This window comes from Desulfovibrio sp. 86, from assembly GCF_902702915.1.
Classification (GTDB): domain Bacteria; phylum Desulfobacterota; class Desulfovibrionia; order Desulfovibrionales; family Desulfovibrionaceae; genus Desulfovibrio.
Window position 1 is genome coordinate 2,115,001 of record NZ_LR738849.1, and the last position, 57,671, is coordinate 2,172,671.

Consider the following 57,671-nt stretch of genomic DNA (forward strand, 5'->3'; position numbering starts at 1 on the left):
GATTAGACCCGAAACCGGGTGATCTATCCATGAGCAGGTTGAAGCAAGGGTAAAGCCTTGTGGAGGACCGAACCATTAACGGCTGAAAACGTTTTGGATGACTTGTGGATAGGGGTGAAAGGCCAATCAAACCCGGTGATAGCTGGTTCTCCCCGAAATATATTGAGGTATAGCCTCATGGATTGTCTACCGGAGGTAAAGCACTGACAGAGCTAGGGGTCCTACCAGATTACCAAACTCTTTCAAACTCAGAATGCCGGTCAGATGTACCATGGGAGTCAGACAGTGGGTGCTAAGGTCCATTGTCGAGAGGGTAAGAGCCCAGATCAACAGCTAAGGTCTCCAAATCTATGCTCAGTGGTTAAGGTGGTGACGTTGTAGAGACACCCAGGACGTTGGCTTAGAAGCAGCCATCGTTTAAAGAAAGCGTAATAGCTCACTGGTCTAATGACGTTGCGCCGAAAATGTAACGGGGCTAAGCATAGTACCGAAGCTTTGAATTCCGCGTATGCGGTCTGGTAGGGGAGCGTTCTTCACGGGCTGAAGGTGTGTTGTAAAGCATGCTGGACTGTGGAGAAGTGATTATGCTGACATGAGTAACGATAAAACGGGTGAAAAACCCGTTCGCCGTAAACCCAAGGTTTCCTGGGTAAAGGTAATCTTCCCAGGGTTAGTCGGTCCCTAAGGCGAGGCTGAAAGGCGTAGTTGATGGGAAACGTGTTAATATTCACGTACTTGTATGTTCGCGCGATGGAGGGACGCAGAAAGGTAGATGGTCCGGGTGTTGGATTACCCGGTGCAAGCAGGTAGGCGTGAGGTGTAGGCAAATCCGCACTTCTTTACGCTGAGACGCGAGTCCGTGACCGTAAGGTCTGAAGCCATTGAGCCTATACTGCCTAGAAAAGCTTCTAAGTATAGAACATGCAAACCGTACCGAAAACCAACTCAGGTGGGTGGGATGAATAATCCAAGGCGCTCGAGAGAACTCTGGCCAAGGAACTCGGCAAAATAACCCCGTACCTTCGGAAGAAGGGGTGCTCCTTCGGGTGAAATTGATTCACTTAATGAGCCTGAGGGAGCCGCAGTGAAATGGTGGTGGCGACTGTTTACTAAAAACATAGGTCTGTGCGAAGTCCTAAAGACGACGTATACGGACTGACGCCTGCCCGGTGCCGGAAGGTTAAAAGGAGAGGTCAGCGCAAGCGAAGCTTTGAATTGAAGCCCCGGTAAACGGCGGCCGTAACTATAACGGTCCTAAGGTAGCGAAATTCCTTGTCGGGTAAGTTCCGACCTGCACGAATGGCGTAACGATCTCCACACTGTCTCGGCCAGAGACTCGGTGAAATTGAAGTCGCGGTGAAAATGCCGTGTACCCGCAGAAAGACGGAAAGACCCTGTGCACCTTTACTATAGCTTGACATTGGGATTTGGAACTGCATGTGTAGGATAGGTGGGAGACTGTGAACCCTGTACGCTAGTATGGGGGGAGTCATTGTTGAAATACCACCCTTGTTTTTTCAGGTCCCTAACCCTCTACCGTTATCCGGTGAGGGAACAGTGTCTGGTGGGTAGTTTGACTGGGGCGGTCGCCTCCTAAAGTGTAACGGAGGCATGCAAAGGTTCCCTCAGGCTGATTGGAAACCAGCCGTCGAGTGCAAACGCATAAGGGAGCTTGACTGCAAGAGAGACATCTCGAGCAGGTACGAAAGTAGGTGTTAGTGATCCGGTGGTCCCGAATGGAAGGGCCATCGCTCATTGGATAAAAGGTACGCCGGGGATAACAGGCTGATCGCATCCAAGAGTTCACATCGACGATGCGGTTTGGCACCTCGATGTCGGCTCATCACATCCTGGGGCTGAAGCAGGTCCCAAGGGTACGGCTGTTCGCCGTTTAAAGTGGTACGCGAGCTGGGTTTAAAACGTCGTGAGACAGTTTGGTCCCTATCTTCTGTGGGCGCTGGAGAATTGAAAGGGCCTGTCCCTAGTACGAGAGGACCGGGATGGACGCACCCCTGGTGGACCTGTTGTCGTGCCAACGGCACAGCAGGGTAGCTATGTGCGGAAGGGATAACCGCTGAAAGCATCTAAGCGGGAAGCCTGCCTTAAGATAAGTTCTCCCTGGAGCAATCCCTGAAGGGCCGAGGTAGACTACCTCGTTGATAGGCTGGAGGTGGAAGCGTCGTGAGATGCGGAGCTGACCAGTACTAATAGCCCGTGCGGCTTGTTTATGAAAAAAACTCCTTCCTTCCCTGTCAATTAAATATTTGACAACTTTGTTGGTAGCCATGGAGGAGAGGGTACACCCAATCCCATTCCGAACTTGGAAGTTAAGCTCTCCATCGCCGATGATACTGCATAACGTCATGTGGGAAAGTAGGCCGCTGCCAACATCTTTTAAAGCTCCCCGCTGCATCTCGCGCGGGGAGCTTTGCTATTTTTTATTTTACGCCGAAGCTTCTGCTTTGCTTTGCTGTCCTTATCCGTAGCGCTGCTGTCTGTTCCTCTAAGCCGCAAGAACGGCTAAGAGGAATGCCCTTTCTGGGCACGTTTCACGCAGCACGGCTCCTTCGTCGCCTACGGCTACGGCAACGTCATGTGGGATCGCTGCTGTCCTCATCCGTAAAGCGCTTACAGCGCTAACGGCTGAGGCAAAGTAGGCCGCTGCCAACATCTTTTAAAAAGCCCTTCGCTGCTACAGCGCGAAGGGCTTTTTGCCGTTCTGTAGCTAGCTTCCTTTCATTTAACGCAGCCTGATTCCTTGCCGTTTCCCATATCCTTCATTTGGGCCGCCTGCGCGGCGGGCGGCAGAGGGGGCCTGTTAGGGGCTGTGTATACTGCCCCCCATTAACAAGGCCGTCCTGTTAAGGTAGTTTTCTTCCAGCCCTGGAGGAAACATGAAACGCCGTATCTGGGACAGTAAAAGCAAAGCTCGCATCGTGCTTGAAGGATTGCAGGGGCGTTCTGTGGCAAGCCTTTGCAGTGAGTATCAAATCACTCAGAGCATGTACTACCGCTGGCGAGATACGTTTTTGGCCAATGCCGCCCAAGCCTTCGAAACCGGCACGACAAACCGCCGGGAAGAGCGCCTCACGGCAGAGAACCAAAAACTTAAGCAGGCCGTTGGCGAGTTGACGCTGGAATTAAAAAAAAACGACTGGTAAGCGACAGGCGGCGAACCGGCCAGACTCAGCTTCAGCGCGATGCCGAGCTCTTGCCGCTGATCGAAGCCCTTAAAATGGAGCATCCTTTTTGGGGCTACCGCCGCGTGTGGGCTACTCTCCGGCATAAAAACGGCATGAACGTCAACGCCAAACGTGTGGAACGCTTGATGCGTCTGCATGGCCTGGGCGTTAGGAGAGCAACCTTGCGAGCAAAGCGAACCCCCGGCGGAAGCAAGCCGCGTCCTGTTCGGCCCTGCCAGTGGTGGGGCATCGATATGACCAAGGTCATGACGGAAGGTGGCTGGGTGTATGTTGTTCTGGTAGTGGACTGGTTTTCCAAAAAGATCGTCGGCCATCATGCTGGCTACCAAAGCCGAAGTCATGAGTGGCTGCAAGCCCTGGAGATGGGCATTCAAGCGCACTTTCCCGAAGGCGTCCGAGAACAGGGCTTGAGCCTGATGAGTGATAACGGCTGCCAACCGACAGGAAAGGCTTTTGTGCGTGAATGCGCGACATTAGGCATCACACAGGCATTCACCAGCTACAACAATCCCAAAGGAAACGCGGATACTGAACGGACAATGCGCACAATTAAGGAAGAACTCTTTTGGTTGCGCGAATGGCGCAGCCTTGAGCACCTGGCCGACGAGCTTTCTGACTGGATAGAACTTTTTAACACCACGTACCTGCACTCGGCGCTTGGCTGGAAGACCCCGCAATGCGTGCATCAGCAGGCTCGTAAAAACCGGAAGGATACTCCCTTAAAGGCTGCTTGATCCATGGGGGGCATTACATGTGCCCCTCCGAGGCCCCCTCTGCACTCCCCCCGGACGACCCCCTGAGGCTTTCCAAAGCGTTACGCCCGCGAGGGCTGCGCGGCTTCCGCTGCGGGAGCTTCCTCGCTGCGCTCGGCGATCTCCCTCCGCGCCGTGCAACGCCAGCGCACGCCTTCGCGTTGAATGGGAGGCCGGGAAGAAGGCGTCTGGTTGATTGTATGGCGTCTCGTTGCTGGTGAAGGGACATTGTGACGAGGGCGTTTGTATGGTCTGTGTTTCGGGGAGCATAAAAACCGGGCCTGTCATTTTAGATGCGGTTTTCGTGCCCTGCGAGCGCAGCGGTTTTACTTTAATTAAGTTTGTGCCGTCTGCGCGGCGGGTAAGCATATCGCTTTCGGCCTCTCACACTGGGCGAAAGCGCACGCTGGCATTGCGCGGCGCGAAGGGAGATCGCCGAGCGAAGCGAGGAAGCTCCCGGAGCAATAGCCGCGCAGCCCTCGTGGAATGACGGAAACGGGAAAGCCCCAGCGGGGTGCTTCGGGGGGGATGCAAGGGGGGCCGAGAAGGGGGCGCAGCCCCATAACCGGCCCCGCCTTGCCGCACGCCGCGCAGGCGGCCAAAAGAACATAAAAAGAAAAGCTCCCATGTCCGCAGGACACAAAAACCGCCTCTCAAAGGACAAGCCCGGTTTCTATGCCTCTTGATCCCCCGCCACGCAGGCGACCCAAATTAAAATAATGAAAAGCCCCCGTACCCGCAGGGTACAAAAGCCTCCTCTCAAAGGCCAAACCCTGTTTTCTTGTCTTGAAAGGCCGACTGCGAAAAATTCCCGCCACCGCGCAGGCGCCCAAAACTATAATAAAGTAAAAGCCCCCGTGTCCGCAGGACACAGAGTATTCCTCTCAACGGACAGGCTTGGTTTTGCTTTCTCCGAAAGGCCTCCTGCGACAGGGGGCAAGGGCAGAATAAAGATCCCACAATGCCTGCATAAATAGGGTGGTATGGGCCTGAAGGATTCTCCATTAAGCAGTTTGATTCTTGGGTGCATTATAAAATGGCTGTTTGGACTCAGTCACGTAATTGAAATAAAAACAGTACGTTGCTGTAATCAAATAGCGATAGTAATCCCAGAGGACGGGGAAAAGAAAGGGCCGCGCGCGGCGGCCCAAGGAGAGGAGATTTATAAAAATTTGAGGTTAAAACGTGTACCGCAGCCCAAGGCTGAATTCATTGGCGTAGGGAGCCATGCCGGCGGAGTTTTTTTCCCCATCAAACGTTTTGTTGATTTCGGTGTAGCCCAATCCTACGAAGCGATACGCCAAGTCAGCAGAAAAATGCTCCGTGAAAGCATAAGAACAGCCCGCACCAACGTTCCAGGCAAAAACCGTGTCGTACTGTGTGAAGCTGCCGCGGTCTTCCTCGTCCGGATCGGATAATTCTGACTTATACTTGCTCTTTATAAATCCCAATCCTGCGCCAGCACCAATGTATGGGGTAAATGCTGTGCTGTTATGAAAATCCCAGTAGGCGTTCAAAAAAAGTGTTTGAACGTTCCATTCACCCTTGGTTGATGCTTTAACATCCTTTCCAAGGAGGTCAATGTTTGCGTCCCAGGTTTTTGTCATGTTGCTTCGGATGGCATATTCGAGTTCTGACCTGACAGGGACTTGATACTGTGGGTAGAAATCATACCCAACAAAGATGCCTCCGCCTACAGTGTTCTGCGAATACTCATTCATGCCCAGCGAGTCAAAATCCCCGCTTTTTGAAAATTTGCCCGTGCTCTGGATGGAGTCAATGAATTTAAGCCCAGCATATGCCCCAGAGGTCTCCGCTGCAGCGGGGGCCGCAAGTGCAACCGCTAGAATGAGGGGTAGAAACACATGCTTGAACATAGGAATCTCCTTCTCTAATGCCGATTACATGAATCCGAGTACGTTTTTACTACGCTCACCACTTTCGTATAGCAATAGTACCCTCAGGCCAGCAGATATTTTTTTTTATTTTAATAATGGCCGGGTTGCCCCTGGCGCACCGTCTATCTATTTTGGCTGGCCTCGGCATCAACGCCGGGAGCGGCGTACCGGCGCCCCGCTGTCACTGGTCATGGCTGCGGACTCTTGACCGGGCTATCCGCGATGGCAACTACCGCGCCATCAGGGCAAACACGCCCCAGCCGAGATATTCGCGGCTATAGGTAACATAACGCAAGGGCTCTGCCGTCAATTCGTCCCGAATTTCTTTGGCAAGGTCATCGTCCGGGTTGGCGTCGAGCCAGCGGCGCATGGTCAGCCACTTGGCCGCCTCGTACCTGTCCCATCCTTCCTGGTCGGCCAGCACCATCTCCACAACGTCGTAGTTGAGATCTTGGAAATGGGCGACAAGTTCGGGGAGCGTGCGAAAGTCGGCGATGGAACTGGCGAGGCATCCTCTGGCGGTTTCTTCCGATGACGGCACCTGCAACCAGTAGGGCTCGCCCACAAGAATGATTCCTCCGGCACAAAGACTCTTTTCGAGAAGCTCAATGGTGCCGTCGAGCCCGCCGCCAATCCAGGTGGCTCCGATACAGGCAGCCACATCCACCTTTACGTCCGCAATATAACCTGCGGCATCGTCGTGAATGAACGCAACCCTGTCGGCAACGCCAAGTTCAGCGGCGCGCTGTTTGGCCTGCTCGGAAAACAGTCGGCTCATGTCAACGCCAATGCCGGTAATTCCGTAATCGCGCGCCCATGTGCACAGCAGTTCGCCAGATCCGCTGCCAAGGTCCAGTATGCGGTTTTGCGCATTGAGGCGTAAGGCCGCACCCAACATGGCGAGCTTTCCCGCTGTGTAGGGGTTATGAATACGGTGGGCGCTTTCAGTAATGGTGAATATGCGTGGGATATCCAATGCAGTGCTTCCTTTCATGACCGTTTTCTGAGTCAGATTTTTTGATATCTGCAATAATTGTTGCGTGGTGCAACGTGAACGAAAAAACGGGCGCCGTGAACATTGCAAGCATCCATAGTTCTGGGCTGTTTATTGATATCGTATGTATTAGTGTAATTGCAATAAAAAATCCCCCTGACTGAGCCAGAGGGATAGTATGTACTTATAATGAAAGCGTCGTCAGTGCGGCAGGCTGGACTCATGCGTCCTGCGCCGCAGGATGAGCATGAAATCAAGCCAAATCATGAGGTGTCGTCCGGTGCGGGCTGGTGTGACAGGCGTGCCAGGCGCTTGGTCTGCCGTGGTCTGCCGTGGTCTGGCATCGCCAGTGGCGCGCGCCAAAAGTCGCTTGCTAAAATTGGGGCGGGCCGTCTTCCAGAGCCTGAGCCAGTTCGCGCAGGGCAGACAGGCTTTCTTCCGCTTCAATGGGAGTCAGGGTGTGCAGGGCAAAACCCGCATGCACGATAACATAGTCCCCGATATTGGGTTCTTCGGGCAAAAGCATGACAGAAGCGTTCAAAAAAGTCTGGCTTTCACCCACACGAACGCGGGCCATACCTTCACCAAAAAGTTCTTCAATACGCGCGGGAATGGCAAGACACATAGTTACCTCTTGTCAGGCAGATAAACACTGTTGCGGTTTCGGCAAGCTCTGAAGCGCCCACAAGCCGCCGCAAGCTGAAGGAAATGCAGCTTACCAGCCCGGACAGGAGTAGGCAAGCAGCCGGGGTGGAAGATCTTTTTGTCAAAATTGTTTTATGTGCCGCAGCGGGTGTGTCAGGCAGCGCAAGGTACTTGCGAATCCTTGACTTTAGGCGTTTCTTTGCCCAAACTACGGTGATTTTTCTCACCGCCAATGACATTTTTTTCTTGCGACATCAGTGCCGGGAGCCCCAATGAGTGATTATAAAAAAACGCTGAATTTGCCCCAAACCGCCTTTCCTATGAAAGCCAATCTGGCCCAGCGCGAGCCGGAAACCCTCAAGAAGTGGGAATCCATTAATGCCTGTGCCGCCATGGTGGAAGCTTCGGGCAGCAAGGGAACCTACATCCTGCATGACGGCCCGCCCTACGCCAACGGGCACATTCATATGGGCACGGCTCTGAACAAGATTCTCAAGGACATTATCGTCAAGTCCCGCAACATGGCGGGCTATACGTCGCGCTACGTGCCCGGCTGGGACTGCCACGGCCTGCCCATCGAACACAAGGTCGAGCAGGAACTCAAGGAAAAGAAAAAGGAACTTCCGGCCCATGTGGTGCGCAAGCTCTGCCGTGAATACGCCTCCAAGTGGATTGACGTGCAGCGCAAGGAATTCAAGCGCCTGGGCGTGCTCGGTAACTGGGAAGATCCCTACATGAGCATGAAGCCCGCCTATGAGGCGGCCACGGCGGACGAACTGGCCAAATTTGTGGCCACCGGCGGCGTGGTGCGCTCCAAGAAGCCCATTTACTGGTGCTGCTCCTGCCATACGGCGCTGGCCGAGGCAGAAGTGGAATACTATGACCACACTTCGCCCTCGGTCTATGTGCGCTTCGCCCTGCCCGACGAGGGCCTCAAAAAGGTCTTTGCCGCCGCCGATCCTTCCCGTGCGTATGTGATCATCTGGACCACGACGCCCTGGACCCTCCCGGACAACATGGGCATCTGCCTGCACCCCGAATTCACCTATGCCCTGGTGGAAGCCGACGGCAGCCAGTATATTCTCGCCGAAGAACTGGTGAAATCCTGCGCCGCCACCTTTGGCTGGAGCGACTACACCATTCTTGACCGTGCGCCCGGCGTGAAATTTGAAGGTCTCAAGGCGCGGCACCCCTTCTATGACAGGGACTCCCTCGTCATTCTGGGCCAGCATGTGACCCTGGACGCGGGCACGGGCTGTGTGCATACCGCGCCCGGTCATGGCCGCGAAGACTATGAAGTGGGCCTCAAGTATGGCCTGGAAGTCTATTCGCCCATGGACGACGCGGGGCGCTTTTTGCCCAGCGTGGAATTTTTCGCTGGCCTGAATGTTTTTGAGGCCAACCCAAAGGTTATTGAAAAGCTTGAAGAAGTTGGCGCATTGCTGCAAAAGGCCAAGATCAAGCACTCCTACCCGCACTGCTGGCGCTGCAAGGAGCCCGTCATTTTCCGTGCGACCACCCAGTGGTTTATCAGCATGGAAAAGAACGACTTGCGCGGCCGCGCCCTCAATGCCATTGACGAGCAGGTGCGCTGGATTCCCGCCTGGGGCCGTGAACGCATCCATAATATGGTGGAGTTCCGCCCCGACTGGTGCATCTCGCGCCAGCGTCAGTGGGGCGTGCCCATCATGGCCCTGCTGTGTGAAGACTGCGGCGAGGCCTGGAATGATCCCGATTGGATGCACGAAATGGCCGCGCGTTTTGCCAGCCACCCCACGGGCTGCGACTACTGGTACGAAGCCGAACTGAAAGACATCGTGCCCCAAGGGCTGGCCTGCCCGCATTGCGGCGGCAGCCACTGGAAGCGCGAAACGGACATCCTGGACGTGTGGTTCGATTCCGGCACAAGCTTTGCCGCTGTGCTGGAAAAACGGCCCGAACTGGGCTTTCCGGCTGACCTGTATATGGAAGGCTCCGACCAGCATCGGGGCTGGTTCCACAGCTCCCTTCTGGTCAGCGAAGGCACGCGCGGCTGCGCGCCCTACCGATCCGTGCTCACCCACGGCTACGTGGTGGACGGCGACGGACGCAAGATGTCCAAATCCATCGGCAACGTCATCGCCCCGCAGGAACTCATTGAAAAGTTCGGGGCCGAAATCGTGCGTCTGTGGGTTTCTTCCGTGGAATACCGCGAAGACATCCGCATTTCGGACGAAATCCTCGGCCGCCTTGTGGACGCCTATCGCCGCATCCGCAATACCTGCCGTTACATACTCGGCAACCTGAACGACATTTCGGCTGACGATCTGTTGCCGCTGGACAAGCTGGAATCTCTTGACCGCTTTGCCCTGGATGTGGCCGGTCGCGTGCACGAACGTGTGCAGCAGGCCTATATGGATTTTGATTTCCACAAGGTTTACCATACCCTGCACAACTATTGCGTCACTGACCTTTCGTCCGTGTATCTGGATATTCTTAAAGATCGCCTCTATGCCTCGGCCCCGGCCAGCCATGAGCGGCGTTCGGCCCAGACGGCGCTGTGGCACATCCTGTGCCTGCTGCTGCGCGACATGGCCCCGGTGCTGTCCTTCACCGCCGAGGAAATCTTTGCCCATCTGCCCGAAAGCCTGCGCGGCCCGGAACTCACGGTATTTGCCCTGCCGCCCCTGGAAGCCGCGCCCTACCTTCTTGACGAAGGCACGCGCGACGACTGGAACGTGCTGCTGGCCGTGCGCGGCGCTGTGACCAGGGCCATTGAGCCCATGCGTCGCGAAGGCATCATCGGGCATTCGTTGGACACGCGCATCACCCTTTTTGTGGCCGACGAACTGCGCCAGCGGCTTGAGGGCCTGCATACCGACCTGCGCGCCGTGTGCATTGTGTCGCAGTTGCATATGGAAGCTCTGGACCGCGCGCCCCAGGCGGCGTATCAGGATGAAGAGGTGGCGGGCCTTGCCATTGGCGTTGAAAAGGCGCGCGGCGCAAAATGCGAGCGCTGCTGGATATACAGCACCGAGCTTGGGACCGATCCCGCACATCCCGCCTTGTGCCCGCGCTGCACGGCGGTTATCAAGGTTATGGAATCCTGAGGATTATGCGCAAACGTTACCGTATTCTCGGGGGCATGGCCCTGCTGGCACTGGCGCTTGATCAATTGAGCAAGTATATTGTCATGCAGACCATCCCGGAACACAGGCCCGTTCCGGTGATCCAGGGCCTGTTTGATCTTGTGAACATACGCAACCGTGGAGCGGCCTTTGGTTTTTTGAACCGCTCCGATATCGAGTGGCAGTTCTGGCTGTTTCTGGTCGCAACGCTCGTGGCCGCATGGGCCATATTCATGCTGGTTCGCAGCTCGCATGATGACCCCTGGCTGTTCGCGGGACTGGGGCTGGTTCTGGGCGGGGCATTGGGCAACCTTGTGGATCGCGTCCGCTTTCGGGCGGTTGTGGACTTTCTGGATGTCTATTGGGGCGACTGGCACTGGCCTGCCTTTAACGTGGCCGATTCGGCCATCTTTGTGGGGGCCGCCCTGGCCTGCCTCGCCATGTGGCGTCAGCCTTCCGGGGCCGGAGACAAAACGGGCCGTAACGCCGGGAAAGCCTCCGGCAAGGGAGGTAATGCCGCATGATGTTTCATTGGTGGCATGTGGTTCTGGTTATGATTCCTATGATCCCCACGCTGTGGAGCCTCATCCACATATGGGGGCATGAGTTTCCCACACCGCAGCAACGGGCGCTGTGGCTCGTGCTGGTGGTTTTTTTACCGGTTATCGGCGGTATCATCTATATTTTCACGGGGCGTAAAAAAGCCCTGGGAAAAGTGCAAATTTGAAAAAGAGGATATTATGCGCACATTCCGTACATTGTGCTTTGTCACGCTGGCTTGCGCTGCTCTGCCGCTGAGCGCCTGCGTATCCGGCGGCAGCTCCAGCGGGGGCAGCCTCAGCCTTGAACAGCAGGTGCAGCAGCACGATGTGCAGCTGCGGCAGATGCAACCCTCGCAGGCTGACGCCTGGAATCAGATCCAGGCTTTGCGGCAGGAACTGAACACCTTGAAAGGGCAGATGGATGACCTTAACAATGCCGGTGGCGCGCGCGCCCTTGTGGATCGCGTGAACCGGCATGACGAGGCCCTGCGCCAGGTCGAGCGCAGCATGGCGCTGAACCTGAACCTTGGCGATGCGCCGTCCGCCACGTCCGCTGCCGCGCCAGTCGCGCCTGTCGCGCCTGTCGCGCCCACGGGCCAGGTCGCGCCTTCCACCCAGACGGCGCTTCAGACTCCCAGCTATGGCCAGCCCACCTATGGTCAGGCCGGTGCTGCCGGTTCCGTGGGCGCCGGTTCCCCAGGGTATGCCGCAGCCGTGCCCGAAGGCGTGCAGCCTTACGGCGGTCAGGCCGCCGCTGCCGCCCAGGCTCCCGCTGCGGCTCCCGCCGGCAGCAACTGGGGCCAGCCTTCGCCGCAGCCGCAGCCGCAGGTGCAGGCTCCCCAAAAGGACATCTCGCTGGCGCTCTACGACGCTGGCGTCAACGCCTATAATGCCCGCAAGTATGACGAGGCCCAGCGCTCCTTTGCGGACTTTCTGAAAAACTACAAAAGCCATAACCTGGCTCCCGAGGCCCAGTTCTACATGGCCGAGTGCTACTTCCAGCGCAATCAGTTTGCGGACGCGGCCCTCGCCTATGACAAGGTCATCAAGGACTATCCCAAGTCCTCCAGTGCGCCCGGCGCTTACCTCAAGCAGGGCATAAGCTTCAGCAAGCTCAATCAGGGCGCGGCCTCCAAGGCCCGTCTGGAAGAACTCATCAAAAAGTATCCCAACTCGCCCGAAGCAGCCCGCGCCAAGACCTTCCTCAAGACCAACAAGTAAGTTCTCTTCATGCCGCCGCGCCGAACCTCGGCGCGGCGGCCTTCTATTGCCTTTCCCCAACAGCGCCCGAGGCGCAAAGGTACACGCATGAGCGACAAAAAGGCCGAACCCGCCGTGTACAGGCAGTTGAGCGCGGACATGCGGCAGGGACTCAAGGATATCTATCAGCAGATTTCCACAGCCTCGCAGAGCAAGCCTCTGACCGATGCCGACACGGATGCGCTTTTTCACGAAGCCACCGCCCAACTGGCCGAAGTGCTCAAAGCCACAGAAAGCGCCACCATGTCAATTATGGAAGTTGTGGAGCGCCATCTTGACTTGCAGGCGCAGAATGCTGAACTCCTGGCGGCAGTGCGCGAGGGCACGGCATCGCAGGGGCAGATTGCGCGCCTTGAAAAAAATAACGCTTTGCTTGGCGACGACCTTACCGGCCTGCTGACGGCCCTGAGCTTTCAGGACATCACGGGGCAGCGCATCAAGCGGGTGGTGACGGCGCTGAACAAGATCGAAAATACCGTGGTGGAGCTGTATATTTCTTCGGGCCTCATCATGGACGGGGCGGAAAAAGACCCGAACAAGGATACGGAATCCCTGCAGACCGAGGCTCGTAAAGCTGTGGAGGATTTTCGCCAGCACCGCAAGAAAGCCGACGGCCTCAAAGGCCCCGACGGCAACGGCGTGTCGCAGAGCGCCATTGACGATATGCTCAGTCAGCTTGGTATGTAACACGCCTGCTACCCGGCATTTTTCAAGGCATCTTGTGCACGCGGGATGCCTTTTGCTTACACGGGCGCGGCACACGCTGCCGTTCACCCAGAGGAGAGAATCATGAACGTATTTACTGTTGATCACGATCTGTGCCGCAAGGACGGCATCTGCGCCATGGTTTGTCCGGTGCATATAATTGACGCCGAGGTGGGCGCATATCCCACCATGGACAAGCACAAGGCCGCCTATTGCATTGGTTGCGGTCAGTGTATGGCCTTTTGCCCCACCCAGGCCTGCGCGGCGCCAGGGCTTGACCGCAAGGACTGTCAGATCCTGCGCCCCGAGCACATGCCCACGGCGGAGCAGGTTGAGGAACTCGCGGTGTCCCGCAGGTCTGTGCGCAATTTTAAAAACAGGAACATTCCCAGGGAGCAGTTTGAACGGCTGCTGGCAGCGGCCCGTTTTGCCCCCACGGCCAAGAATACCCAGAACCTGCGCTGGATTGTGCTTGAATCGCGCGAGCAGGTGGTAAGGCTGGCGGAACTGGTGGTGGACTGGCTGCGCATTTTGCCGCAGGCCGACGCCACTCTGAGCGAAGGCGTACATGCCAGCGGCCTTGTGAGCGCTTGGGACAAGGGGATCGACGTGATTACCCGCACGGCCCCGCATCTGGCGGTAGTGGTCGCTCCCCAGTGGCACTGGGGACGGACGGATTCCGCCATTGCCGCCACCTATCTTGAACTGCTGGCCCATGCTCAGGGCATAGGCTGCTGTTGGGGAGGCTATCTCTGCACGGCCTTTGAGCACCCGGCGGCGCAGCCTGTACGGGACTTCCTCGGCGTCGGGCCGGATGAGATGGCTTATGCCGCGCAGATGATGGGCTATCCCCTTTTCAAGGCCAAGGCGCGCCCCGTGCGTAAACAGCCTGATGTGACATGGAAGTAGACGCCCTGGCCTGATCTGACGCGCCAACGTAATTCAGCCCGGATCACGCTTGCAGCCCCCCGCCTGTGCGGGGGGCTTTTTTTTGGCCCGTACTTTGCAAAGATTCTGGCACGGGCCACCGGGCCCGGGGAAAAGATGGCCGCGCACCCGTTTCAGCGCGCCTGCCAACCAAGGAGGAGCACATGCAAGCTGGCATGTTTAGCGGACTTTTTGCCGCACTCAGCACCGAGCACCGCATGAATTATATCGCCAATAATTTGGCGAATGCCAATACGCGCGGCTACAAACGCGACACCGTGGCGTTCAAGGACACCATGGTCAGCTATGCCTTTGACGAAATCCGCGAGCCGATACTGAACCTCAAGTCAGATCCCCTGTTTCCCGAGCCGCTCAATGCCTCAAGGGTGCGGCTGGCGGTGTCAAAGATAGATTTTGCCCAGGGCTCCATGCAGTATTCGGGCAATCCTCTGGACGTGGCCATAAATGGCGAAAACGCCTTTTTTCGCGTGGCCACGCCAACAGGAGAATTTTTGACGCGCAACGGCGCCTTTGTGCTGTCTGAAGACGGCACCATCATGACGCCGCACGGCTATCCGGTACAGGCTCAGGGCGGCGGCAACATCACTATTCCGCAGGGCACGCGGCATATCCAGATAAGCGGCGACGGCCAGGTCATTGCCGACAATGACGTGATAGGGCAAATCGCTCTGGTCAATGTGGATAATCCGCAGAACCTCGAGAAGATGGGCAATAATCTGTATCGCCCGCGCCAGAATGTGCAGGTGGCGGAAGGCGATGCCTACGCGGGCGGAAACCGCCTGGAACAAGGCTTTACAGAAGCCGCCAACGTCGAGGTGGTGCCCGAGATGGTGAACATGATTGAGGTGCAGCGCCAGTTTGAAGCGTACCAGAAGGTCATGCAGACCTCGGATACGCTGGATCGCGCGGCCACGGATAAAGTGGGCCGCCGACAGGGTTAGGGCATTTTCATTCTGAAAGAGCTCTTACGGCTGCGTGAGCAGACGCTCGCCGTGAAGGCGCAGGCGCGATTCATCCGCGCTGGCAAGCGCCACAACGGGCGTACCGTAGACGTTGAGAATGCGTATTCGCAAAAATAGTCTGCTCCAGGGCTGACAGCGAAGGCTGAAACAAGGAGAGTTTTCCATGATGCGTTCCCTTTGGACTGGAGCCACCGGCATGGTGGCACAGCAACTCAATATTGACGTCATTTCCAACAACCTGGCCAACGTCAACACGACGGGCTTCAAGAAAAGCCGCGCCGAATTTGAAGACCTCATGTACCAGACCATGCGCATGGCCGGGTCCATAACCGAGGGCGACAACCGTCTGCCGGTGGGCATACAGGTGGGCATGGGCACGCGCCCCACGGCCGTGCACAAGTTTTTCACCCAGGGCGACTTTCAGAATACCGGCAACACGCTGGACGTGGCCATTGAAGGCGACGGCTTTTTTCAGGTGGATGTGAACGGCGAGCTCATGTACACCCGCGCCGGTTCCTTCAAGCTCAACCAGGACGGCACTGTGGTGACGGCCAATGGCTACATCCTGCAGCCGGAATTTGCCGTGCCTGCGGAAACCAAGAATATTTCCATCTCTTCGTCCGGGCATATAGCCGCGCTGGACGCCCAGGGACAGGAAATCGCCGGGGCGGAAATTCCGCTGTACACCTTCATCAACCCCGCCGGTCTCGACGCTCGCGGACGTAACCTTTTCACGCCCACGCAGGCTTCGGCCGACGCGGTGGAAGGCGTGCCCGGCACGGCCAATGTCGGCACTCTGGCACAGGGATTTCTGGAAATGTCCAACGTGGAAGTGGTGGACGAAATGGTCAACATGATTGTTGGTCAGCGCGCCTATGAGGTCAACTCCAAGTCCATCCAGACGTCAGACTCCATGCTTGGCATCGCGGTACAGCTCAAGCGCAGTTAGGCGGTAGCAACATCATGAAATTACTGGCGGTACATATATCCACAACGGCAGATACGGTCGGGGCAGGGCGTAACGCGCGGCTCGTCAGGCTGGTCTGGTTTGCCGTGTCCGCTGTCCTGCTGGCGCTGACGCTGGCCTGCCTGTGGCGGGCCGGGCCTGTGCTGGCGGCGGGCGGCGTGCCGCAGGCCGTATGGCAGGATACTGACCGCAATCACCGGCGTTCGCCCGCACAGGTGAAAACCCAGCTACGGCCGCCACAGGTTCGCGCCGGGCAAATGCCCCTGAGCCCCGAAGCCCAGGACGCCAGAGCCGCCAAGACCAGTTCCCAGCTGGCCGCCAATGCTGTGCCCCTGGCCCAGGAAGGGCAGCTGAACATGCTGGGGCAGGGCGACTGGCGGCTCAAGATCGTCTCCGCCGCCGTGACCGGCACCAGCATGGTGCAGCTGGGAGATATAGCCGTGCCCATCGGGCATATGGATCAGGCGCAGTGGGACGCCTTGCGCGCCACCCCCCTGTGGGAAGCGCCGCCGGAAGAAGGCAAGCCGTTGCAAATCAACCGCTCCCGCCTGTCGCAGGCATTACGGCAGGCCCTGGGGCAGGATGTGGCCGGGCGCTGCATTTTGCCCACGTCCCTCGTGATCCAGCGCGGCGGCCTGGTCTTCAGGGAAGACGATTTGCGCAACTATGTCGTCAAAAGCCTGACTCCCCAGTTGGCGGCCATGCCGGGAGAGGCCGAACTCACGGACTTTCGTCTGCCGGAATACATTTTTCTTGCCCACAGCCAGCAGCGCGTACAGCTTGAGCCGGGCAAACTGGCTCCGGGGCGCGTGCCCTTGCGCTTTGCCGTGCAGGAGGCCGACGGTACGGTTCTGCGGCGGGTGGCGGGCACAGCCACGCTGGCCCTGTGGCTTACCGTGCCCACGGCGGCCCAGTCCATGAACAAGGGCGACGCCCTGACAGCCCAAAGCGTCACCTTTATGCGCGTCAACGCAGGGCAGCTGCGCGACCTGCCCTGGGACGGGCACGGCGGCCCCTGGCAGCTGGCCCGCGCCATCAATGCAGGAGACACAATCCTGCAAAGCGATCTGGCCAATCAGCTTATGGTCAAACGCGGGGATGTGGTCACACTCATATTTTCCAGAAATAACCTGCGCATCTCCACGCAAGCGCAGGCCCTGGCCGACGGCGAACCCGGCGCGACCATTCCGCTGCGGAACTTGCAAACCAAAAAACAGGTCTTCGGCATTGTCAAAAACGGCAATACCGTGGAGATACACTAGGCGTTGCAGCCGCACTGGCGGCAAGGCGCGGTTACCAAGGAGAGGAGCAAATGCAGGCACGTCATGTCATACCCGTTCTGGCGCTGGTCTTTGCGCTGTGCGCCGCCTGCGGCGGCGGGCCGCGCAAGCATCCGGCCTTGCAACCGCCTGTTATCGATCCGCAGGAATACAGGCAGGAAACCAACGCGGCAAACAACCCCGGTTCGCTTTTTGCGGCCAGTGAGCAGGATACGCTTTTTTCTGACAGCCGCGCCCGCAGGGTAGGGGATATCGTTGTGGTCAAACTGGTGGAAAACACCAAAGCCCAGAACAAGGCGGAAACCACGTCGAAAAAGAACAGCGGCAACGATTATCAGGTGGGCGCGCTTTTCGGGCAGACTTCGAGTGGCTTCATCCCCTTTCTGGGGGTAGGCCCCAACAGTTCTATTCCGGGCCCGGCCTTGTCTTCAAAGTCTGGCAGCGACCTTTCTGCCACGGGCAAGACCAAGCGCGAAAACTACGTCACCACCTCACTGGCGGCTCGCGTCATCCGGGTGCTGCCGGGCGGCCTGCTGCAGATCGAAGGCGCGCGTGAAATCCGCGTCAACGAGGAAACAGAGTATATGGTAGTGCGCGGCATGGTGCGCACCAAGGACGTGAGCGCGGACAACAGCGTGCTTTCAACCCAGCTCGCCGACGCCAGCATTGAATACTACGGCCGCGGCGTACTGGCCGACAAGCAGAAGCCCGGATGGTTCACGCGCCTTATGGACAACGTCTGGCCCTTCTAGCATGGCGTGGCATTTTGAAGTGCTTTGTGGGGGAGAGACGTGAGCGCAGGGCGCTCCGACAGAAACGCGCCACGGTGGAATGCTTTGTGGGGGAGGTATGTGGTTGGCCCGTCGATGGCGACGTGGAATGCTTTGTGGGGGAGGAGACCCTTTTGCAAAAGGGTCTCCTCCCCCACGCCCCCACCCCCTAAAACCTTTATTGCCGTTAGGGCGTGCTGGCTTTGAATGGGGTGCGCGCTGACGCTGCACGCGGGTGACCGGCGTGGGCTGGCACAAGTGAGGGCTGGCTCGGTTCGCAGGGCAGAGCAAGCCTGCGGCAGAGTTGCCGCCTGCAATGCGTGAGAGATATTCCGGGTCAGGCCGTGTATACTGAGCCGCAACACCATAATTTTTTTGACTGTGGGCAAAAAAAGCTTGCCAAGCACTGCCCGTTCGGGTAAATCAATCTTCGCGCCGAAGTGGTGGAATTGGTAGACACGCTAGGTTCAGGGTCTAGTTCTCGCAAGGGAGTGGGAGTTCGAGTCTCCCCTTCGGCACCATCTTTCAAGAGTCGTTATAAGCAACAGCTTGTAACGACTTATTTTTTTGTCTTGTGGCCAGCATAGGCACCAGACGAAAACCCGCACTTGGGAGTTTATGGGGTCAAAGTGCGGGGTCAAAGACGTGCCAAAATCGGGTGCAAACCTTTTTTGGCAGGTCAGGAGAAAACCCCATGTCACCTATCACTCCCATAGCCCTTGGTCCAAGTTGCGTACCTGCTCTCCGCATTTCCGGGGATGACAAAAAAAGTTCTCCTGCGTATCTTTGTCTCAAACGAAGCATCTATTATTTCCGTTACGCTTTGCCCAAGGAACCCCGACTGCACTGGGGACGAAGTGAGCTGCGCCTCAGCCTGCGGACATCTTATCTGCGGACGGCCCGTTTTCGCGCGCGCATGCTGCTTGCGGAAGTGGAAAAAACTTTTCTTGAGGACACCATGTTGGAGTACAGAGAAATCCGCCGCCGAATGAATATCCTGCTCCAGCGGATGCTGGCGCAGGATCATGCAGATCTTTCTGAAAAAAAAGCTCTCACAATAGGCGATACAACTATTCCTTACGATCAACTGAGGGCTTCACAGGCCGCAATGCTCTTGTGCTGGAATTCTGAAAAAGCGTTGGAGAAACTTGCACCAACTTGCCTTGTTGATTTATTTAAATCGGGAGCCTTTACTTGGGAAGAACTTTCGGAAGAAAATTATTTACAGATAGTCAAGGCATATAACGAAATGCAGATCACCATGCACCGTATCGAAGTAGCACGATTGCGTGGAGATTTTTTACTGGAAGAAGAAATCGTCGGACGTGACTACGGAAAGCTTCCTTGTGAAATAGAAGAAACTGCCGAAAAAGAGGTTTCTTCAGTCCCAATACAGGTAGCCATAGAGGCAATGCCGCCAAAGAAAAATGCGCTTCTGTACTCTGAAGCTATGGAGCGGTACACCCATCAGAAGCTGCAGGATGGTGAATGGCGGGAACACAGCGTGGCAGATCACCGTGGCCGCTTGGGCGAATTTTTGGCCATCATCGGGGATAAATCCATTGAGAGTATCACCCGTGAAGATATGCGGCACTTTCGTGAAACCCTGCGGCGGTTGCCGCCGAACCGCACAAGGGTGAAGGCCTATAAGGATAAAAGTATTCAGGAACTGCTTGCGCTCAAAGTTGAAAAAACGCTCAGCGTCACCACCGTCAACATTTTAGTGGAGGCCGTGGGAAGTATGCTGGGATGGTACGTGCGGGAAGGTGTGCTGGATGTTAATCCGGCCACACACCTGCAAATCAAGGATACGCGTCAGGACATCGAACTGCGCCAGGCTTTTTCTGCAGATGAATTGTCAAAAATTTTTGCACATCCCAAATTTGCACAAAAAGAATTCAAATCTCCTTCCTACTACTGGATACCACTGATCGCTCTTTATACTGGTATGCGCCTTGAAGAAATCTCCCAGCTTCATTGCGCCGACATTTATGAAAGTTCGAACAAAGGGATTTGGATTATCGACATTAACGCCACGGGACTTGATGAAGAGGGTCGCCCCAAGCTGCTGAAAAATAAAAATGCGCGACGAATCGTGCCCATACATCCCATTTTAATAAGGCTGGGAATTTTAGATTACCATGCCGATATTACAAAGAAAAAGCATGTTCGACTTTTCCCTGATCTGAAAAAATCAGAAGGGGCCGTAAAGTTTGGCAAACAGCCAGGAAAGCAGTTTAAATCTGTGGTGACGGCTGCCCTTGGAGATGCATCGGGTAAGACGTTTCACTCACTCAGGCACACCTTTGCAGATTTTTATAAGCAGCGGGGCCTGCAAAATGACTATTTCCGCCAGGTGTTCGGGCACGAACTGCCCATGCTTGCTGGCAAGCAGTATGGTGAAAAATTCCCGCCAAAGGTTTTATATGAAAATGTGATTGTGAAGTTGGATTATGGTAGTAGTATTAATGTTGTGTTTTGAACGGATATGGAGATGTAAAAGTGTCATATTCTAACGATAGCAAACTCTCTCGTAGTTTTCTGAGCTTGCGCGCAAAGATTGATAAAACAGCAATTGCAACATGTTTGCAGGCCAACAAAAACGCAGAAATTTTTGTTGGCCTCATCAATGCGGTTTTTACATGTCTGATCAGTTCAGAAAAAGAAGAATTTCTTCAGGAACTCGGGAATCCAGAACGAAAAATAGGTTGGGAAATACAAGATAGATTTAGCGGTGACGATGTCGTTGGATTTGCCATGAAGAAACTCGACAGGGATCGTATCCAAACAGCACGTATCTTAGGAGAAAGGTTGGGTATCAAGCCTGAAAACTGCTTTGATGCGTTTCCCATTACACAGAACAACAGGGTGAACAATAATAACGAACCATGCTATTTATCATATTTTATTCCAGAGAACATTAATGTTGGACATAAAAGATACAAACTTTCATGTATCGATGAGCAAGAAAACTTTGGTGGGGAGGTTGAACAAAAAATTTGTTGTTATTCTGCAGCAAAAGACGACTGTTTTTTCCTGATAGCGTCTAAAAAAGCAATTCAAAAAAGAAATAGAATAGAAAATTTTCATGGGATTGGCTGCGCACCATCAACAGCATTGGCTTTTTCCAGAGTTGCAATTGATAAATTTCCAGACGCTCACGTTATTTTTCCGATGTCTTTGCCTGTCGCATTTCATCTTCGGAGGGTATGCCGTGAAGCTGGAATTGGTGAACGTAATTTTATAGTTTCCGGACATTTCGGGGGCATTGATGCTCTTGATTTGAAATGTTTTCAGGGGCGAAAGGTCATATTGCTCCCGGAGTTCTCGGAAGATGGCTTTTTTGAGGCAGACCGAATTGCCGAAAAGCTTAAATCCATTGCGCGTGATCTAAAAATATACCCTTGGCCTATCAGGGCTGATGGCATGTCTGACGAGGTGATGACTGCTGGGACAGGCTGGAAGCAAACCTTCCTTGAACAGGAGGTTGACTTGAGGGAAGAACTAGCCCCTTCCTCTCTTCTTAATAGAGTTACTAAGAAGGCACTATCCCTCTCTGATTTTAAAGAGTTGCTCGTCGAAGTCGGATCGAGCCCTTCAACGAAAGATTCATCGCAAAAAAATAATCAAGCACTGCCTCCAGCCAATCCCGCACTGACCCCTGCAAAGGCTTTTAAATTGGCTGACGTAACTCTCTATCACACAATGCGTCCAGGCAGTTATGTCATGATTGTCGGAAAGAAGGGGGCTGGTAAAACGCAAGTTGCTCTCTCGACTTGCCGCTCCATACTCAATGGCAATGTCATGTGGCCGCTTTTTTCTGGTGCTGGCGTGGCTGCTGGCAATGTTGCTTATATTGATGCGGAAACCCCATATGATGAATTTTGTGCAAATCTAGACCAGCATTGCCTTGCCAAAGAACAGGGTAAACGTTTTTTTGGTTTGTCTATATTTGCCCCTGACCTTCCGGAATTTTGCGATACTTTTTCTCTCGCGGATTATGGATTTCGCGAGGGGCTTAGCAACTACCTCCAGAAAAACGAATGTCGCTTTGTTTTTTTTGATAACCTCAGTGCCTTGATGGGCGATAAGTTGAACTACGGCAATTTTTCTGATGAGGTGCTTGAGTGGGTAAAAAAACTTCAGCGTCATGACCATTGCGTGGTTTTTGTTCACCACAAATCAGAGGATGCAGCTGCGAATCAGCATGGCGTGAATGCTCGCGGTAGCCATCTCTTCACCACTCTTGCCAGAACATTCATTGGATTGGTGAGTAGCGCAGAAATATTGAATGACGCTCTTGGTACCGAGGACATTCAAAAAGCAGCGGCCCAGGATGGTCTGACTGTGGGTTTACGGTTCGATGTGAGTAAGCCAGCACCCATTCTGGAAAAAAAGACCTTCTGGCTGCACCTGCCGTTGGGGGACTCGGAGTGGGAGTTTCTGGCCGCTACTGGGGCAGATGGGCAGAAAATTGAATTGCCTATGGGTGCTGCTACAACTGGAGTTGGGGCTGCAAACAACAAAGAAGACTCGCAGCCCGTACCGGGCGCAGCTCCCTCAGTGCCTGCCGAGCACGACCTTTCCCCTGACCAACGGCAAGTGCTTGAAATTTTGCAAAAAGGCTCTGCCAAGCGTGAAAAGATACAAGATGAAACCCACTTTGGCGAAGACAAAACCCGTGATCTGCTGAATTCGCTTATTGAATTGGGGTTAGTCAGTAGGGAAGGCCAAGGAAAGGGTACTTATTACACTCAAATACCCACATCATAGGCAATTGCCCCGCTCTGGCAGGATCCCCCGGGATACGTACTTGTATCCCGGGGGGGTCTATTTTTAGGGCTGCTACTCACTGGAAATGTGCGGGGATTGACTAGGAATTGTCCAGGCAACGAGGGGTTTGTTCGCCTGTATTACGCAGGGATTACACCAGTAAAGCCACGAACACCGAAGATGATGTTTTACTATGTGTCGTGATATCAGATGGTTAGGCTAGATGTCTTGTCTCCAATAGCGGGACAGTACGGCAGAAAAATAAGATGGCGTCGTTTTGTCAAGCTGCCTTTATTTTCCCGCGCTGGGGAGCCGGACCGGGCTGCAATGGGATGCCACGGTGATCTGACCGATTTTGGCATGAAGTATCTGGAGTTGTTTTTCCTTCCTGGCCTCTTCGTCCTTGATTTCACTAGCAAAAATACCCGCTGCTGACGCCTTGAGCTGCTTCACTCATTTGTGAACAAGTGTCTGATGAGCGCCGAATTCTGAACCGAGATCAGCGATGGTCTTATCGCCGGAAAAAGCCGCCAGGGCCACTCTGGCCTTGAAAGCCGGAGCATGATTCTTTCGCTTGGACATGTGTTCTCCTCGTCTGGTTGAGTCGCTATCACACCTGTCCGATTTTTGGGGAGCACTTCTGCCATCGTGTAGAAAGATACTATGTTTCAGCCGCCGTACAAGATGGGGATGCAGAAAATGCGGCTATTGTCTGTCGACTTTGCTGGAAGAAATATTCAACAGCCGCTCTTTCAAAAAATCGGTAAAGTTACGTCGCCCGTCCGCTACAATATGAATATGAACTTCATGGGTAGCCTTGCTGGCTTGATAGACAATCCTGTACGGTAAAATTTGAATTTCTCGATACGGAAGAATGTTTACTCGCTTCAGTTCAGGAGGGATACGACCACGGTCGGGAAGTTCGCACAAGCTGTCCCGCGCTTGAATAAACTTGTTCAGGATCGCTTCAGCGGTGTCTGCCCCATCCCGGTCAGCAATGAAGGCGAAAATACCGTTAATGTCTTTATCGTCTTGGCGGGTAAAGGCAACCCGCCAGGCTTTAGTCGCGTCCATTGCGTTTTTTCTCGATCATATTACGGATGTCAGCAAAAACCTCGTCCGAATTGCGTAGATTACCGGCCTCCACATCGGCGAAGCTATCTGCGAGCATACGCAGAAGAGCCAGGCTTTGTTGCATCTGGTCGTATTCCCGGACGTTCATCACAACGGCTTTTGCTTCGCCATTTTGTGTAATAACCATCGGATTACATGTTTCTGCTACAGATTCAACCATTTTTTTTACGTTGTTTTTGAGCCAGGAGATTGGCTTGATGTCTGAATGTAGTTGCATGCGTCCTCCATAGGGGGGAAATTATGGCTGAATTTAGGGTGAAATTTCTTGAGGGATAAATCAAGATTCTTCTGGAGAAACCTGGATGGCTGATGGCTTCCAACTATAAGATAATCCTTTTCGGCAAATAGATCGAAATGTGGCGTAAAATTCGCCATCACACGGTTTTTTATTTAAGTATTTAGGTGTTTACTGACAGCGGGTTGAGAGATGCGCCATCTGGTGCGCGGCTTGGCCCTGATTGCCGCCGCTCATGAGTATGACTGCTGTGGTCATGATGGAGCGCACTTCCGCCAGGGAGGGAAGGACGGGTAACATGAGGAAAAAAGCAGCAGGTTCTTGTCCGTTTTTTTTCAGCCGACCTCTCAGTGATGTCGTTCTGCATCAAACGTGACCCATCAGGCTACTGCAGGCCTATATGGTATGCAAAACTTGACGGAGGGCATTGTGAACATGAGCAACACCAGACCTGAAATTATCTTTTTTGAGCAATTGGAAAAAAATCTTCCTCCTGTCTTTTCTCGTGAAGAGGCGGCCCGGCAGATGGGCGGCTTGATTCGGGCCAAGACCCTTTCAAACCTTGACGCCATGGGAGAAGGGCCAAGCGTGAAAATTCGTATCAGAAAAAAGGTTTGCTATGAGCGTCGAAATTTCCTCCAATGGCTCAAGCAGCATGTGCGGCAGTAACTGACCGCAAAAAACACCAGCAACGAACAACCGCAGGGGCATGAATTTTTTCATGCCCCTTTCTTATTCTATGCGGCAAGTATTTGCCCGTTTCGGAATAATTCACCCTGTAGTGGCCTGAACAATAAGGATGTTGTCATGAATACAAAAAAATTTGTCTACGCTGGAACACCAGAACCTGGCCATGGCCCCTGGACTCTTATAGAAGATTCGCCTGAATCGCGTGCCCAGGCGCTTGAACAGGGCTGCAAGGCATTCACGACCATGAGCTTCGCCTACGAACCAGAAAAGGGGAAACCCGAACCCATGCGCTACGGCGATCTTTGGCTGGACATCGACTGCAAGGAAGTGCCGTTTCTCGCCATTGTGGGCGCAAGGGATTTTGTGGAGGGCCTGCTCAACCAGTATGATGGTTTTGATCCTGCCATGCTCGAATACTACATGAGCGGCAGCAAAGGCGTCCATATCCGTATTCCAGCTGAGGTATTTGGTGGAGAAAACGGACATCCCTACCTGCCAAAGCTGCATTTGAAAATGCTGGAGCGGATTTTTCAGCACTATCCAATTTGCCATAACCTGGGCTTGCGGGCGCTGGGCCAGCCCGTACCCGATGATTTCAGACGCAAGACTGTCGGCGACCTTGTGGACACAAGCCTGTATTGCATGGGGAAGGGGAAGTTGCTGAGGGCTCCCAATATCAGGCGTCCTGACGGACGCTACAAAGTGCAGGTGAGCGTTGAGGAGTTTTTTGAATGGGAAATTGACTCGTTACTGGAACTGACCCCGTCGGCAAGAACATGCGTCATACAAACTCTGCCGCCAAAGGTGACGGGGATGACAACCCTTTATGACCAAGCCCTCATGGGTCTGCAATCTTGTAGTCAGAGCAAGCTCAACCTGCAAGGGCTTTACGATTGCCATTTCATGCGCCATTGCCGTGAAAATGCCGCAACGCTGAGTGAGCCGGAATGGTTCCTGATGCTGCGTGTTCTGGCTCCGCTGGGAGAAAAAGGGCTTGAATTGGCGCAGGAATACAGCCATCCCCACCCGGGATACTCGGCACAAAAAACTCGAGCCAAATTTCTGCATGCCCTGAATAAGGGATATCCGGTTAACTGTGAGGATATTCAGGAATTTTTTCAGTGTAACCCTCGCTGCAAGGTGCGTAGCCCGCTTGACCTTGAACGCAAGCGCCTGAGTGATGTTGTGGTCGCCACAGAATCCTTCAGTTCCCAAAAGGATGGCCTGTACTATTCACCATCCCGTGGCATGATGGAGGGCGACAGTGTCAAAGTGTGCAGCCCTTTAAAAGTTCTTGGCAAGATGCGTAATACGGACGGCACGGGCTGGGCAAGGCTGGTGAAACTGCTGACGCCAGATGGCAAAGAACAAAAACTGACCATCACCATGAAGGAATGTGTGGGGCGCGGCGATGTCGTTCTTGGACGGCTTTGTGAGCATGGTCTTGAGTTGGCAAGCGGGCGAACGGAAAAATTCGTTATGGAGTATTTGCGTTTTGCGGGTTCCGACAAAATTTTCACCAATGTTGAGCGCCTGGGCTGGCACGACAGGTGTTATGTCTTGCCGGATAATATTTTTGGCGGAGGAGAAAATGAAGAAATTCATTACACGCAGGAACACGGCCTGTTCAACCATGCAGGCGAACTGGAGCAATGGCATGAGCATGTGGGCCGCTATTGCCAGGGCAACACCTTACTCATGCTGGTTGTAGCCTTTGCCCTGACAGGACCGCTTTTGCGCCCTTGCGAAATGGAAGGCGGTGGATTGCACCTGTTCGGGCCATCGTCCACCGGCAAAACAACGTTGGCCCTGTTGGCTGGCAGCCTCTGCGGCGGCAATGACAGCAAAGGGTTTATCCGCCAATGGCGCAGCACGCACAATGCTCTTGAACATATCGCGGCCCAGCATAATGATTGCCTACTGGTTCTCGATGAAATTGGCCAAGCCACAGCAGAAACGGTGACTCAGGTCACATATATGTTGCCCAACGGCCAGGGCAAGGAGCGTATGCGGAGTGATGCCACACAGCGTAAGGCCCATCAATGGCTTCTCAATTTCTTTTCCACTGGCGAGTTGAGCATAGAAGACAAAATAGAGGAGACGGGCAAATACCGTGCAAAGGCCGGGCAGAATGTACGTGTAATAAATCTGCCCATTGATGGCGGCACAGGTAAAAATGCCTATAGCATTTTACATGGCTTCAAAAATCCAGCGGCACTGAGTGAGCATCTCAAAAATGCTTCCCGAACCTACTATGGTACACCGTTGCGCGCTTTTCTGAAGGTTTTTTGTGGCGCTGGCGGTCATGAACTGGATATGAACCTTGATGAAATAAACAATAGTATCGTCCTGTTCACAAAAAAATATTGTCCCGAGGGAGTTTGCGGACAGGTCCGGCGTGTGGTTCTCAAGTTCGGGCTGATTGCTGCGGCCGGTATGTTCGCTGCAAAGAACGGCATCCTGCCTTGGACACCGGAAGAATCAAGTGATGCCGTTGTGGAGTGGTTTAACGTCTGGCTTGACGAACGCGGCGGCGTTGGCAATCTGGAAATCATGAAAGCTCTTGATCGCTTTAAGGATTTCTTTGCGCGCTACGGCAGAAGCCGTTTTGCGGATGTGGATGGCCTGGGTGAGAGTATGCGCGATCTGGCTGGCTATAGATGGGAGGACAAGGGTGACCTGCGGTTATTCATGATAAGCCCAACGTTCAACGACCTCGCCAAAGGAGTCAATCGCCATGAGTTGCTGGAACATATGAAGCGTCAGGGGTGGTTGATGATGAACGCCAGAGGAAATCTTACGGAAACAAAATGCATCAAGGGGCGGAACGTACGTGGCTATGGATTCATCCCTTCCGCATGGGAAGGCCGTGGAGACCTGGAAGAGCGGCACATGAATGTAGTAAAAGACTCCAAAGCCAGTGATTGTGACTTTTAAGCTGTGCGGCGCACAAAAGCGTTTGTGCGATTCTTTGTATAAAACACCAGTAATTTCTTGGTGTTTTGAGCCTTCGCACAAACGCACAGCCGCACAGCAGTTTTTTATACGGAACAAAGAAGGGGAGCAAAAATGAGGGCATTACAGGGCATGGATCTTGTGCCGTTCATAGACTCCATTTTTTGCCAGAAAAATTGATGCGTATCTGTACAGCACCCTCTATTCTTCTGCCCTGTTTTGTCATTTGGTAGAAGGCCCTGAACCCGAAACAACCATTCCTGAATTTTTTGAAGGCCATGAAGTGGGAACGGCCCAAAACAGTTTTTTTGACCGAGGGCGCTTGATGCTCCAGTTTTGCCAAAAAGCCCAAGAACAATATTTTGTTTGTGCGCCTGTGCGTTTGTGCGATGCCTGAAAATGCTGAAAATTGTGGGGTATTGAGACAGGATTCCGCACAGCAACGTTTGTGCGAAATTCATTTTCGTTGTGCAACGGGGTCACGCCTAAAAAAACATCCTGAAAACCCTGCCGTTATCAAAATCGTCGTTGCCGGGTGAGAAGAACCTACTCCGCTTGTGTAGTTTTCCCCACGATGTTGCAGCCTATTGTGCAGTTGAGGCCCACATCACTTGCTGCCCCGTACACGTCCACCATTGTGCCCATAAATTCTTCATTTCCCCGCCAAAAAGGGATTCCGCCAAGCCGCCGGGGCAGGGCGGCGGCAACAGCGGGAAGCATAACCGCTCCAAGTTCAATCGGCGTTGCACAGTGGCCCCAAAACTGTACAGGATCGCAGGGGAGCGGTTCAGCCTCTTCCTGTCTGTCATCCGGGTCGGCTTCGGCATCATTCGCGCCAGTACCCAGCAGTTCCAGAAGGGCCTCCCGCTCAATACCCCGAAGCTTGAACAGCAAAAAGGGATCCCGGTCAAACTCCTCTGCCACAAGGTAGTACACGGCTGCGATATGCTTGCACGGGTTTGACCAGTCAGGGCATGAGCAATCGGTTGTAAAATCATCCTTCTTTGCAGGAAAAAGCGACAGTTTGGCCTTTTTGAAAATTTCTTCAATCTGTTGCGGCATCTGTCCCGACAAGAGAGCGGCGGAGAAAAGGGCCTCCTTGCGCAGTGCATGGCCGATGGTGGCCCACGCGTCAGCCTCCAGAGGTTTGACCCGCATGGTGACAGCATACGGCTTGGCCCGTGAGCCTTGTACTTTGGCGGAAATATAGCCTTTTTCCATTTGGATGGACACGACCTGCCCTTTGCGGGCATACGCGCGCCCACGGGTCAGCCGTGCGCCCAGCCCGAAACTTTCAATAAGCTCGATCCAGCGTTTGGCCCACCAGCTTTGCCCAAAGCCGCCGCGCCGACTCTGGGACTTGATGCCCCCCTTGACCTCGCGGGCTTGCGCTGGTGGAAAGCCGCCATATTCACGATACCAGGCCATGTTTATTCCTCCAGAGATTTTTCCCGCAACGCGAACAGATCCTGAAGCTCCTGGTTGGACAGTTCTGTCAACCACGCTTCGCCAACGCCCACCACAGCATCGGAAATTTCTTTCTTGCGTTCAATCATGGCGTCAATCTTTTCTTCCAGCGTGCCGCTACAGACAAATTTATGCACAAGAACATTGCGGTGCTGACCGATTCTGAAGGCGCGGTCCGTGGCCTGATTTTCCACCGCCGGGTTCCACCATCTGTCATAATGAAACACATGATTGGCCGCAGTGAGGTTAAGCCCCGTAGAGCCAGCTTTGAGCGAAAGAATAAAAATCGGAGGGGCCTGGGCATCGCCCTGAAAGCGCTCAATCATCCGGTCGCGCGCCTTTCGTGCTACGCCGCCGTGCAGAAAAAGCACCTCCCTGCCGAGGGTGTCCTGCAAATGCGCTTTGAGTATATGGCCCATCTCTTTGAACTGGGTGAATACCAGGGCCTTGTCGCCCACGGGCAAAAGCTCTTCCAGCATTTCAGTGAGGCGGGCAAGCTTGCCGGAGCGTCCGTCTATGGCCGAGTTGTCGCCAAGGAAGTGGGCGGGGTGATTGCATACCTGCTTGAGCCGGGACAAGGTCGCAAGAATAATGCCCTTGCGCTGAATGCCGTCAACCTCGTATAATGTACGGTTCAGGTCTTCAAGCACAGCGGCATACAGCGATGCCTGCTCCTTGGTCAGCGGGCAAAATTCCTTCATTTCCACCTTGTCGGGGAGGTCGGAAATAATGGACGTGTCTGTCTTGAGGCGGCGCAGGAGGAAGGGCGCGGTAAGGCGCTTCAGCCTTGTGGCAGCCTCGGGATCGCGTCCGGTCTGGATGGGTATGAAAAAACGCTTGCGAAACTCTTGCTGGCTGCCCAGAAAACCCGGATTGAGAAAATCCATAAGAGACCACAGGTCGCCGACATTGTTTTCCACCGGCGTTCCTGTCAGGGCTATGCGGTACGCCGCCGGGATGGCCCGAGCGGCTTTGGCCTGTTTTGTTTCGGGGTTTTTGATGTTTTGCGCTTCATCCAGAATAACGCCGGCCCAGGAAATATCTTTCAGTACCGCCATATCCCGCTGGAGAAGGCCGTAGCTTGAAATGACCAGCGCCTGCGAGGACGCGAGCCGCCGGAAGGCTGCTCCTTTCTTGCGGTCAAGCCCGTGATGGATCATGACCGGCAGTTCGGGGGTGAATTTTCCCGCTTCTCTGGCCCAGTTGTTGACCACCGATGTGGGGCAGATGAGCAGGCTGGGCATCTTTTTGCCGGAAGACCATAATCTTTGCAGCAGGGCCAGAGTCTGGATGGTTTTTCCCAGACCCATGTCATCGGCAAGGCAGGCCCCAAGGCCCCATTGCTGCAAAAAGGCGAGCCAGGAAAAGCCCCGCGCCTGATAGGGCCGCAGGGTTCCGCCAAACTCGGCCGGGGGCGGCAACTCCGCGCAGGCCGTGCGGCCCTCCAATTGGTCGAGCAACTCGCTGAGCCAGCCCGCACTCTGCACACCGCCAAAGGCAAAGCCGTGGGGGGCGTCCTCACCGCCAAGGGCCATGCGGAGAATATCCCGGGCCGGGGCGGTATTTTTGCTGTTTTTCTTCCAGAAATCTGCAGCGGCCAGAATTTCCTGTGCATTGACCTCCACCCACTGTCCCCGCACCTGCACCAGAGGAACCTTGAGCCGGGCCAGAGCCAGAAGGTCTTTATGCGTTATGGGCGCTCCACCAAGAGAAGCCTGCCAGTCGAATTCCACAATGGCATCAAGGGAAAGACCGCTTGAAGAGCGGAGTTTGGGGGCTGCCACCCTGGCCTGAATGACTGGCCGGAGCTTCGCGCCTTTGCTGGTCCACCATGCAGGCAGCATGACCCCGAATCCGGCCTGGCCCAGAGCAAGAGAGGTATGTGTCAGAAAACGGTGTGCGCCCTGAACGTCCAGACTGTAGCCTTGGGGGGCGGCATCCTTGAGGCTGGCCGCAATCTCCGGCGCAATGCCGGAAGCCTGGCCGAGCGCAGAGAGCACATACTCTCTGGCATCTGCACCCAGGTGCTTCAATACCGAGGCACGCTTTTTGGGACCAGACCAGAGGTCCTGTATGGGGAGCAGGAGGCTGTGGTCATCGTGCGGATGCAGAAGATAGGAAACCCGCCAGGCAGAATCGTCCCCCGCCGGAAGGGCAGGAAGAGCATGGTTCAAAGGCGCGTCGTCATTTGCGGGTTCTTCAAGCCTGAAGCAGAGTCGCACCGGGGATTTGGATAACACCGTTATGGGGCGTTTCCAGCGAGCAAGGGTATTTTTTAGATCTGTTACATCTTTCTTCAGCCAATCTATGCGCCCATCTGGCGAGCGCAGGGCGGCCAGCCATGCGTCATGTACGCTATCCACTACGGGGTGCGCCCGTGATGCTCGTAATATTCGTGAAGTGGCGGAAGCGGCGCCTTGACCCTTTTTACTTGACGTCGTTTGCGGCATGGCGGAGCGGACAAGTGCGTCAACCATGTCCGTCAGAAAAGCGCGCAGAACAGAAGCGGCGGCGGTGGAAGGCGGTGCTTTGCCGTCAGCCTTGGTCAAGGCCCTGGCCGATGGGGGCATGGCGGCGGCAAAGGCAGCGAAGCGTGGCTGTTCATCCGCGGTAATCACCGGTTCCCATACGGAGTGGCAATGACCGCCGACCATCCGTACGCCGGGCAGGTAGTGCTGTCTGGCAACAAGCGCCCCGGCATACCTGAGCATTTCAGCCCAATAGGCAAGGTCATTCCCCAAAAGAACACCACGGGCGAGAGTTTGCTTGCCTGTGCAATTTGCCAGAGCAGTTACGACTTCCTGGCTATTGAACAGTGTGGCTGCAACGCGCCAGGGACGCAGGCGGAGTGAAGCTTCGGCTTTTTCGGCATCGTGAAGGAGCCGACTCGACGGTATTGGGCCGGATTTGGAGGACGGCAGCCATGCTGTGGCCTCAAGTGGGTGTGCATCGCGTGGGGAAAGGCCGAGGTGTTCGACCAAAGTTGCGTCAAGCGCGGCCAGCCCCGCATCAAACGGAGAAATGGCGGAGTGCTCGATCTTCTTTTTTGCTGTGCGCTTGGGGGAGAGTGCCGGCTCTCCGTTCTCCGAGGCAGCGGAAGCAGCAGAAGAAGATACGGAAGACGTAGAAGAGACTGACGGACTCTCACCCCAAAGCAGAAATCCCATCTCCGTTTGTGCAGCGTGGAGGATGAACACTGGCTTTTTACCTCTTGCTTCTGGACGGTGGAGATGACACCATAGGAAAAATGGCCGAAATATAATACTTTCGGACGTGGTACGCGTCAATGTGTAGCGCCATGGTTGAAACAAGCAACGCCTGAATTGTAGTCACTACTCTTGTGCGAAACAAGTGGTCACTCCTGAAGCATCACTATGGAATGCATGGGCAAAACACGATTGAAGCTTTGATAACATGAAAAATATTACTTTTTGCGATCAATACGGGCAACTGGGCGGAGGGCAACAGGTTTTGCTGGAACTTGTAAAGGCCGCGCTGGAGAACAGGTTTACAGTACAGGTGCTAATCCCTGAAGGTCCCTGCGCTGATAAGCTTGAGACTCTGGGCGTTGAAGTCCGGCGTATTTCGAACTGCGCGTTGACGCAGGGGAAGAAAAGCGTTTTGGATGTCATGCGCTTTGCCATGTACAACCTATCGGTATTCTTTAATAATTTTTCAGTCTTGCGTTCCGCTGATCTGATTTATGTCAACGGTAACCGCTTGTTGCCTGTGGCTTTTTTCGCACAAAGAATTTTGGGAAAAGAGGCAGCCTGCCATATTCATCTTAATCACGGCAAGCTGGAAAAAAAGCTATTCCGCATTTTCCTCAGGCAGCGTCGCACCAGTGCTATTGTGGTTCCGTCCGCTTTCATTCAGCGAGAATTGGTTCATTTTGACACCGCCTTTGATTCCCCCAAGGTGCGCATAGTGGAAAATGGACTGGACGCCCGGTTCACAAGTACAGCTTTTGAAGACCGCTTCTCTAGTCGTCCCTTGCGACATGTGGGCATTGTGGGCAGAGTGTCGCCCGAGAAGGGACAGGATGTTTTGCCCGCGCTAGCACGGCGATTTCCAGATATGGATTTTCATGTGATGGGCGATGCGGCTTTTTCTTCTGCGGATTTTTATGCGACCCTGAGGCGCGACAGCCCGGCCAACGTGCATTTTCACGGTTGGGTAGAGGATCTACCCCAAAAAGTGCGCGAGATTGGCCTGCAAATCTGCCTTGTGCCCTCGCGTTGCCCGGAGAGTACGCCCGGGCATAGTTTTGAGGCTGCTCCTCTCGTCCCGATGCAGATGGCCGCACTTTCGTGCCTTGTGATGGTACGCCGCTTGGGCGCGCTGGAAGATATCGCAAAAAGTCTACAGTTGATCAGTTTTGATTCGGATGAAGAGCTTATCCCTATGATTGAAAGCCTCCGGGTGCAGCCAGCAGGCGAGCCCCTTGCCCTGTGCGAAAACAGCCATAAGCTCGCGGTATCCAGATATAGTCATAACTCTTTTCATGAAAATCTGAAGGGACTTTTGCGTGCGCTTATACCAGTGTAATGGCTTTCACCCAACCCCCATAGGCTCCCTAAAAAGGCGATACAGCCTTATGCCCACGACCATGCGGTTTCACATGCGGTAAACAGCTCATTGGATTTAAGGCCTCTTCTAACGTAAATCAGCTCCATGAGCCTTTGAGCCAACTATAAAAAGGCCGCAATCTTTGGGTAAGCCACGGTGACGAAAAAACAAGCTGCCTCAGTAAATTTCCATCTGCAACTAGCACATTGGGCCGCGCTATACAGTGCCGGAGCAATTGAAGCTCCGGGTGCAGTTCGAGCCCATTGTGCTCATTGGTGCTGAAAGCTGCTTCCCGCAAATTTGTCTTGCCTTTACAGAGAGCCGTACACTCTAGTAGCTTTTCCCAAGCATCGTAAACTAGTTGTGGTGAATAAGGCATCGTTGCTTCACGCCCGTTGCTTCCCATGTGCTCTCTTTTGGTTGTGCTTTGCATAAGAGTTCGCAAAGTTTCAGCCAAGCTTACAGCTGTCATTTCCGGCGCCAGCAACCCCGTTGTACCATTGCGAACTAGTTCGTTAACTCCGGAGCATTGGGCAAAACCTACGACTGGAAGTCCAGCGGCCATGCTCTCAATTACGGCCCCTGGGAAGGCTTCATGCCTGGATGGCTGGCACAATATATCAGCAGATGCATAGCATGCTTCTGGCCTGGTCGTGAGCCCACAAATATGGGCACGTCCTTTCAGCCCTAGCCGATGAGCTTGCCTTTTTAATCTGCTCTGCTCAGGCCCCCCCCCCCACACTTCCAAGCGCCATTGGGGGAAATCAGGGGCTAACATAGCAAAGGCGTCTAGAAGAATATGGTTTTGTTTGTCACGCTCAAGGCGTCCCATGCTTAGTATTATAGGGTGATCTTTGGGGGATTTTTCCAACAAGGGCAAGTTAACTGCATTGGGAATAACATGCGCCTTGTCGAGTAAAGTATCCGGCAAGCTCGGTAGGCAGGAAGTCCGAAGCATATGAATTGCATCAGCGGCAGCCATGACCGCCAGACGCTCCGGCCGGTTCCAGATGCGCGACTCCACATCTTCGGGCGTGCTGTGCTCGGAAACAACAAGCGGTATGCCGCTGTTCCACAGGGCCGCGCACCAGGGAAAATGGCGGCGGTCCGCAGCGGGCGAAATGCAGACATCCGGGGCGCAGGCAAGAATTTGCCGGCGAAACTCTGCAAGGTGTTTTTGCCTGCCCCCATGCGCATAAACGACAAATCGAACCCGTTTATCCACGGCATAAATGGGCTTTTCCGGCAACGGTTCCGAAATAAAAATGGAAACCCGGTGCCCGCGCTGCACCATAGCCGATGCCAGATCGCATACCACGCGCTCTATGCCGCCAAGAATGCCCAGCGAATGTCCGTCGATAACAATATGCATTTTTTCACCGCAAATGGCAGCTGTGCCCCTGTTGCACGGCATTGTCCGTCACTGTTTCCGGCTCTGGGAAAAAAAACCAAAACGGCGGGCCGCGCCCACAATGCGCTTCTCAAAATCTTCCCCGAGCCGCAACCGGTAGATGCCGTCTTTAACAATCGTACGCAGGATACGCCGCACATACTGACCAGGATCGCGCTGCCACGAGGAACGCACGAAATCCTTTTTTATTTCATTTACCGTCCGCAAAAAAACGTCCTGGTCGTACATCACTTTCTGCTCGTTGGCCGCAACGATCTTTTGCAGCCACGCTTCGGCTTCCTGCAGTTTTCCGGGAAGCTCCGGGCAGTGCGAAATGCAGAACTGGTGCCTGTCCAGCTGGCGCGGCGTTGGGGAAATGCCCAGCAAGGCAAGCTGACGCCGCTGAATGCGCGATGTGGTTTCGCCCATCTGCCACTTGTACGCGGTTCTGGAAACGTGCGGATGCACCCTGTACCGCAGAAGGACCTGCGGCAGAACGGCAAGCGAATACCCTGCCGCCGTCAGACGCACCCACAGGTCGTAGTCCTCCGCGCTCGGCATTGCCGCATCGTAGCCGCCGGCATCCAGCAACACGGACCGGCGGGCCATAATCGTCGGGTGGTGCAGGCAGCAGCCGAACAACAGCCGGGCGCGCACAGCCTCGCCGTATCCCTCCCAGGCAAGGATGCGCCCGGTTTCGTATTCCTCCATGCCGGCGCTGCAAACAGCCGTTTCCGGATGCTCCGTCATGTAGTCGTATTGCACGGCAAGCCGGTGCGGCAAGGCGTAATCGTCCGCATCCATCCGCGCCACAAGTTCAGAGGAACAAAGGGCAAGCCCTTCGTTCAGCGTGGCGATAAGCCCTCGGTTTTCGCGCTGGTGGATACGGATGCGGGCATCGTTGGCAGCCAGCCGCCGCAAGATTTTGCCGGTGCCGTCGGTGGAGCCGTCATCCATGACCAGCACTTCAAAATTGGTAAAAGACTGCGCCAGTATGGAGGTTACCGCCTCTTCAATAAACTGCTCCCCATTATATACCGGCAGCAGAACAGTGACGGACGGCGCGTGATTATTGTTTTGCATGTTCATTTGTAAACCGCGTGCGCCGTTGCGCAGCCCGAGAGCGGCGACAACGACGATTTTTTTGGAGGAGATACAAAATACTTTGCGGGCATTGCCGACCGCCTTCATGCCTGACCGCGCGCCATATGCGCCATGGCGTCAGCTGCCCTGCGGCTTATTGAAAAAACGCCCGCCGCCTGCAGCCGTCAACGGAGGTACGACTTTGCATATCCCTGCGGCTTCCCTGCTGGCGCACCAACGCGCCGGATGCCGGGCGGCGTCCGCCGCCTGGGCATACATGGGCGCGGCTATTATGCCTGTTTTGCCGCCGTGAGCCATTTCAGGGCGCGCTTGAGCACCCCGCGAGCCCCCCAGTAGCCTGCGGACAAAGGCAGCAATGCGTACATCGCAATGGGCGCTTTTAAAAAATATAGATTGGCCGCCAGGGTTCTGGCAAGAACCAGCGCCATATGAAGCGAGGCGCGCAGCGGAACGCTTTTGCCCCAAAGGATGTTGGCTACGTAGACATACTCCTGCAGATTCACATCAAGACTGTATTCACAGCGACGTGTTATCTGGTCGGGAGATGAAACAGTGACATTGACGAGGGAAACGGGCAGAAATGCTAGCGAGGTCGCTTCCAGTATCCGCATATACTGTTCCAGATCGACCAACCAGACGAGCTTGGGATCAAAGGGCTTAAAGAGGTCGCGGCGGATAAGGGTTGTGCTTGGCGTGCGGAGGGCGTTGGCGTAAAAAAGTTCCGCCCGGTCTGCTGCCAGGCGCGCAAGAAACCGCTTGTCCGGCATCGCGGCGTCGAGAATTTTTCCTTCCGTATCGCAGTTGCTGCACCCACAGGCGATAAAGCCGCAGCCCGGCGACTGCACGGCGCAGTCGTAGAGCTGCTGCAGGGCGTTGGGCCTGCTGAACCAGTCATCATGGTGCATTATTTTAATGTATGCGCCTTTGGCCAGACTTGCGCAATAATTCCAGTTTTCCGGACTGCCCAGCGCCTTCGCATTGTGCACGTACGTAAAGCGCCCGTCCGCCAGAAAGGGCTTTACGACTTCCTTGGTACGGTCATCCGCAGAGTCGTCGGTTATGATGCATTCGAACGTACCGAAGGTCTGGCTCAGTATGCTATCCAGTAATTTTTTGACGCCAGCCGGATTGTTATAGCAGGGAATACATATTGAAATCGGTATGATATCATCCATTCGCGTACCCATGTGGTGCTTTATGCCAACTTTAAAATTTTTTTCAACATCTGCTTTACGGACGCTGGCACCAACTGGCGGCACCCCTTTGGCAGCAAGCCCGCACAAGCCTGGTAAAGACGCGAACGCCAGTATTGGCGGGGAAAATACCCCTTGCGGATACGTTTGATTTCCGCATCATGGCATGTCCGGAATTTGGGACTATTGGAAAGCCCGCCCAAGGGAGCTTCGGCAATCAGGCAGTGCAGCTGCCAGGCTCTTTCGCCGTTGCCCCAGTGCCGACAAAAGAAATCATAATCGCCCAGAATTTTAAAAGAAGCATCAAAGGGGTGCGCCTTGAGAAATTTGCTGCTGGTAAAAACGCCAGCATGGTAGATGGGGTTGTAATATGGTAGAACAGCAGCCATCTTATCGATATCGTTAGAGATAGAATGCAGCAGCTCTCTTTCCGCGCTGAGGATGGTAACCTGACCCAATGCAAAATATTTATCATCGGGGCACTGTTCCAGCTGGGATATGACGGTCTGCATGGTTTCCGGGTACGCTAGGGTGTCGCCCGCTCCCAAAAAAAGAATCCATCGGGCGCGCACGCTAGGAATAACCTTGAGCCAGGCGTCGTATATGCCGTCGTCGGGCGCCGAGGCCGCACGCAATAGGGGAAGTTGCGCCGCATAACTGCGGGCAACGTCAAGCGTATGGTCTACGGACTCGCTGTCCTGTACCACGACCTCAATGACATCTTTGCAGCTCTGGGCTGCAATGGAACCCAGCGTAAGGGCCAACCCCTGCGCGGCGTTCCGGGTGGCGATAATAACGGCGACCATAGGAGAAACGGCATTTTGAGACATGAAGAATCCTTAAAAAATTCTGTCAGATAGTTTCATCAGCTTTGCCAAAAAGCCGCGCTATCTTTTGTTTTGCATGCGTCCATCTGAACCGCAACCGCGTCTTCAGGCTATTGCAGTGAGCGCGCAGTATTTTCCAGTCGTCAGCCCGGGTGCCGTCGGCATTGTATATCTCCCCTACAAAGCTGTAGTCTTTTTCGCGGGGTACGGGAAAAGGCCTTGAACTCCATTCAAAACGACGAAAATCATCATGGACGCAAATGCCGTGTTTTTTCAGCAGCGGGTACACACACGAACCCAAAAACAGTTGATCCTGATTATACAGGTCAGCGGGGTTAAACTGCTCCGCGGCCTTATGCATATTGGGCAGAACGCCTGTGCGGCAGCCCCACATGCCGCCTAAAATAAGCATGTTGTGGCACGGATGATCGCGCATGATATGCCCCGCGCAGCCGCTTCGCTCCCACTCTTGCACGGCGGCAGCCTCGCGGCGGCTGAGCCTTGAGTCGGTATCCCGAATGATCACCCGCTCCACATCATCGCTGTCCAGGGCGAAAAAACGCCAGAACATGCTCTTCTGGTTACCTTCAGAGGGCATGATTTCCACTTCCGCACCAGCTGCGCGCAGCTGCTCGATGATATCCGGGGGCACGCTGGCCGCACAGTAAAAACGCGCCTGCCAGCCGGGGTAAAACTGCCCGACCTGAATTGCGTTGATAACCGCGCCCTGCGTGTACTTGGGGTCAGTGCCCCAAAGCGAATATGCGACAATTTTTTTCACGTCTCACCAGACAGTTTTTACGTATGCAGCAGCTTTTTCCGCAGGCGGCAGGCAATTTCTTGCAGCAATAGCGCCAAGGCGCGTCTTCGCGTGCTGGAAGCCCACCCTCGGGCAAGCAACGGCAGCGCCAGAAGCAGCGCCTTAAATTTTGTCCGGCGGCAGAGCAATGCCCACCGGGACAGCAGTTCGCGCTCAAAAACGTCTGCAGCCACCCACCCCATCCGCATGTTGACGTTTTGCAGCTCCATCAACCAGGCAAGGCATGACGCCAGTTCCTTGGCGTTGGCGGCGCAACCGTGTGCGCAAACAAAGTGCAGGTCAGTCTCAGCCTGGCTGGGCGCTGCCGCCATAAATTGCGTAAGAATGCGCTTTGCGACTTCTTTCCATTCCCTGCAGGCCAGATCGCCCATAACCGAAGTAAGGTTAGCCCCGTGCATACGGTAGCGCAGTACGCAGGCCCCCATGTTGTCCAGAGCCTTGGTCATCTGTAGGCCGATGATCCGCCACATGTCAAAGTCCTGGCTGAGCAGTAACGTCCTATCATACTGCAATTCCAGGGATTTCCAGGCTTCAGTCCGGTACATGACGGCGGGATGGGCCAGGGGCACAGCAAAAAGCAGCGTGGACAGAATGGCGTCGCGCCCTTTGGGCACCTCCCAGAGAGAAGATGATGTTTCATTAAAAATCTCCACCTCACCGCCGCAAACCACCAGTTCTGGGTGCGCGTCCATATAGGCCGCCTGCACCGCCAGGCGTTCGGGCACTGAGATGTCGTCGGCGTCCATACGGGCGATGTACTTTCCCCTGGCGAGGCTGAACCCGCGGTTGAGCGATTGCGAAAGCCCGAGATCCTCCTCATTGCGCACGAGACGGATCCGCTTGTCCTGCTGGGCGGTCACCCATTCGTTTGACCCGTCGACAGAGGCGTTATCCATGACAATAAATTCAAAATCTTCAAACGATTGCGCAAGAACGGAGAATACCGCTTCCGGCAAAAAGGGCATGCCGTTACGGACAGACATGACGACAGAGATGTATGGAGTCATAGGCGGCTATCGTGGTTATAACGTTTGGAGCGCGTAGGCGCTGCGTGTACGGGCCTCAACACTTGGTGCAGAACAACCATGAAGAAGCCAGCTGCGCTATCTGCTGCTGCCCGTCCATAGTGTAGCCGCACCGCAATATAAGGTCTTCCAGCTCTTTCCGCGTTCTGGCCCACCCCCAAAACTGCTGGGGTTTTGCGCCGCGCAGATGCGCCAGCAGGTTGCAGCAGGTATCGTGCAGGTAATCCACATATTGCCGGACGGTATGCGGGGAATCTGCGGGATCAAGAATAGACGCGCTTATGAGTATCAGCCTGCCGCCAGGTGCAAGCCAGCTCTTCAGGGAAGACAGAAGTTTGACCAGAGTCTTGTTTGAGAGACAGTATTCAAATGCATTACAATAAATGACATCAAATGTTGCCCCTTGCGGCAGACACTCCGGCACGAGGCCGATATGCAGCTGCTCTTCCGGCAACGATTGCGCGATCCACCGAAGGGGGGAGTCCGAAGAGTCATTGCAATGCATTTGTATATTGGGACGCATCTGCAGCAGGCAATGCTCCACAAAGCCTGACCCGCAGCCCACAGAAAGAATTTTGGGCGCGGCAACTGGCGGTATATGTGCGGCAATGGCCTGAGCGCACTGCCGCTTTATGGCTTGCCACGGTTCTGGCAAGGCATCGTAGCCTGCAAATTTGTTAAAAAATGCATCATAAAACTTTTCATAAAAAACTTTGTCAGCCAAAGAAAAAAAAGAAAGGCTGGCAAAAGAATTAAACGGGATGCCGAACCACTCTGTCTGATAAAAACGGATCATGTTTCCTCCAAACCAAAGAAGCCCCGGTTATACGCAGCAACCAGGGCTGGCCAGACATCAGCGCGTCGAGGGCCGGGGCATACGTATTCACGACTCGCATCCAGTTTATTCCCAAAGGGACCCAGGCCCTACTCCGATCGACGAAGTTTACCAAACCCGTAGGTCAAATGGATGCGACGCGGTTGTATAACCTACCCAACACAGTTTTATGGCATCACACAAGGCCCAAACTCATTCTGGCAAAAGCACGCACTGTTGCTTTTTACACGGTCGCTTTCTACTAGCGGCGCTACCCGTTTACCCCACAAATGTGAGGAACTTCTGATCTACACGCAACCATCTATCGCCCAATTTCCCCAAACGCGCTGAACTCACCCATGGCAAATAGTCCCGCGATGCACGACTGCAATTTGGGGCTGCTAATATTGTAAAAAGACATACAGAGTGAAATCTTAGATTCAGGTAAATGGCAGTCAGCCATCACGTAGCATAAAATCACTACGAACTCAAAAACTACCTTACCCATATCTGATTGTACACAGATGAATATGCTCCAGTATTGAAGAAATCAGAGTGTTTCTTTTCTTTTAACGTAAATCCGCATTCTTGCATAATTTTCTTTATACCATCAACCTGTTCCCCATAGGCATCGTTAGCTTCGATAAGACAGCTCTTAACAGACGGCATTTTAAAAATATCTTTCATACCAGCCAGCACAATATGTTCTATGCCGTCGACATCAATTTTTATATGATTTGGGCAAGGCATTCCTGTTGCTGCCAGTAGAGAATCACCCGACAGCCCTAACAAACTATATGAGAGCTTACTTTCACATATTGGTTTTCCATCAAAACCTATTCCTGCGCCGAAAGTAGAGTCTGCGCCGCCGTGGGCGGTTTCCGTCATCAAAAAAGTGCTAAAGCCATTTGCTGATGACAAGGCCACAGGGACAATATGAACACTATCTTGTAATTCATTAAGGTAAATATTTTTCCCAAGCAATTCCAGATTCAAGATAGACGGCTCGAAAGCAAAGACACTACACCCACGAATTTTAGCCGCATAACAGCTATATAAACCAACATTTGCACCGATATCCCATAGACATGCCCCCTCCTGAAAGGAATCTAGCCAGTCGATGGTTTCAGGCTCTTTTGTCAAAAGCGTTTTGGCCCTGTAAAGAGTCAAATAATTATCATAATGAAATTTTAAGTTCTCACTTCCACATGGGATGCTAAAGAAGTTTTTACTTATAAAATCCTGCATCTTGTCGGCCAACACTGCTTTTTCTTCCGCACACAAGGCATCAGACCAAGCAATAACATTTGGATTTTGCTGAAACATAATTTTGTACACACGCCAAAACTGAATTAATATTCTACCCAGCTTGGACTTATCCAACGCTTTCTTTATACTCTCTTTCATAGCAACTATCCTAAAAAGGGGAATCATAAAACGTTAGTTAGAAGAATCGAACAGGCATGTTTGCCTTTCCAAATAGCTCAGGTTTGCATGAGTGAATGCAATTCCCTGGCGTTGCACATGACCACCCGGCACAAGTTTTCAGTCGGGCTGATTAAGCCCGAGGCAGCCGCTGAAGCTCACGACAAAGATTCTCCACATTTTGCATAAATCTGTCTGCATAAGGGGAGGGCACATCCAGTGGAATCGTCACAATGCCGCGGCCAACCTCCTCGGCCACGGGGCAGGTTCCCGGCGTATAGCCATAGGCGGTTATATCTGTAGCCCGGCAAACCACAGGATCCTGAAACCATATCCAGTTTGCCGGAAAAAACGCGTTGACGGCCCGCCACAAGCCTTTGTTTTCACGTAGCGGCCCGCAGGCGGCAGGCAGGCAGAAAGCAAAGCGAAGCGGCACAACCTCTTTGCCAATGTTCTGAAAGCCCGCAGGAATCATACCCCCGCAATTATTTCTGTAAAACACTTCGGAAATTTTTTTGAACCAATGGCACCGTTCATCCGCAACAACAGGCCACTGCCGCAGGGCCTCAAGCCCAAGGGTTGTCAGAACTGTCGGCATCTTTGCCGGATAGGGGTAGTCGCCCTGCACAGCCCAGGGGGTGTAGTCCGCATCAAGGAAAGGGGAAGGGGCATCGCACCCGGCAAACAAGGCGGCAAAGTTGTGCCAACGGTAGCGGGCCGGAGTGAAATTATCGCGCTCCACACGCACCTGTTCCAACAGTGCCTGCTGTTTTTCGCGCGGCAGGTGCGGCCAGCCCTGATACTCTGAAAAAATTCTTTCGTACAGATTTTCGTCTGTAGTGTAGAGCATTCCGCCAATAAGGGAATTTAAGGGTTTGGAGTGGTCTGTGGAAAAATAGGCGGCATCGCCCCATGCGCCAAGCGGCTTGCCCTGGTGTTTGCTTCCAAACGCAATCGCCACATCCTCAATAAGTTTGATATGATAGTGGGTTGCCAAAGCGCGCAACGAATCAATGGCGCAGGGAACGCCAAAGGTATGCTGAGCAATAAGCGCCTTAGTTCGTGGGGTAATGGCAGCTTCCACTGATTCCGGGCTTGTGCCCAAGGTATGCCTGTCTATATCCACAAAACGGGGTGCCGCGCCGCAGCGCAGTATGGCGTTGAGCACCACGGAACAGGTAAAGCCTGTGACTAAGACCTCATCGCCGTCACGAAGACCATAATGCCGCAGCAGCGCATGCAGCGCCATTCGCGCAGAGGCCGTTGGCAATGCGTACCCGCCGCCGAGCGCTGCGCAAAAGGCCTGCGCATAGGCGCTGCCGCAACCGTCTTCCTCGCCTGCGGCAACGCGTTTTTGCAAAACGGCAAGCCGGGCATCGTCCATGTCATGATGCGGCCTGATAAACGGGAAAAAAGGAGCACGCGACCACGGAAGACCATACGTCTTCACCCAGAACGTCACCTGATGCATCCTGGCGCGCCACTTACGCAAAAAAGATGTAAACTTTTTCAGCATATTCATAGGCTGGCACACGTTGTAATGGTTATTGGCTTGTTAACATAGTCTTCCAGCGTGCCAAGCTGGCGTCCAGGCAAAAATAGTCTTCCGGCAAAGTACTGCGCGAGGACGTGGTTAATCCGTCAAGCAATTCCCCGGCGGATCGGGCATAACAGATGCCTTCAACCGTATCCAGGCAGCCCATTTCAAAATCGCCGTCGCTACCCGCCACAACCATCGGCAGCCCCATGTAGGGCACAAGGAGCGTCACCGAGGTGCCAGCTGCCGCAAAAACCACAGTATCCTCTGTAAGGTAGGACTCAACAGGCTGGGTTACAACAGCCGGAGGATCGGTAAACAGTTCAGCAAGCATATGCTCAACGGGGAGATCTGGATGCGCCTTGATCTGCACGTTGTCAAACAACGACGAATGCCGCTCTTTCATTGCTGCGGCGAGCATTTCCAGCATACGTCGCGTTTCGCCTTCAAAGTATGAAGTGACGACCAGCAGTTTTCGGGATGGGGAAGCAACGGCATACCGCGCGGCTTTCGCCAGATAGAGAAACCGCGTTGCCTCTACAAGACCGAGGCGGTCATCCGGAAAACCGGAAGCACGCATTGCCTCAAGGCCCGCACGCCCATTGCAAAAGAAGACGTCGGGCATGGCGTTCGTAAAGTTTTTGTCCTGCCACATTTCAGGGGCGCAAAAAAAACGGAAGTCCGCTGGGCGAATAATGGAATGCTGCACCGCAAAATTTTTTGAGCACCCCAATTTTCGCTGCTCCCGAAACAGCATGCGCTCCCACCATTGCAGCTCAGATGAGGTAAGCACACGTTCCTGAGGGCCAACCAGTTTGCAAAATCGCTTGATGGCCTGCAAATGCAGCAGCATCCGCAGCAGATGCCACCCCGATGTGGATTCCTGCCACATGCCCTGCAGCAGGGAAAAGACGTTGAGCGCCGAATGCGGCCAGTTGAACGCTCCGGCAACGCGATTTCCCATAATGTTGCTGCGCCATGCCGACCGCAGCCAGAGTCCGAAGGCACGCAGGGCATCGCAGGGCGTAAGGCATTCCTCCAGAAAAGTCATGTCGGCATTGGGGGCATTGGCCGCAAAACGGTCGCGTGCGGCTATGTGCCCGGGGATATTTTGCTCGCTGTCGGCATAGATGAAAAACCAGTGCTGCGGCGTTGCCGCGCTGTCAATAAGATCATGCGCAGCTTCCCAGTACTTGGAGCGGAATCGTCCATTCTGGGCGGCTTTCTGGTCGATATTGGGAAACCACGTACCCAGGATCATGCCCTTGCTGCGTTGCACAACAGGTTGCGTCGGAAATTGCGACCGAACCTGCTTCCACCAGCCGTGTAGCTGCCTGGCCATTGACGCGCTCTTGCGCGCAAAGGCCATGACGCCGCATGACGGGCTGTCAGAGCCTTCCCTGCGGTTTGGCGAAGAAGGGGAATGTACAAATGCTATCTGCAGTGATTTGCAAATATCACTGATATGCCAGGCAATCGCATCGCAACCGCAAAGATGCACTTCATGGGGCTGAACTTTCTGGCAGTACAACTCAACAGCGCGAAGCTTGAAAATGGTAAATAACGCATCACCAAAGTATGCGGGGTGTCGCTCAAAAAGACTTGAATATTCCCAGGCGGAAAATTGCGTCAATAAACGGAACTGCTCGGAAAGCGTTGTTCCATCAACGGCATGTCTACCAATTTCGCATATAAACTGCAAAAATTCTTGCCGGATAACAGGAAAATACTCCTGAACGAGTTTTTCGACGCATGGAACCGTATCGCTGAAGCTGTCCCACAGCAAAACATCTGCGGCATTTGCATGTTGAAGGTCTGCGGCTACACCAATACGCATGTATTACCCTCGTTATCATTAAGAGGACGGAGCACCCTGGCGGGAACGCCAGCGGCCAATACATTGGGGGGAATGTCGCGAGTCACCACCGAACCAGCGGCAACTACCGAGCCATCTCCAATTGTTACGCCTTTTAAAATAATGGATTGCATGCCGATCCAGCAGTTTTTCCCTATATGCACATCGGCGTCCTGTTCCATCCCCGGATTACATATCCGCCCTTCCGGCGGCCAGAGAGAATGAAAATCTGAATCAACAACCGTGCAGTTAGGCGCAAACATGGTATTTTCACCTATGTGGATAGTTCTGCTCCTGGCGGTAATGCTGATGGCATTCATTCCGACACCGTCGGCAATTTCAATTCTGGCAGTGGGCGCGAATGTCCGCAAGCGTGAGGGCCCATAAACGGTTGTTGCTGTGCAACGCACTGAATCTGAGACAAAAATAATGTTATTTCCAAGCGAGACGGTGGCGGGCAGGCAATCGAGGATAACCCTCCCACAACATTGCAATTTGCTGCCAAACGGAACCCGCGAGGCTATTGCCCAGAGTTTAAAAAATATTGTATTATACTGTGTTGAAAAAAAGATATAAACATTCCTGCACATTTTCAGTGTATTAAACAACAAACTGATAAGTTTATTTTTCAAATTCATATGTTGCCTCATAGCTATTTCGTGCTTAAAATTTAACTATTCAAATTCTGAGCATATCCAAATATACAATGGTATTATAATACATCCTGAGAAAGGCTGCGATCGCCATTATAAAAGGGAAAAACCAGATTCATTTTAAATTGCAGGTAGTAGCTCTATAAAATTTCTTAACATCATTTAAAAAACTTTTATAATACGGTACTGAATTTTTTTCTGTCCACGCATAGTGTCGCTGAAAAAGTTTTACGCATGCACGTCTATCTCTATCGCGCATCCACTTTTCAGGATCATTATAAATTGTTTCAACCGCTCGTGCAGCATCGACAGGATTATAGAACAATAATCCGCACTCATGCATACAGTCAGCAATATGCTGAAACTGCCTCGAAAAGACAAAAAAATCTTTCTCCCAAAAAAGAATCGTTGGGATATTGGCAGCTAATGCGAAATGCATGGTGGTACCAGGGTACGGCATTACAACAAGGCGACAACGCTTAAAATGTTCCTGAAAAGATTGGTTAGTTATTTTTAACTCAGGAAATGTTTGTTCTAAAAACGCGTGCGTTTGAAGCGTTGGAGAGCTTGCAGGATAAGCTTGATAAATGATATTCTTCCTGAGCGTATTATCAAATGTTCCAAAAAAATCAAACTTCTGCCGCAATAGAGCTATATGCTGGTCTGAATAATAGCCTCCGCTTCGGATTCGATGAAAGTTGACCATTTCGTCATCAACAACAAAAAGAATTGAACCGTCATCGTGTTCGCTACGAGCAGTTCTTTGCTTTGAAAAAAAGACAGGCAAAGGATAAAAATTGTTTTCAACATCTTCGACCGTGCTCCACCCCCAAGTGCAATAAATATCTGATTTTTCAAACTCTTCTTGTTCAATAAACTGGTATTTCTTTAAAGTTCCGTAAAATGAACCATGCTGCGCCATTACTATTAGTGCATTGTCTTGTTCTTTTTTTAGTGCGCAGAAAATTTCCGCTTTTTCATCATATATCAATCCAGGCGTTGGAAATAATATTTTTTTATTAGTGCTTTTTTTTATTGCAGAATTTACATCCTCAAGCACCTGCCCGAAAGCATCAAAATCCCAATAAATGTTTGGAATCAACTTTACAGCTGTTTTGAAAAGCAAGTTTTCAAATCTTTCATCCTCAAAACTATTTTTCGTTGCAGTAAGCCTGTTGACCATATTTTTTTTGCTAAAGTGACTTATAGAGGATCGTGATTTTTTCCTACTAGTCAGCCAATGGATCAAGAATATTTTTCCGTTGCCTAGCTGATAATTATGCAGCATCATATCTGGATACTGCGAAATATGAAAAAATCTTTTTATCCATGAAGTTATCGTATGCAAAGGCGAAGTAGGTAATTGCAACTGCGCGAGAGGAAGGGCTTCAAACTGGCTAGTGTGATCACTTTGTGGCAAACGACACGAGACTGTTTGCTTTTTTTGGCAATTATCAGGCGCAAGATAGTCTAATGTTTCGCTTGCCAACCATGCCGTCAATGATTGAGAACGCTTCAAACAGATTACTAAGTGCTGCACAGTAGATGGACGCGCTTCGGTAAGCTCTATTCCAGAATATTCATAGGACATATCTAGCTTGCTAATTTTATTAACTCTCAAATAATAATCATAGAGACACCCTGCGATATGGCCGATCCATCCCCTCTGGGTAAAAGCCCAAAAAAAATTTGAAAAATTTGTATTGTGCTTATTATTTAGGTAGTCGCCGATCCTCAACGCCGCCCTAGTTGTGCAGTCACGAACGTAGTCCATTTGATGAATAGACTCAGAAAAATGTGAATAGGGAGGCGGCAAAAGAGAAGAATCCACTAAAGAAGCTAAGGTATTATAATCAGTGATACTCGCATAACACCATGGACCAAGGGCATGACCAGGAACGCTGGCGTCAAAGTCCATATTGCTTATATATAAATTCATCATTTATTTAATTTTGATATTACTGAGCGATATTAAAAAGACAACATGATACAGTACTGCATACATACGCAGCTTGCCATGATCCATCATCCAACACTTTGGATCAAATCATATCCCAACAGAGCGGCGTACCTTTCATAATATCATATCTTACCGCGCGCCCAAGCACTAAGGGAAGATATTTGGGCGGCAACCCGTGGCCGGGACGGATGCTGCGCACGTTATTATTCGTCAGGATTTCACCCTTGCAAATGTTTTGTACTACAAAAAGGGACCTGCGAAAGACAACATTTTCTTGCTGTTTGTCTGTCAAATCATAGCACACCCTCCCCAGTGCCTTCTCTGCAGTACGGACATCCAGCACTAGTTGCTTGAACTCCTGCGGCTCCATGCTGAAAGCACCGTCTGGACCACCATCGGCACGGGAAAGAGTAAAGTGCTTTTCAATTACAACTGCGCCCAAGGCCACGGCTGCCACAGACACAGCACTGCCCATTGTGTGGTCGGAAAGTCCGGCCTTGCAGTTAAATGCCTGGGCCAGATGTGGTATGGTGCGCAGATTAGCCTCTTCGGGCAACGCGGGGTAGGCACTGGTGCATTTGAGCAGGGTCAGTTCCCCGGCGCCATTATCACGCAGGGCGCGCACGGCTTCGTCAATTTCGCCCAGTGTTGCCATGCCCGTGGACATGATGACCGATTTGCCCGTAGCCGCAACTTTTTTGAGCAGGGGAATGTCCACCACCTCGAAGCTGGCGATCTTGTAACGGGAAACACCGCATTTTTCCAAAAAATCCACAGCAGTTGCATCAAAGGGAGTGGAAAAGCAGTCCATACCCAGGTCTTTGGCAAGAGCCATCAGGCGTGGCGTCCATTCCCAGGGTGTGTGCGCCTCTTGATACAAATCATGCAGAGTGCGGCCCTCCCAGAGCGTTCCCTTGATGCGAAAGTGCGCGTTGTCGCAAGGGATGGTGAGGGTGTCGGCTGTGTAGGTTTGCAATTTTACGGCATCAGCTCCGGCATCTGCTGCGGCTCGGATGATCTGCTCGGCACGGTCAATGCTCCCGTTGTGATTGGCGGAGAGTTCGGCAATGAGCAGTGTTTGAAAGTTACTTTTGCGATTGACTTTGGTCATTTTGTTTGTCTCGTCTTGTAATGCGGACATCCGCAAAAATTTTATCAGTTTTCAGAGAAGCCCGTGAAAACTCTAGCCGAAAATCGTTTATGTCTATAAATGCTTGGGGATATCCTTCAGCATCCAGCATGCGAATACGGTCAAACAAGGCTTCTAGGCTTGTAACTTCAGAAACGTTGCTGTCCTGCGGCAAGCGGCGTTTGAAATATGTAGGTTCCCCCAATTGCGGCATTGGATTTGGGTGGGTTATAATAATTTCATTGATCATGTCTGCTATGCAATTATTGGCCCGTATGAATATTTCTTCGGCAGTGCCTAAAAGAGATAAGGGACGTTTTATATATATCGGACCAGCGTCTAATTCTGCTTCACAGCGAAGTGCAGAAATTTTTGTTTCTGTAAATCCGCGCGCTATTAAATTTTGCAATGGACTCCCACCTCTGCCAAATGGCAGGTCTGTCATGTGGAATACTATGCATTCATATTGGTTCCAAATTGTCGCAGGGATCACCCACGACCAGTGAGGGAAAAAAATATATCGTGGATTTATTGAGACAATGGACTTGAGGTTTAAGTCCTCTTTATTTTTTATATAAAAAAAATCTATGTTCTTATTTTTTAAATGTTTAACCGCATTAACACACCAAGGGCGTGAACCAGCAATAATATAGGACTCTTTCATGTTAACACATTCCTATAAAGCACAAAAGCCTCCGCCGCTTCGCAGCCGCAAGCGCAGCCGCGTAGCGCCGCAAGATGTGCAACGGCTTCAAAACTGCGTGGGTGGGGCCACGGGCGCATTTCTGAAGCATACGCTTCAAGGGCTTTTTGTTTCGCGCCAAACGTTTGGGCAATGTTGATAAAAATATTGGGACTAAAACTGGGGACTGTGTGCGCAGGCGTATACTCGGTACTTGAAAGAACTTCAAATCCGAGCAATGTCACAGGGGGCGTATCCGGCAACGGCCGAAATGCGGTCATAACGGCCTGATGCGTAATACGATGATCTTGATTCATGTCCCAGGCGTGGTGCGTGAACACAACATCAGGCCTTGTCATTGCTGCTACTTTCTCAATAATTTGAACAATATCAAGCAACGCTACTGTGTCAAATCGATTGTCTGGCAGTGCGGCAAAGCACACATTGTCAATTCCCAGAGTGGCAGCCGCTTTATGAGCGGAACTGCGTGCCACAGATCTAGCCTCTTCTGCATTCTGGCTTGTTCTTGCGGCTGGACCCTCTCCCAGTAACAAAATATGGATATTCTTTCCCTCTTGCCGCAGACGTGCGATCGTGCCACCGCATCCAAGCATTTCGTCATCAGGATGCGCGGCGACTATCAGTACTTTTTGTGTTTTTGCAAAGTTAATCATAACAGTATAGGCTACGATTGTTCAAGCACATATGCATAGACCTCAAATCCTTTATACGTTTGGGAGGGTTCAAGCATAAAACCACATGTGCTAAAGAGTTTTGCAGACGCCTGATTTTCTTTTTTTACATAAGCCCAAATTTTTCTTATTCCGGCATCGAATGCTGCGTTGCAGGCCATCTGCAATATTTTTTTCCCCAGCCTCTTTCCTCGAAACACTTCAGCTATGGCAATAGTTAAAACAGCTTCGTTCATTGCTTTGTGTACTGGAGCAAAGCGAACATACCCAATCCGGGTGTTATCTAAACAAAAAATATAAAATGGTGTTTTGTCCTTTATGGCGTTGCTAAACCAATTTTCGTGTTCGTATATGCCTATTTTTCTGCTATTAAAAGACATTTTCCGAACTAAATCTGAGTTAGCCACATCAAAAATGAATAACTTGTCTTCAGCACTCGCTGCGCGTAATTTTATATGAACATCCGTTTCATTACACATAGCATCAATAATCTGCATGGCACCATGGCCATTAATAGGTGCAAAAAGTGTTTCCTGATTTGTCCTGCAGTGTGCTTGGCAAAGAAGCAATGTTTGGAAGTATGCTTTTGAAAAGAGCATGTTTTTCTTTTTTAATTGATCAATGATGTGATACTGATTGTCAGCAATTTTGGCGGCAAGAAACGGCACATCCAGACAGCACAATTCCCAGCAGGTACTGCCCCCGGCGGTAATGCACAGGTCTGTTTCGAGCAGCAAAGCGGGCATATCCGTAACGCGGGGTAAAATTTCGAGACGAGCCGGGCAGTTTACAAAAGCTTGCTTGATCCGTTCCGCATCCATGGCCCCCTGGATGACGCGCACGGTGCGTCCTTCCAGAGCAGTGATGTTCATATGTTGTGCTATATTTTCAAGATACTCAATAAAATCTCCGCCGCCAAGCGTAACCAGAATGTTTTTGGGCGGGACGTTTCGCTTAGTGTGCGGCAGACGTTCTCTTGCTTCACGAAACTCCCGGCGCAGCAAGGCATAGCGGGTGCCCAGAAGTCTCTGGCCAATATCGCCCATATAGGACAGGGTCTCTGCGCCAAGATTCTGATTTAACAGAATGTCGCAAGAATATTCCGGTAAATGGGCATAGTCATCAATGACCAGAAGGTGGTAGCCTGCGTCTCGAACAGCGTGCTGGCATGCAAGGGTAAAGTGGTAGCCATCCAGCACTACCCATGTGTCGGAAGGCGCAAAGCCTGTTTGGGTCAACTGGTGCAGCAGTTCTGCCGGATTTTCTTCGTGCGCCACGGCGTCCGCCAATTCCAGAAGCGGGATACATTCCGCGCACAGCCGTTCCCTTACCCAAGGCACATGAACACGCCCCACAAATCGGATTTCAAGGCCCTGATCTTGCGCGGCCTGCGCCAGTGCGAGGCTCCGCATGACGTGCCCCGTACCCATGCGGGGCGTGGCGTCAGCGCGGAGAATGACGTTTGTGGTCACACCAAGTGCTCCAACTGTGATGCCAGCGCTTCAGCCAGAACCCAATCTTCTTCAGTATCAATATCAACTGTACTTGTTCGGGGAACAATGACAGCTTTAAGCTGCATGGGTAAAAAGCTCTCGGCCCCGGAAGCAAAAAATTCATTGACGGAGAAGTAGTAGAGCAATCCAACATCGTGGTAGGCAGGGGGGCAGTCTTGTGTACGCCACTTGGCGTATTCTGGCTGAAGATAGGCTAGCCTCCCTTGGGGTGATACTGTCATGGCTCGCTGGATCGGGTGTTCATATGGGGTAACGGCCATCACGCACTCTGCGTCAGACAGTAGTGCTTTGGCTTCACGCAAATATTTTTCCGTGATAAAGGCGGAGGTGCCGTACAGGCAGCAGCAAAAGTCTGGCAATGTTCCCGTGATCTCCTTCCATTGGGCCAGGGTCACACGCAGGACATCGGCTGTGGTGGAATGGTCATCGGAAACGGCATCAGGACGTCGGAAGGGATACACTGCCCCGGCTGCAACCGCAGCCTGAGCTATTTCTTCATCGTCCGTTGAAATAACAACCTCTTGAAAAAGGTTGCTCGCCACGGCGGCACGGACAGGCCAGGAGACCAGAGGATATCCTTTCAACAGGCGGACATTCTTGCGGGGTACACGCTTGGAACCACCGCGAGCCATCACTATGCACAGGTCTTGCATTGTTACTCCGTTACGGCGGCAGAGGCTACCCGCGCCATATCTTCGACATCCATGCCCGGCCAGAGCGGCAGGGTTAGTATATTTTCATGGGCTGCTTCGGCTACGGGGCAGATGCCCTTTTCATAACCGAGATTTTGGTAGTAAGGATGCATGTGAACCGGCATATAGTGCACATTGGCACCGATGCCTAGGCCGCGCAAGTGCTTGAAAACAGCATCACGCTCTGGTGTGCGGACAACGTAGAGATGGTAGGCATGTCGCATGTCGTCGCGCCTGGCCAGCGGGCAAACAGCACTTTTCGCAAAGGCCGCATCGTATGCCTGTGCCAGTTGGTTGCGTTTTGTTATCCAGCCGTCCAGCTTTTTGAGCTGCGAACTGCCGAGGGCGCACTGAAAGTCCGTGATGCGATAATTATAGCCCAATTCCGTCATTTCATAGAACCATGCACCGGATTTTTCGCGCTGGCTGGCCGTAGTCGTGATGCCGTGCCCGCGAAAAGCCCGCATCCGCGTTGCCAGCGCGGCGTCGTTGGTCATGGCCATGCCGCCTTCGCCCGTGGTGATATGTTTGACGGGGTGAAAGCTGAAAACGGTGATGTCGGCCAGAGTGCCAACATTGCGACCTTTATACGCAGCACCCAAGGCGTGGCAACTGTCCGCCACCAAGGCCAGACGGTGCTTTTCGGCAATGGCGCGCAAGCTGTCCCAATGGCAGGGCTGCCCAGCATAGTCCACGGCAATGATGGCCCTTGTGCACGGTGTAATGGCCGCCTCCACCGCTGCCGGATCAAGCAGAAGGGTGTCGGCATCCACATCGGCAAACACAGGCGTACCGCCCTGATACAGGATGCAGTTGGCCGAGGCCGCAAAGGTCAGGGGGGTAACGATGACCTCGTCCCCCTTACCGATACCCAGAGCAAACATGGCCGCGTGCAAGGCCGCCGTGCCGTTTGCCACAGCAACGCCGTGGCTGGCTCCGGTGTACGCGCAAACATCCGCCTCAAAACGTTCTACAGCGGGACCAGTGGTCAGCCAGTCCGAGCGTAAGACATCCACAACAGCCTGAATGTCGACATCATCAATGATCTGGCGACCATAGGGAAGGAAGGGAGTGTTGTTCATGGCTATCGGATTGCAAAACATTGCTTTTTCAATGTGTCGCGCAGTTCTGGCACACTCAGCCACTCTTCATTGGTGCCGGAATTGTACTCAAAGCCCTCCGCCACGGGTTTGCCGTCAAGGCCTTTGTATTTAAAGGTCTCCGGCTTGATGACGTAGTAGTCGCCAATGTCGATGGTGTGTCGGCTATCTTCAGCGGTGATCATCGTTTCATGCAACTTTTCGCCGGGGCGGATGCCGACTTCTACAGTGGGCATGCCGGGGGCAATGGCTTCGGCCAGATCTGTGATTTTCATGCTGGGAATTTTGGGCACAAGTACTTCGCCACCGCCAGCGATTTCAAAGGAACGCAAAACCATGTGTACGGATTCTTCCAACGTGATCCAAAAGCGCGTCATGCGGGTGTCAGTGATGGTCAACGGGCCGCCAGCCTCGCGCTGTTTGATGAAAAAGGGGATAACGCTGCCACGGCTGCCCATGACATTGCCATAACGCACCACGGAATATACGGTTTCGCAGGCAGTGAAGGCGTTGGCGGCGATAAAAAGCTTGTCGGAACAGAGTTTTGTGGCCCCGTACAGGTTGACCGGAGCAACGGCCTTGTCGGTGGAGAGGGCCACGACCTTTTTTACACCACTGTCAGCAGCGACATTAACTATATTTTCCGCCCCACCGATGTTGGTACGGATGCATTCCGTAGGGTTATACTCCGCTGCCGGCACCTGCTTGAGCGCTGCGGCATGGATAACATAATCCACGCCACGAAAAGCGCGACAGAGACGTTCCTTGTCACGGACATCACCGATGAAGTAGCGCATGCAGGGAAATTCTTCCGGTGAGAATTTTTGTCCCATCTCAAATTGCTTCAGCTCATCGCGGGAAAAAATAATGAGTCTTTTTGGCTTGTAGCTACGGAGAAGCACTTCCACACATTTCTTGCCAAAAGAGCCTGTACCGCCAGTAATGAGTATGGTTTTATCAGTAAACATTGTCTTTCGGAGTAAAAAGTGATTTTCACACAATGACTAACTGAAATCGCTAGTTAACGCTGCCGCTTCATTTTTTGCCGCCAGGTATGCTTCGTAGGCAGGAAGAATCGTTTCCGGTTTTCCTGCCATGCGTACCTCGCCGCCGTCTATCCAGTACACGAAGTCGCAGGCTTCCACTGTACTCAGGCGGTGGGCCACCACCACCAGGGTCATATGATCACGCAGGCTGTTGATCGTCTGCTGTATGGCCTGTTCCGCCGCGCCGTCCAGGGCGCTGGTGGCTTCGTCGAACAGAATGAACTGCGGGGTGTTGTAAAGCGCGCGGGCAATGGCCACACGCTGCACTTGCCCGCCTGAGAGCCGCACGCCCCGCTCGCCGATAACGGTATCAATATTTTGCTCCAGTCCGTCCACAAAGTCCATAGCCGCCATGCGGCAGCACTGCTGCACGCGCTCTCGGTCTATGGCCGCGCCCCAATGACTGAAGGCGATATTTTCCGCAATGCTCGAGTTGAGCAGAAAGGGCGACTGCGGCACATAGCCGATACACCGCACCCACCCCTCGCGCAACGCGTTGTCCATGGGGCGGCCGTCCACAAAAATATTCCCGCCTGTGGGCGGAAACAACCCGGTCAGCAGGCCCACAATTGTGCTTTTGCCCGCGCCGGAGGGCCCCACAAAGCCCACCATGCTTCCGCGCGGAATGCGCAGGTTCAGGTTGCGCAGGGCGTCAGGCTTGTCGGCCGACACCGAAGGATAGCGAAAGGAAACGTTTTCCAGCCGCAGCTCTTCGTGCAGCGGGCAGTCCTGAGCGGTGTCCGTATCCGTGGGCGGCAGGGCGGCCACTTCGTCCAGCTGGCGCAACACCGGCTCAATCTGGGGAATCTGCTGCTGCATCATAAGCATCTGCTGCACCAGTTTGTTCATGGTGGGCAGCAGCCGCCAGGCAACAGCCGCCAGCAGGGTCAGGGTACCCACAGTGCGCGCTACACTGGCGTTCTGCCAGTACAGCAGCATAACGCCCCCGAGCAGCAGCACCATGCCCACCCACTCCAGCGTCCATGACGGCAAGGGGTGACAGACTGGCAACAGGGCCTGGGCGTGGGCCGCCCGCCCTTCATACTGGACATAACTGGATTCAAAAGGGGCCTGCTGGCGGTAGATCATCAGTTCGCGAATGCCGTAAAGGGCAGTGTGCGAAACGCGGCCAGAATCACGCTGGGCCAGCGTCATCTCCTGACTGCATTTATTGACAAGTCTACGGCTGAACCGAAAACTGACATAGGCGCACAGCGCCGTACCCGCAAACACCACTCCCCCGGCAAAGGGGGTTGCGATCATTACAACCAGCACCAGAAGCAGGGCGACAGCCAATTGCCCCAGAGCCTGAACAACGGCGAAGCAGTAAACGCCGATGCCGTTGCGCCATGACAACATGGAGGCAAGGTCGCTGACCCGCTGGCTCACATGCCAGAGATACGGCGCATGCACAAAACCGTGAAAAAGACGCCTGCCCATCTCCAGATTAACAAGCTGGCTGAAATTCGACTGCTTCCAGGTGAGCGCGGCCAGGGCGATGGATTTGACAAACACGGCCGCGCACAGCCCCACCAGAAGAACAATGAGCAACAGGCGGGGGTCTTCCGTAATCGGAAGCATGGCCGGGCACAGGGCTACCAGTTTGTGCATGATGCCGGATTGCGCGATGGTTTGCGGCGATGCCAGCACCACGCCCAGCAGGGATACGGCGGCAGTGAGCACAAATTCCGTCAGGGCGACCAGTACGGAAAAAATCATCACCCGCCAGAAGCGGCTTTGCAGGTCTTTGCCCAACCGGCTGTAAATAGCTCGAAAAATCTGGCTAAGCTGCGGATTCAGCATGCGGCCCCCGCCCCATTGCGGGCGCAGAAGTCCCTGTATGTTGCCCGCAGGCCTTCCTCAAACCCCACCCTGGGCTTCCAGCCCATGCCGAAGAGCTTGCCCGAATCCATGAGCTTGCGGGGCGTGCCGTCGGGCTTTGTGGGGTCGGTGTCAATGCTGCCCTCAAAGCCTACCACACGGGCAATAAGCCGGGCGGTGTCAATGATGCTGATGTCGGAGCCGCAGCCCACGTTGACGTGTTCAAAATCTGAGTAGTTTTTCAGCAGAAAAATACAGGCTTCGGCCATGTCATCCACATAGAGAAATTCGCGCAGGGCGTTGCCCGTTCCCCATATGGTCACCTTTTCGGCTCCGGCCATTTTGGCTTCATGAAACCGGCGGATAAGCGCCGGGATCACATGGCTGTTTTCCGGGTGGTAATTATCGCCCGGGCCATACAGATTGGTTGGCATGGCGCTGATGGCGTCAAAGCCATACTGCTTGCGGTAGGCCTGGCACATCTTGATACCTGCTATTTTCGCCAGGGCGTAGGCATCATTGGTGGGTTCCAGCGG

General features: G+C 53.4%; 48 protein-coding genes, 1 tRNA gene and 2 rRNA genes (2 of these 51 only partly in view). 21 read left to right on the plus strand and 30 right to left on the minus strand.

Features of this window, described 5'->3' with window-relative positions; translation table 11 throughout:
- The 4 genes from DESU86_RS08615 to DESU86_RS08630 all read left to right on the plus strand — a co-directional run.
- Positions 1 to 2,229: ribosomal RNA gene (locus DESU86_RS08615) — 23S ribosomal RNA — on the plus strand (it extends 704 nt beyond the left edge of the window).
- A 46-nt stretch (positions 2,230 to 2,275) separates the two neighbouring features.
- Positions 2,276 to 2,390, plus strand: a 5S ribosomal RNA gene (rrf, locus tag DESU86_RS08620).
- 504 nt (positions 2,391 to 2,894) lie between these two features.
- The gene (locus tag DESU86_RS08625) at positions 2,895 to 3,161 is read left to right on the plus strand and encodes a transposase (protein WP_179979275.1); all 267 of its coding nucleotides are present in this window, start codon (positions 2,895 to 2,897) and stop codon (positions 3,159 to 3,161) included.
- Positions 3,155 to 3,937: an IS3 family transposase gene (locus DESU86_RS08630; protein WP_232088390.1), complete on the plus strand. Its 783-nt coding sequence runs from the start codon at positions 3,155 to 3,157 to the stop codon at positions 3,935 to 3,937. The genes DESU86_RS08625 and DESU86_RS08630 overlap by 7 nt, the downstream gene beginning before the upstream one ends.
- Before the next feature lie 1,196 nt (positions 3,938 to 5,133).
- Here DESU86_RS08630 and DESU86_RS08635 read toward each other — a convergent pair.
- From DESU86_RS08635 to DESU86_RS08645, 3 genes are all read right to left on the minus strand, one after another.
- Positions 5,134 to 5,832: an outer membrane protein gene (locus DESU86_RS08635; RefSeq protein ID WP_179980678.1), complete on the minus strand. Its 699-nt coding sequence runs from the start codon at positions 5,830 to 5,832 to the stop codon at positions 5,134 to 5,136.
- Positions 5,833 to 6,082: 250 nt separating this feature from the next.
- On the minus strand, positions 6,083 to 6,829 hold the full coding sequence (locus DESU86_RS08640; protein WP_179981773.1) for an SAM-dependent methyltransferase: 747 nt from the start codon (positions 6,827 to 6,829) through the stop codon (positions 6,083 to 6,085).
- A 391-nt stretch (positions 6,830 to 7,220) separates the two neighbouring features.
- Positions 7,221 to 7,472, minus strand: coding sequence for a HypC/HybG/HupF family hydrogenase formation chaperone (locus DESU86_RS08645; RefSeq protein WP_179980679.1), 252 nt, complete (start codon positions 7,470 to 7,472; stop codon positions 7,221 to 7,223).
- A gap of 292 nt (positions 7,473 to 7,764) precedes the next feature.
- On the opposite strand from DESU86_RS08645, the gene ileS reads away from it, so the two are divergent.
- The 7 genes from ileS (at position 7,765) to DESU86_RS08680 (ending at position 14,995) form a co-directional block, all read left to right on the plus strand.
- Positions 7,765 to 10,581 carry an isoleucine--tRNA ligase gene (gene ileS, locus DESU86_RS08650; protein WP_179980680.1) on the plus strand — a complete coding sequence of 939 codons (2,817 nt, stop codon included), beginning with the start codon at positions 7,765 to 7,767 and terminating at the stop codon, positions 10,579 to 10,581.
- A gap of 5 nt (positions 10,582 to 10,586) precedes the next feature.
- Positions 10,587 to 11,123 carry a signal peptidase II gene (gene lspA / locus DESU86_RS08655; RefSeq protein WP_442873482.1) on the plus strand — a complete coding sequence of 179 codons (537 nt, stop codon included), beginning with the start codon at positions 10,587 to 10,589 and terminating at the stop codon, positions 11,121 to 11,123.
- A complete protein-coding gene (locus tag DESU86_RS08660) occupies positions 11,120 to 11,326 on the plus strand; it encodes a PLDc N-terminal domain-containing protein (RefSeq protein WP_179980681.1) in 207 nt (68 codons plus the stop codon). The genes lspA and DESU86_RS08660 overlap by 4 nt, the downstream gene beginning before the upstream one ends.
- A gap of 13 nt (positions 11,327 to 11,339) precedes the next feature.
- Entirely contained in the window at positions 11,340 to 12,362 is a 1,023-nt protein-coding gene (gene ybgF / locus DESU86_RS08665) for a tol-pal system protein YbgF (protein ID WP_179980682.1), read from the plus strand.
- Positions 12,363 to 12,449: 87 nt separating this feature from the next.
- The gene (locus DESU86_RS08670; RefSeq protein ID WP_179980683.1) at positions 12,450 to 13,088 is read left to right on the plus strand and encodes a protein phosphatase CheZ; all 639 of its coding nucleotides are present in this window, start codon (positions 12,450 to 12,452) and stop codon (positions 13,086 to 13,088) included.
- A gap of 102 nt (positions 13,089 to 13,190) precedes the next feature.
- Positions 13,191 to 14,015, plus strand: a complete 825-nt coding sequence (locus tag DESU86_RS08675) for a nitroreductase family protein (RefSeq protein ID WP_179980684.1) — start codon at positions 13,191 to 13,193, stop codon at positions 14,013 to 14,015.
- Between the two features lie 182 nt (positions 14,016 to 14,197).
- Positions 14,198 to 14,995, plus strand: coding sequence for a flagellar hook-basal body protein (locus DESU86_RS08680; protein WP_179980685.1), 798 nt, complete (start codon positions 14,198 to 14,200; stop codon positions 14,993 to 14,995).
- A 24-nt stretch (positions 14,996 to 15,019) separates the two neighbouring features.
- Here the strand turns inward: DESU86_RS08680 and DESU86_RS08685 are convergent, their stop codons facing one another.
- On the minus strand, positions 15,020 to 15,181 hold the full coding sequence (locus tag DESU86_RS08685; RefSeq protein WP_179980686.1) for a hypothetical protein: 162 nt from the start codon (positions 15,179 to 15,181) through the stop codon (positions 15,020 to 15,022).
- Between DESU86_RS08685 and flgG the strand changes: the two genes are divergently transcribed.
- From flgG to DESU86_RS08715, 6 genes are all read left to right on the plus strand, one after another.
- Complete coding sequence (flgG, locus tag DESU86_RS08690) at positions 15,180 to 15,965, plus strand: flagellar basal-body rod protein FlgG (RefSeq protein ID WP_179980687.1); 786 nt, start codon at positions 15,180 to 15,182, stop codon at positions 15,963 to 15,965. The genes DESU86_RS08685 and flgG overlap by 2 nt on opposite strands.
- A 14-nt stretch (positions 15,966 to 15,979) precedes the next feature.
- Positions 15,980 to 17,245, plus strand: a complete 1,266-nt coding sequence (flgA, locus tag DESU86_RS08695) for a flagellar basal body P-ring formation chaperone FlgA (RefSeq protein ID WP_179980688.1) — start codon at positions 15,980 to 15,982, stop codon at positions 17,243 to 17,245.
- A 50-nt stretch (positions 17,246 to 17,295) separates the two neighbouring features.
- The gene (locus DESU86_RS08700) at positions 17,296 to 18,015 is read left to right on the plus strand and encodes a flagellar basal body L-ring protein FlgH (RefSeq protein ID WP_179980689.1); all 720 of its coding nucleotides are present in this window, start codon (positions 17,296 to 17,298) and stop codon (positions 18,013 to 18,015) included.
- A gap of 452 nt (positions 18,016 to 18,467) precedes the next feature.
- Positions 18,468 to 18,554 (plus strand) — tRNA-Leu (locus DESU86_RS08705).
- Positions 18,555 to 18,727: 173 nt separating this feature from the next.
- Complete coding sequence (locus DESU86_RS08710; protein WP_179980690.1) at positions 18,728 to 20,515, plus strand: DUF6538 domain-containing protein; 1,788 nt, start codon at positions 18,728 to 18,730, stop codon at positions 20,513 to 20,515.
- Positions 20,516 to 20,535: 20 nt separating this feature from the next.
- The gene (locus tag DESU86_RS08715; RefSeq protein ID WP_179980691.1) at positions 20,536 to 22,806 is read left to right on the plus strand and encodes an AAA family ATPase; all 2,271 of its coding nucleotides are present in this window, start codon (positions 20,536 to 20,538) and stop codon (positions 22,804 to 22,806) included.
- 453 nt (positions 22,807 to 23,259) lie between these two features.
- Here DESU86_RS08715 and DESU86_RS14615 read toward each other — a convergent pair whose 3' ends face one another.
- The 3 genes from DESU86_RS14615 to DESU86_RS08725 all read right to left on the minus strand — a co-directional run bounded on the left by DESU86_RS14615 (position 23,260) and on the right by DESU86_RS08725 (position 24,157).
- Positions 23,260 to 23,388 carry a hypothetical protein gene (locus tag DESU86_RS14615; protein WP_269474327.1) on the minus strand — a complete coding sequence of 43 codons (129 nt, stop codon included), beginning with the start codon at positions 23,386 to 23,388 and terminating at the stop codon, positions 23,260 to 23,262.
- Positions 23,389 to 23,511: 123 nt separating this feature from the next.
- A complete protein-coding gene (locus DESU86_RS08720; protein ID WP_179980692.1) occupies positions 23,512 to 23,880 on the minus strand; it encodes a type II toxin-antitoxin system RelE/ParE family toxin in 369 nt (122 codons plus the stop codon).
- Positions 23,867 to 24,157 carry a type II toxin-antitoxin system Phd/YefM family antitoxin gene (locus DESU86_RS08725; RefSeq protein WP_179980693.1) on the minus strand — a complete coding sequence of 97 codons (291 nt, stop codon included), beginning with the start codon at positions 24,155 to 24,157 and terminating at the stop codon, positions 23,867 to 23,869. Before DESU86_RS08725 ends, DESU86_RS08720 begins: the two co-directional genes overlap by 14 nt.
- A gap of 447 nt (positions 24,158 to 24,604) precedes the next feature.
- Between DESU86_RS08725 and DESU86_RS08730 the strand changes: the two genes are divergently transcribed.
- Complete coding sequence (locus DESU86_RS08730) at positions 24,605 to 24,844, plus strand: hypothetical protein (RefSeq protein WP_179980694.1); 240 nt, start codon at positions 24,605 to 24,607, stop codon at positions 24,842 to 24,844.
- 138 nt (positions 24,845 to 24,982) lie between these two features.
- Positions 24,983 to 27,802: a DUF927 domain-containing protein gene (locus DESU86_RS08735; RefSeq protein WP_179980695.1), complete on the plus strand. Its 2,820-nt coding sequence runs from the start codon at positions 24,983 to 24,985 to the stop codon at positions 27,800 to 27,802.
- Positions 27,803 to 28,366: 564 nt separating this feature from the next.
- Here DESU86_RS08735 and DESU86_RS08740 read toward each other — a convergent pair.
- Positions 28,367 to 29,248, minus strand: coding sequence for an SWIM zinc finger family protein (locus DESU86_RS08740; RefSeq protein WP_179980696.1), 882 nt, complete (start codon positions 29,246 to 29,248; stop codon positions 28,367 to 28,369).
- A 2-nt stretch (positions 29,249 to 29,250) separates the two neighbouring features.
- On the minus strand, positions 29,251 to 31,905 hold the full coding sequence (locus tag DESU86_RS08745) for a DEAD/DEAH box helicase (RefSeq protein WP_232088307.1): 2,655 nt from the start codon (positions 31,903 to 31,905) through the stop codon (positions 29,251 to 29,253).
- Between the two features lie 21 nt (positions 31,906 to 31,926).
- Between DESU86_RS08745 and DESU86_RS14395 the strand changes: the two genes are divergently transcribed.
- Positions 31,927 to 32,139 carry a hypothetical protein gene (locus DESU86_RS14395; protein WP_197957553.1) on the plus strand — a complete coding sequence of 71 codons (213 nt, stop codon included), beginning with the start codon at positions 31,927 to 31,929 and terminating at the stop codon, positions 32,137 to 32,139.
- Between the two features lie 562 nt (positions 32,140 to 32,701).
- Positions 32,702 to 33,835: a glycosyltransferase family 4 protein gene (locus DESU86_RS08750; protein ID WP_179980698.1), complete on the plus strand. Its 1,134-nt coding sequence runs from the start codon at positions 32,702 to 32,704 to the stop codon at positions 33,833 to 33,835.
- Positions 33,836 to 33,953: 118 nt separating this feature from the next.
- On the opposite strand, the gene DESU86_RS08755 is transcribed toward DESU86_RS08750, so the two are convergent.
- The 21 genes from DESU86_RS08755 to fcl all read right to left on the minus strand — a co-directional run.
- Complete coding sequence (locus tag DESU86_RS08755; protein WP_179980699.1) at positions 33,954 to 35,228, minus strand: glycosyltransferase; 1,275 nt, start codon at positions 35,226 to 35,228, stop codon at positions 33,954 to 33,956.
- A 48-nt stretch (positions 35,229 to 35,276) separates the two neighbouring features.
- On the minus strand, positions 35,277 to 36,329 hold the full coding sequence (locus tag DESU86_RS08760) for a glycosyltransferase family 2 protein (protein ID WP_179980700.1): 1,053 nt from the start codon (positions 36,327 to 36,329) through the stop codon (positions 35,277 to 35,279).
- A 290-nt stretch (positions 36,330 to 36,619) separates the two neighbouring features.
- Complete coding sequence (locus DESU86_RS08765) at positions 36,620 to 37,633, minus strand: glycosyltransferase family 2 protein (RefSeq protein WP_179980701.1); 1,014 nt, start codon at positions 37,631 to 37,633, stop codon at positions 36,620 to 36,622.
- The gene (locus tag DESU86_RS08770) at positions 37,546 to 38,373 is read right to left on the minus strand and encodes a glycosyltransferase (protein WP_179980702.1); all 828 of its coding nucleotides are present in this window, start codon (positions 38,371 to 38,373) and stop codon (positions 37,546 to 37,548) included. The genes DESU86_RS08765 and DESU86_RS08770 overlap by 88 nt, the downstream gene beginning before the upstream one ends.
- A gap of 22 nt (positions 38,374 to 38,395) precedes the next feature.
- Positions 38,396 to 39,151 (minus strand): hypothetical protein, encoded by a 756-nt coding sequence (locus DESU86_RS08775; protein WP_179980703.1) that lies wholly within the window; start codon positions 39,149 to 39,151, stop codon positions 38,396 to 38,398.
- 17 nt (positions 39,152 to 39,168) lie between these two features.
- Entirely contained in the window at positions 39,169 to 40,197 is a 1,029-nt protein-coding gene (locus tag DESU86_RS08780; RefSeq protein ID WP_179980704.1) for a glycosyltransferase family 2 protein, read from the minus strand.
- A 55-nt stretch (positions 40,198 to 40,252) separates the two neighbouring features.
- Positions 40,253 to 41,011 (minus strand): class I SAM-dependent methyltransferase, encoded by a 759-nt coding sequence (locus DESU86_RS08785; RefSeq protein WP_179980705.1) that lies wholly within the window; start codon positions 41,009 to 41,011, stop codon positions 40,253 to 40,255.
- A 513-nt stretch (positions 41,012 to 41,524) separates the two neighbouring features.
- Positions 41,525 to 42,436 (minus strand): FkbM family methyltransferase, encoded by a 912-nt coding sequence (locus DESU86_RS08790; protein ID WP_179980706.1) that lies wholly within the window; start codon positions 42,434 to 42,436, stop codon positions 41,525 to 41,527.
- 151 nt (positions 42,437 to 42,587) lie between these two features.
- Positions 42,588 to 43,838, minus strand: a complete 1,251-nt coding sequence (locus DESU86_RS08795) for a DegT/DnrJ/EryC1/StrS family aminotransferase (protein ID WP_179980707.1) — start codon at positions 43,836 to 43,838, stop codon at positions 42,588 to 42,590.
- A gap of 160 nt (positions 43,839 to 43,998) precedes the next feature.
- Positions 43,999 to 45,828, minus strand: coding sequence for a TIGR04326 family surface carbohydrate biosynthesis protein (locus tag DESU86_RS08800; protein WP_179980708.1), 1,830 nt, complete (start codon positions 45,826 to 45,828; stop codon positions 43,999 to 44,001).
- Positions 45,813 to 46,484, minus strand: coding sequence for an acyltransferase (locus tag DESU86_RS14620; RefSeq protein ID WP_012624049.1), 672 nt, complete (start codon positions 46,482 to 46,484; stop codon positions 45,813 to 45,815). The genes DESU86_RS08800 and DESU86_RS14620 overlap by 16 nt, the downstream gene beginning before the upstream one ends.
- A 130-nt stretch (positions 46,485 to 46,614) precedes the next feature.
- A complete protein-coding gene (locus DESU86_RS08810) occupies positions 46,615 to 48,417 on the minus strand; it encodes an LIC12162 family transferase (RefSeq protein WP_179980709.1) in 1,803 nt (600 codons plus the stop codon).
- Between the two features lie 124 nt (positions 48,418 to 48,541).
- Positions 48,542 to 49,600, minus strand: a complete 1,059-nt coding sequence (pseI, locus tag DESU86_RS08815; protein ID WP_197957581.1) for a pseudaminic acid synthase — start codon at positions 49,598 to 49,600, stop codon at positions 48,542 to 48,544.
- Positions 49,545 to 50,252: a methionyl-tRNA formyltransferase gene (locus tag DESU86_RS08820; RefSeq protein ID WP_179980710.1), complete on the minus strand. Its 708-nt coding sequence runs from the start codon at positions 50,250 to 50,252 to the stop codon at positions 49,545 to 49,547. The genes pseI and DESU86_RS08820 overlap by 56 nt, the downstream gene beginning before the upstream one ends.
- Entirely contained in the window at positions 50,249 to 50,944 is a 696-nt protein-coding gene (locus DESU86_RS08825) for a PIG-L deacetylase family protein (protein ID WP_179980711.1), read from the minus strand. Before DESU86_RS08825 ends, DESU86_RS08820 begins: the two co-directional genes overlap by 4 nt.
- Positions 50,945 to 50,955: 11 nt before the next feature.
- Positions 50,956 to 52,434, minus strand: coding sequence for a UDP-2,4-diacetamido-2,4,6-trideoxy-beta-L-altropyranose hydrolase (pseG, locus tag DESU86_RS08830; RefSeq protein ID WP_179980712.1), 1,479 nt, complete (start codon positions 52,432 to 52,434; stop codon positions 50,956 to 50,958).
- The gene (pseF, locus tag DESU86_RS08835) at positions 52,431 to 53,129 is read right to left on the minus strand and encodes a pseudaminic acid cytidylyltransferase (RefSeq protein WP_179980713.1); all 699 of its coding nucleotides are present in this window, start codon (positions 53,127 to 53,129) and stop codon (positions 52,431 to 52,433) included. The genes pseG and pseF overlap by 4 nt, the downstream gene beginning before the upstream one ends.
- 2 nt (positions 53,130 to 53,131) lie before the next feature.
- Positions 53,132 to 54,271, minus strand: coding sequence for a UDP-4-amino-4,6-dideoxy-N-acetyl-beta-L-altrosamine transaminase (gene pseC / locus DESU86_RS08840; protein ID WP_232088308.1), 1,140 nt, complete (start codon positions 54,269 to 54,271; stop codon positions 53,132 to 53,134).
- Complete coding sequence (pseB, locus tag DESU86_RS08845) at positions 54,253 to 55,236, minus strand: UDP-N-acetylglucosamine 4,6-dehydratase (inverting) (RefSeq protein ID WP_179980714.1); 984 nt, start codon at positions 55,234 to 55,236, stop codon at positions 54,253 to 54,255. The genes pseC and pseB overlap by 19 nt, the downstream gene beginning before the upstream one ends.
- Positions 55,237 to 55,272: 36 nt before the next feature.
- Entirely contained in the window at positions 55,273 to 57,117 is a 1,845-nt protein-coding gene (locus DESU86_RS08850; RefSeq protein WP_179980715.1) for an ABC transporter ATP-binding protein, read from the minus strand.
- A protein-coding gene (gene fcl, locus DESU86_RS08855) for a GDP-L-fucose synthase (protein WP_179980716.1) crosses the window boundary here: on the minus strand, positions 57,111 to 57,671 show its 3' portion. Its footprint extends 384 nt past the window's final position; the window shows 561 of its 945 coding nt (coding positions 385-945); its start codon lies beyond the right edge, outside the window; the stop codon is at positions 57,111 to 57,113. Before fcl ends, DESU86_RS08850 begins: the two co-directional genes overlap by 7 nt.

What these genes read in the sequence shown, in the direction of transcription:
- DESU86_RS08625 (WP_179979275.1), top strand. Translation starts at nt 2,895, where the DNA reads ATGAAACGCCGTATCTGGGACAGTAAAAGCAAAGCTCGCATCGTGCTT.
- DESU86_RS08635 (WP_179980678.1), bottom strand. Translation starts at nt 5,832, where the DNA reads ATGTTCAAGCATGTGTTTCTACCCCTCATTCTAGCGGTTGCACTTGCG.
- DESU86_RS08645 (WP_179980679.1), bottom strand. Translation starts at nt 7,472, where the DNA reads ATGTGTCTTGCCATTCCCGCGCGTATTGAAGAACTTTTTGGTGAAGGT.
- ileS (WP_179980680.1), top strand. Translation starts at nt 7,765, where the DNA reads ATGAGTGATTATAAAAAAACGCTGAATTTGCCCCAAACCGCCTTTCCT.
- lspA (WP_442873482.1), top strand. Translation starts at nt 10,587, where the DNA reads ATGCGCAAACGTTACCGTATTCTCGGGGGCATGGCCCTGCTGGCACTG.
- DESU86_RS08660 (WP_179980681.1), top strand. Translation starts at nt 11,120, where the DNA reads ATGATGTTTCATTGGTGGCATGTGGTTCTGGTTATGATTCCTATGATC.
- ybgF (WP_179980682.1), top strand. Translation starts at nt 11,340, where the DNA reads ATGCGCACATTCCGTACATTGTGCTTTGTCACGCTGGCTTGCGCTGCT.
- DESU86_RS08670 (WP_179980683.1), top strand. Translation starts at nt 12,450, where the DNA reads ATGAGCGACAAAAAGGCCGAACCCGCCGTGTACAGGCAGTTGAGCGCG.
- DESU86_RS08675 (WP_179980684.1), top strand. Translation starts at nt 13,191, where the DNA reads ATGAACGTATTTACTGTTGATCACGATCTGTGCCGCAAGGACGGCATC.
- DESU86_RS08680 (WP_179980685.1), top strand. Translation starts at nt 14,198, where the DNA reads ATGCAAGCTGGCATGTTTAGCGGACTTTTTGCCGCACTCAGCACCGAG.
- flgG (WP_179980687.1), top strand. Translation starts at nt 15,180, where the DNA reads ATGATGCGTTCCCTTTGGACTGGAGCCACCGGCATGGTGGCACAGCAA.
- DESU86_RS08685 (WP_179980686.1), bottom strand. Translation starts at nt 15,181, where the DNA reads ATGGAAAACTCTCCTTGTTTCAGCCTTCGCTGTCAGCCCTGGAGCAGA.
- flgA (WP_179980688.1), top strand. Translation starts at nt 15,980, where the DNA reads ATGAAATTACTGGCGGTACATATATCCACAACGGCAGATACGGTCGGG.
- DESU86_RS08700 (WP_179980689.1), top strand. Translation starts at nt 17,296, where the DNA reads ATGCAGGCACGTCATGTCATACCCGTTCTGGCGCTGGTCTTTGCGCTG.
- DESU86_RS08710 (WP_179980690.1), top strand. Translation starts at nt 18,728, where the DNA reads ATGTCACCTATCACTCCCATAGCCCTTGGTCCAAGTTGCGTACCTGCT.
- DESU86_RS14615 (WP_269474327.1), bottom strand. Translation starts at nt 23,388, where the DNA reads ATGTCCAAGCGAAAGAATCATGCTCCGGCTTTCAAGGCCAGAGTGGCC.
- DESU86_RS08720 (WP_179980692.1), bottom strand. Translation starts at nt 23,880, where the DNA reads ATGGACGCGACTAAAGCCTGGCGGGTTGCCTTTACCCGCCAAGACGAT.
- DESU86_RS08725 (WP_179980693.1), bottom strand. Translation starts at nt 24,157, where the DNA reads ATGCAACTACATTCAGACATCAAGCCAATCTCCTGGCTCAAAAACAAC.
- DESU86_RS08735 (WP_179980695.1), top strand. Translation starts at nt 24,983, where the DNA reads ATGAATACAAAAAAATTTGTCTACGCTGGAACACCAGAACCTGGCCAT.
- DESU86_RS08740 (WP_179980696.1), bottom strand. Translation starts at nt 29,248, where the DNA reads ATGGCCTGGTATCGTGAATATGGCGGCTTTCCACCAGCGCAAGCCCGC.
- DESU86_RS14395 (WP_197957553.1), top strand. Translation starts at nt 31,927, where the DNA reads ATGACCGCCGACCATCCGTACGCCGGGCAGGTAGTGCTGTCTGGCAAC.
- DESU86_RS08750 (WP_179980698.1), top strand. Translation starts at nt 32,702, where the DNA reads ATGAAAAATATTACTTTTTGCGATCAATACGGGCAACTGGGCGGAGGG.
- DESU86_RS08755 (WP_179980699.1), bottom strand. Translation starts at nt 35,228, where the DNA reads ATGCATATTGTTATCGACGGACATTCGCTGGGCATTCTTGGCGGCATA.
- DESU86_RS08760 (WP_179980700.1), bottom strand. Translation starts at nt 36,329, where the DNA reads ATGCAAAACAATAATCACGCGCCGTCCGTCACTGTTCTGCTGCCGGTA.
- DESU86_RS08770 (WP_179980702.1), bottom strand. Translation starts at nt 38,373, where the DNA reads ATGTCTCAAAATGCCGTTTCTCCTATGGTCGCCGTTATTATCGCCACC.
- DESU86_RS08780 (WP_179980704.1), bottom strand. Translation starts at nt 40,197, where the DNA reads ATGACTCCATACATCTCTGTCGTCATGTCTGTCCGTAACGGCATGCCC.
- DESU86_RS08785 (WP_179980705.1), bottom strand. Translation starts at nt 41,011, where the DNA reads ATGATCCGTTTTTATCAGACAGAGTGGTTCGGCATCCCGTTTAATTCT.
- DESU86_RS08790 (WP_179980706.1), bottom strand. Translation starts at nt 42,436, where the DNA reads ATGAAAGAGAGTATAAAGAAAGCGTTGGATAAGTCCAAGCTGGGTAGA.
- DESU86_RS08795 (WP_179980707.1), bottom strand. Translation starts at nt 43,838, where the DNA reads ATGGACGATGCCCGGCTTGCCGTTTTGCAAAAACGCGTTGCCGCAGGC.
- DESU86_RS08800 (WP_179980708.1), bottom strand. Translation starts at nt 45,828, where the DNA reads ATGCGTATTGGTGTAGCCGCAGACCTTCAACATGCAAATGCCGCAGAT.
- DESU86_RS14620 (WP_012624049.1), bottom strand. Translation starts at nt 46,484, where the DNA reads ATGAATTTGAAAAATAAACTTATCAGTTTGTTGTTTAATACACTGAAA.
- DESU86_RS08810 (WP_179980709.1), bottom strand. Translation starts at nt 48,417, where the DNA reads ATGGACTTTGACGCCAGCGTTCCTGGTCATGCCCTTGGTCCATGGTGT.
- pseI (WP_197957581.1), bottom strand. Translation starts at nt 49,600, where the DNA reads ATGTCCGCATTACAAGACGAGACAAACAAAATGACCAAAGTCAATCGC.
- DESU86_RS08820 (WP_179980710.1), bottom strand. Translation starts at nt 50,252, where the DNA reads ATGAAAGAGTCCTATATTATTGCTGGTTCACGCCCTTGGTGTGTTAAT.
- DESU86_RS08825 (WP_179980711.1), bottom strand. Translation starts at nt 50,944, where the DNA reads ATGATTAACTTTGCAAAAACACAAAAAGTACTGATAGTCGCCGCGCAT.
- pseF (WP_179980713.1), bottom strand. Translation starts at nt 53,129, where the DNA reads ATGCAAGACCTGTGCATAGTGATGGCTCGCGGTGGTTCCAAGCGTGTA.
- pseC (WP_232088308.1), bottom strand. Translation starts at nt 54,271, where the DNA reads ATGTTTTGCAATCCGATAGCCATGAACAACACTCCCTTCCTTCCCTAT.
- pseB (WP_179980714.1), bottom strand. Translation starts at nt 55,236, where the DNA reads ATGTTTACTGATAAAACCATACTCATTACTGGCGGTACAGGCTCTTTT.
- DESU86_RS08850 (WP_179980715.1), bottom strand. Translation starts at nt 57,117, where the DNA reads ATGCTGAATCCGCAGCTTAGCCAGATTTTTCGAGCTATTTACAGCCGG.